The sequence below is a fragment of the Streptomyces longispororuber genome, assembly GCF_014656095.1.
GTDB lineage: Bacteria > Actinomycetota > Actinomycetes > Streptomycetales > Streptomycetaceae > Streptomyces > Streptomyces longispororuber.
Window position 1 is genome coordinate 1 of record NZ_BNBT01000066.1, and the last position, 41,827, is coordinate 41,827.

Annotated in this window: 29 protein-coding genes and 1 pseudogene; 10 read left to right on the plus strand and 20 right to left on the minus strand. The window is 73.4% G+C overall.

The window, feature by feature from the left end; all coding sequences use genetic code 11:
- Positions 1–266: 266 nt before the first annotated feature.
- Together IE330_RS20720 and IE330_RS20725 are read right to left on the minus strand one after the other, a co-directional pair.
- Complete coding sequence (locus IE330_RS20720; RefSeq protein WP_308439031.1) at positions 267–821, minus strand: hypothetical protein; 555 nt, start codon at positions 819–821, stop codon at positions 267–269.
- A 152-nt stretch (positions 822–973) separates the two neighbouring features.
- Positions 974–1,984, minus strand: coding sequence for a helix-turn-helix transcriptional regulator (locus tag IE330_RS20725; protein WP_190137575.1), 1,011 nt, complete (start codon positions 1,982–1,984; stop codon positions 974–976).
- Between the two features lie 260 nt (positions 1,985–2,244).
- Here IE330_RS20725 and IE330_RS20730 point away from each other — a divergent pair, with 260 nt between their 5' ends.
- Together IE330_RS20730 and IE330_RS20735 are read left to right on the plus strand one after the other, a co-directional pair.
- On the plus strand, positions 2,245–2,877 hold the full coding sequence (locus tag IE330_RS20730; RefSeq protein ID WP_190137576.1) for a hypothetical protein: 633 nt from the start codon (positions 2,245–2,247) through the stop codon (positions 2,875–2,877).
- Positions 2,878–3,050: 173 nt separating this feature from the next.
- On the plus strand, positions 3,051–3,278 hold the full coding sequence (locus tag IE330_RS20735) for a hypothetical protein (RefSeq protein WP_190137577.1): 228 nt from the start codon (positions 3,051–3,053) through the stop codon (positions 3,276–3,278).
- Between the two features lie 219 nt (positions 3,279–3,497).
- Here the strand turns inward: IE330_RS20735 and IE330_RS20740 are convergent, their stop codons facing one another.
- The 3 genes from IE330_RS20740 to IE330_RS20750 form a co-directional block, all read right to left on the minus strand.
- Entirely contained in the window at positions 3,498–3,776 is a 279-nt protein-coding gene (locus IE330_RS20740; protein WP_229925797.1) for a hypothetical protein, read from the minus strand.
- A gap of 336 nt (positions 3,777–4,112) precedes the next feature.
- Positions 4,113–4,580: an RICIN domain-containing protein gene (locus IE330_RS20745; protein WP_190137578.1), complete on the minus strand. Its 468-nt coding sequence runs from the start codon at positions 4,578–4,580 to the stop codon at positions 4,113–4,115.
- A gap of 232 nt (positions 4,581–4,812) precedes the next feature.
- Positions 4,813–5,262, minus strand: coding sequence for a hypothetical protein (locus IE330_RS20750; RefSeq protein WP_190137579.1), 450 nt, complete (start codon positions 5,260–5,262; stop codon positions 4,813–4,815).
- Positions 5,263–5,662: 400 nt separating this feature from the next.
- On the opposite strand from IE330_RS20750, the pseudogene IE330_RS20755 reads away from it, so the two are divergent.
- The 4 genes and pseudogenes from IE330_RS20755 (at position 5,663) to IE330_RS20770 (ending at position 10,381) form a co-directional block, all read left to right on the plus strand.
- Positions 5,663–7,115, plus strand: a pseudogene (locus tag IE330_RS20755) (NF041680 family putative transposase).
- Between the two features lie 115 nt (positions 7,116–7,230).
- Positions 7,231–8,511 (plus strand): PAS domain-containing protein, encoded by a 1,281-nt coding sequence (locus IE330_RS20760; protein WP_190137580.1) that lies wholly within the window; start codon positions 7,231–7,233, stop codon positions 8,509–8,511.
- 359 nt (positions 8,512–8,870) lie between these two features.
- Positions 8,871–9,611 carry an ANTAR domain-containing protein gene (locus IE330_RS20765; RefSeq protein ID WP_190137581.1) on the plus strand — a complete coding sequence of 247 codons (741 nt, stop codon included), beginning with the start codon at positions 8,871–8,873 and terminating at the stop codon, positions 9,609–9,611.
- A gap of 68 nt (positions 9,612–9,679) precedes the next feature.
- On the plus strand, positions 9,680–10,381 hold the full coding sequence (locus tag IE330_RS20770) for a GAF and ANTAR domain-containing protein (RefSeq protein WP_190137582.1): 702 nt from the start codon (positions 9,680–9,682) through the stop codon (positions 10,379–10,381).
- Between the two features lie 889 nt (positions 10,382–11,270).
- Here IE330_RS20770 and IE330_RS20775 read toward each other — a convergent pair.
- The 9 genes from IE330_RS20775 to IE330_RS20815 form a co-directional block, all read right to left on the minus strand.
- Positions 11,271–12,200 (minus strand): C40 family peptidase, encoded by a 930-nt coding sequence (locus IE330_RS20775; protein WP_190137583.1) that lies wholly within the window; start codon positions 12,198–12,200, stop codon positions 11,271–11,273.
- An 835-nt stretch (positions 12,201–13,035) separates the two neighbouring features.
- Entirely contained in the window at positions 13,036–13,308 is a 273-nt protein-coding gene (locus tag IE330_RS20780) for a hypothetical protein (RefSeq protein WP_190137584.1), read from the minus strand.
- Positions 13,309–13,434: 126 nt separating this feature from the next.
- Positions 13,435–13,698 (minus strand): hypothetical protein, encoded by a 264-nt coding sequence (locus IE330_RS20785; protein ID WP_190137585.1) that lies wholly within the window; start codon positions 13,696–13,698, stop codon positions 13,435–13,437.
- A gap of 86 nt (positions 13,699–13,784) precedes the next feature.
- Entirely contained in the window at positions 13,785–14,093 is a 309-nt protein-coding gene (locus IE330_RS20790) for a hypothetical protein (protein WP_190137586.1), read from the minus strand.
- 271 nt (positions 14,094–14,364) lie between these two features.
- Entirely contained in the window at positions 14,365–15,204 is an 840-nt protein-coding gene (locus tag IE330_RS20795; protein WP_190137587.1) for an IS5 family transposase, read from the minus strand.
- A gap of 555 nt (positions 15,205–15,759) precedes the next feature.
- The gene (locus IE330_RS20800; RefSeq protein ID WP_229925798.1) at positions 15,760–15,927 is read right to left on the minus strand and encodes a hypothetical protein; all 168 of its coding nucleotides are present in this window, start codon (positions 15,925–15,927) and stop codon (positions 15,760–15,762) included.
- A 293-nt stretch (positions 15,928–16,220) separates the two neighbouring features.
- Positions 16,221–17,312, minus strand: coding sequence for a hypothetical protein (locus IE330_RS20805; RefSeq protein ID WP_229925799.1), 1,092 nt, complete (start codon positions 17,310–17,312; stop codon positions 16,221–16,223).
- 260 nt (positions 17,313–17,572) lie between these two features.
- Positions 17,573–18,661 carry a hypothetical protein gene (locus IE330_RS20810; RefSeq protein WP_190137588.1) on the minus strand — a complete coding sequence of 363 codons (1,089 nt, stop codon included), beginning with the start codon at positions 18,659–18,661 and terminating at the stop codon, positions 17,573–17,575.
- Positions 18,662–18,787: 126 nt separating this feature from the next.
- A complete protein-coding gene (locus IE330_RS20815) occupies positions 18,788–19,360 on the minus strand; it encodes a rhodanese-like domain-containing protein (RefSeq protein ID WP_190137589.1) in 573 nt (190 codons plus the stop codon).
- Between the two features lie 86 nt (positions 19,361–19,446).
- Here IE330_RS20815 and IE330_RS20820 point away from each other — a divergent pair, with 86 nt between their 5' ends.
- Entirely contained in the window at positions 19,447–19,725 is a 279-nt protein-coding gene (locus tag IE330_RS20820) for a metal-sensitive transcriptional regulator (RefSeq protein WP_190137600.1), read from the plus strand.
- Positions 19,726–19,840: 115 nt separating this feature from the next.
- Here the strand turns inward: IE330_RS20820 and IE330_RS20825 are convergent, their stop codons facing one another.
- Together IE330_RS20825 and IE330_RS20830 are read right to left on the minus strand one after the other, a co-directional pair.
- A complete protein-coding gene (locus IE330_RS20825) occupies positions 19,841–20,584 on the minus strand; it encodes a sulfite exporter TauE/SafE family protein (protein WP_190137590.1) in 744 nt (247 codons plus the stop codon).
- 67 nt (positions 20,585–20,651) lie between these two features.
- The gene (locus tag IE330_RS20830) at positions 20,652–22,016 is read right to left on the minus strand and encodes an MBL fold metallo-hydrolase (RefSeq protein WP_190137591.1); all 1,365 of its coding nucleotides are present in this window, start codon (positions 22,014–22,016) and stop codon (positions 20,652–20,654) included.
- Between the two features lie 331 nt (positions 22,017–22,347).
- Between IE330_RS20830 and IE330_RS20835 the strand changes: the two genes are divergently transcribed.
- The 3 genes from IE330_RS20835 to IE330_RS20845 all read left to right on the plus strand — a co-directional run bounded on the left by IE330_RS20835 (position 22,348) and on the right by IE330_RS20845 (position 32,654).
- Complete coding sequence (locus IE330_RS20835; RefSeq protein WP_190137592.1) at positions 22,348–23,451, plus strand: SDR family oxidoreductase; 1,104 nt, start codon at positions 22,348–22,350, stop codon at positions 23,449–23,451.
- A 127-nt stretch (positions 23,452–23,578) separates the two neighbouring features.
- Positions 23,579–31,261, plus strand: a complete 7,683-nt coding sequence (locus IE330_RS20840; protein WP_190137593.1) for a type I polyketide synthase — start codon at positions 23,579–23,581, stop codon at positions 31,259–31,261.
- Positions 31,262–31,382: 121 nt separating this feature from the next.
- Positions 31,383–32,654 carry a WS/DGAT domain-containing protein gene (locus IE330_RS20845; protein ID WP_190137594.1) on the plus strand — a complete coding sequence of 424 codons (1,272 nt, stop codon included), beginning with the start codon at positions 31,383–31,385 and terminating at the stop codon, positions 32,652–32,654.
- 26 nt (positions 32,655–32,680) lie between these two features.
- On the opposite strand, the gene IE330_RS20850 is transcribed toward IE330_RS20845, so the two are convergent.
- From IE330_RS20850 to IE330_RS39700, 4 genes are all read right to left on the minus strand, one after another.
- Complete coding sequence (locus IE330_RS20850) at positions 32,681–34,429, minus strand: fatty acyl-AMP ligase (protein WP_190137595.1); 1,749 nt, start codon at positions 34,427–34,429, stop codon at positions 32,681–32,683.
- Positions 34,422–34,688: an acyl carrier protein gene (locus IE330_RS20855; RefSeq protein ID WP_190137596.1), complete on the minus strand. Its 267-nt coding sequence runs from the start codon at positions 34,686–34,688 to the stop codon at positions 34,422–34,424. The genes IE330_RS20850 and IE330_RS20855 overlap by 8 nt, the downstream gene beginning before the upstream one ends.
- The gene (locus IE330_RS20860; RefSeq protein WP_190137597.1) at positions 34,685–37,603 is read right to left on the minus strand and encodes an aldehyde dehydrogenase family protein; all 2,919 of its coding nucleotides are present in this window, start codon (positions 37,601–37,603) and stop codon (positions 34,685–34,687) included. The genes IE330_RS20855 and IE330_RS20860 overlap by 4 nt, the downstream gene beginning before the upstream one ends.
- Positions 37,604–37,617: 14 nt before the next feature.
- Positions 37,618–41,827: SDR family NAD(P)-dependent oxidoreductase (locus IE330_RS39700; protein WP_190137598.1), on the minus strand; the 4,210-nt coding region annotated here is incomplete at its 5' end.

Sequence of the window (41,827 nt, forward strand, 5' to 3'; positions counted from 1 at the left end):
GAGTGGACCGCATGGCCCACATGCGCCTTCCTCGCCCACAAACAGCGATACCAGGAGGCAGTCGCGGTGGGCGAGGAATCCATCTCCCTCTCCAGGCAACTCGCTGGGGAGAAGCCGACCGACGACGACCTCATGTATCAGGTCACCCGGGTATCGATCTCCGTCGCCCATAGCTTGTGGAACGGCTCAGACCTTCGGCTCAAAGCTGCCGACATCTCCGTGAGCGGGGTGGAAAACCTCAGGAACCTTGTCGCGAGGAACTCCAGCTACCGTCCACAACTCGGCGAGTGGATCATGTGGCCGACGGTTCCTTTGCTTCGTTGGCCCGCTTCGCGGGATCTGTGCGCACGCGGTGTCTGCCAGTTTGCCGAGGAAGTCGGCGTTGGCTTGGGTGTCGTGGCCGAGGACGACCTGGTGGTGCGGGAGGGGGCGAGCCGGTCGGTGACGGTGGAGCGGGACATGGCGCTGCCGCCGCCGTCGATGCCGTGGGCCAGGCCGAAGTGGTCCGGGTAGCGGTCCTCGGTGGCGCTCGACGTGAAGTCGCTGGTGCCGACCGTGCGGTCACCGTCGACCAGGTTCGGCGCGGCGGCCGGGTCGATGCGGGGGAACAGCAGCGCCGCTGCGCGCGCACTGGTGGCCAGCTCCGTGCCGAACCACGCGGCGAACTGGTCGGGGAAGACCTGCACCTTGTGCTCCCTCTTGCGGCCGGGCTCGCACAGCGGTTCGCCGCGGCCGGCCAGCGGAGCCTCGGTGACGTCCTGGTGCTGCGTGGGGTGCGGCTGCTCGCCCGCCTTCGGCCGGTCACGGACGACGTCGTACAACCCGAGAGCGTTCAGCAGGCCAAGGCCGACGGCAGCCGCCGAGGGCCACGTACTCACGGATGGTCGGCGGCGTGACTGCGCGGCTGCCGTCGTATCTGGCTCGGCGCGGTCGCTGGTGTGGTTGCGGCGTTGCCACCTGCGACCTGCGGTGGTCAGTGCGTGAGGCTTGCGGTGAGTTCGTTGCGGCTGGTCACTCTGGTTTTGCGGTAAATGGCTTTGAAGTGGTCGTTGACGGTGTGTATGGACACGTCCAGGCGGCGGGCGATCTGTTTGACGGAGAGACCTTCGAGCGCGCGCTCGATCACTGTCTGTTCTCGGGGGGTGATGCCGTACCAGGCGGTGATGGCGGGGAGGAGCACCTCGGCAGGGGCCGGTTGGATGGTTACCGCCACGTCGCCGACTGATGGCTCGCCCAGGGGCTGGGCGTACACCGCGGCCCATCCCCGAGTGGAGAAGCTTCGGCATACCACGGGCCCGCCGGCCTGGCGGGCCCGTTGAGCGATGTCCCAGACAGGATCGAGGACTTCCTCACCGTCGTGGGCTCGGTCGTGGGTCAGGGAGCGCACCGCCTCACGTCCGCTCGGTGTGATCGCTCTGATGCCGTTGTCGGGGCCGAGAATGATCAGACCGGGTGGTAGATCGCTACGCGCCGAACCCAGTGGGGTGCTGGCGACGAAGCGCTTGAGCGTAATGGCAAGCGGCTGGGACATGGCCGCGGCGTGTGCGGTGTCGGTGAGGGAGAAGGGTGTGCTGCCTTGTGCACGCAGCAGGATCAGCATGCCCCAGGTTCGGCCACCACCAGTGAGTTCAATGCGTAGCTCGCTGGCGAATCCTTCGGCACTCATGATCCGCAGCTGGGTGCTGTGGCGTGGGTCGGACATGCCTGGGGTGAGCACCCGGACAGGGCCGGTGCGGTCGCGCACGCTGTCGCTGCGCGCGGTGTCGGTGACGATCCGCTGCAGCGCCTGCGGGGAATAGCAGTTGTTCAAGTCGCCGAAGCAGCCGGCCCGGGTGACGGGATCCATCCCGAACAGGATGTGTCCGTCGTGTGGGACGACTTGCCCTACCAGGCCCGAGAGCAGGTCGCCCAGCTCGGGCACGGTACCTACCTCTGACGCGGCTTTCATCGCGGTCCGGCAGATCAGCTCAACCCCCGTGGCCATACCAGGAGTATGGCACAGGCCAACCCCCGAGCTCTCGGGATTCTCGACCGCGGTGGTGCTAGAGATAGTTGGCGACTAAGGGGTCTTGAAGGTCCTCCGTCGGCGGTGCCGTTTGACACCGGACAGGGGCAATGGCTCGCCGTCCATCAGTACTTCAATCGAGCGCGGAGCTCCTCCAGCCATGCCAAAAGAAGGCTGCGCTGGGCTCATGGATAAGCCATGCATGCACACGCTGTTCCGCCGTACAGACAGGAGGAGATGTGATCAGCGAAATCAAACACTGGTGGTCGCTGGGGTCCGCGGTGGCCGCACTGACAGTGATGGGGAGTCTGTTGATGGCCGCGGAGGCGCAGGCGGTACCCTTCCGTGATTTCCGGGTCGGCGTCCAGTTGGCTGACGAAGCGGGCAGATCCGGCTTCGGAACCGAGCGATTCACCAACTACGCCAACTTCGGGAACAGCGTCTCGCCGTGGGCCGGTGACAGCAACTACTACGACCCGGACGCGATGTCCATCAATCTGGACATGACACAGTTCAGCACTTTGCGGGACCTTGACTTCCGAATCGGCGCACAGGCCAACGACGGCAACGTCGAGGAAGGGCAGATCCATTTCACGCCATGGGCCAGTCAAGGTGGCGGGCAGACGGATCTCGTCACTGACACCAACGGGTACGATCCTGACGGCTACCGGGTCTTCCTCGAAACCCGCGAGTGGCCCGGCACCTACCGGCTGAGCAACTTCCGCCTGTCGGTGGAGGCGTTCGACAACGGGTTCTACGGCGTTCGGCAGCACACGCCGTGGGCGCACGAACATGGCGGCAGGAGCCCGTTCGCGCTGGACGTCGACGGCTACGACCCCGACGGGTTCCGGTTCGGTCTCGAAGCCTACTGATGTACCCTCGGGCTGTCGATCAAGTACTACGACCAGTGGGCGGACGAGGAAACCACGCTGGCGCGCACCGACCTCGCGGTCAACGAGTTCGATGCGCTGATCGACACCTTGTGGCCGCGCGAAGAGGACGCCATGGCCAGGGTCCGACGGACTCATGGAGCCGCCGTGACCGGGTGCCCGACCTGTTCGCAGGCGAGGCCGAACGCACCGGCCGCACTGCTTACGCCGGGGAGCGGGCCGTCACCGAGTACCTGGACCACTTCGCGCCCATCCGCCCGAGCGCGGCCTCCGGGCTGAAGGGCGACAAGCCTGCTGCTCGCGGACCACGTCTACTCGAAGGGGCCGACGACGAGCTGAAATCCCGGGCCCATCGGCGCCTGATGCTTCTGCGTCCATCCTGAACGCGGCGTCCACGGTCGCTCTTTCGTGAGCCTGCCGGGTTGCCGGAACAGGTCGTACCACACGTGACCGAGAGCGCGAGCAACCTCGGCGGCCTGAACCCCCCATGCAGAGTGCGGGCTTCGGGCCGCCGAGATGGCACCTTACTGCGTCCGGTCGGTTTCACTAGCTGGCGACGAAGACACCGAGCATCGTTCCGCCCAGCAGTCCGACGGAGCCGACTACCAGGGCGATGGTGGAGAGCGGTTCGTGCTGGCGAACATAGCGATGAGAGCCAGGATCGGCCCGCCAAGCTCGAAGACGATCGGCAGGAAGAGGAGCCCGATCGTGCTGAGGACGATCACGATGATGCTGAGAACGTTCTCGCCGGCACCGTTCCTGGCCGGGGCATGGTGCCGCCCGACCAACTGGTTGCCGTACTGCGTGGTCGTCTCTCGCTCCTTCGCGTGGGTAGCTCCGAGATCAGGTCTGACGGCGACCGGCCTGAAGCTTGGTCGCATGAACATCCGTCGGTATAAGGCCGGTTGAGTCACCTCACCTGGACCTTCATCACCCTCATGACCCGCCGCCTTACCCGGCCACTGAGGCCGCCCCGCACCCGGCCGCACACCGTCGAGGAGATCGTGGCGGTGGAGGCCAACGAGCTCCATGCCCGTACGCATCCGGATGCAGCCGGTTGCCGTCCGCCTGGCTCCCCACGGCACTGCGTTGACACGGCAAGCATGCGCAAGCGTGCACGGAAGCTGTGACGGCTGCGCCGGACGCCCCACCCCTGTCGCCCCGCTGCTTTCCAGGACCCAGGACCGACCCCCTGACGGACAACCGCCAGTCGCGGGCTACCAGTCGCTGTCCGGGATGGCTTCGAGCTGGAAAAGCTGGTTGTCGACGTCCTTGCGGGGCCACTGGACGAGGCGGGCACCGTTGCCCGTGGCCCCGCCCGCCACGTCCAGGTACTGGCCGCTGTGCTTGACGAGGATCCGGAAGCCGCCATCGGGCTGGGGCTCGAAGCGGAACTTCTCGTTATCGCTGCCCACCCGCTTCCACTGGATCAGACCGGCCCCCTCTTTCTTCGAGACGTCCTCAACCCCCAGGGTCTTGCCGCTGTGCTGGACGACGATGCGGTAGTAGCCGTCCTCCGCCGGCTCCAGCGTGAACTTCTCGTTGCCATTCCCCCCTCGTGTGAACTGAATCACGTGAGCCCCGTCGGCAGTGGACGCCTCGCCCACGCACACGACCTTGCCGCTGTGCCTAGCGATGAGCCGGGCCCGGGACGGGATCTCGACGGACTGCGCTTCATCCGGCATACGAATCCACTCTCCTTCGTGACGACGCACGGCACAGGACGGCGCATCCCCCAGCGAATCAGCGCCGCCCCCTTACTCCAGCAGGACACTAGGATCCAGCGGCCACACCAACCAGAGCGCCCTTCGGCCATGGTCGATACCCGCTTGCCTTCACACCTGCGCCCCGGGCGGAACGCGGTCACGCCTCCCGACACAACCCAGAAGGATCACCAGTGGATTTCACCGGGACCGCTTAGCCGAGCCGCGTGAGCGTGTACTGGTAGGTGATCCTGCCGTCCGAGGATGCCGTCTTCTCCGTGGTCAGGCTCTGTTTCCCGGTGAAGTCGGTCGGGTTGGGCCGGATCTCTTCATTGACGCGGGCGATGATGTCGTCCGCGTTCCATTCGTCGCTCTCGCTCAGGTTGATCTTCAGGTGGAAGGCGACGGACTGCTGGGGGGCGTCCTCGTCGAAGTGCCGGCGCGAGGACCGGCTCTCGGGGAACTTGAAGAACTCCCCGGCGCGCATGGACAGATAGGTCGCGTGAGTGCCTCCGAAGATGTTGCCGACAGTCGGCCGCCACAGGGTCGCGTCATCCAGCACGATGCTTCCGTAGACCTCGCCGACAGAGTCGTCGGAGCCCTCGCTGACGTTGTCGATCCGGACCCAGTCGAGCCTTAACTCGTACTCCGCTATGCGACTCATGTTCCCTCCAGGAACGCGTCATTCACACACGGTGGCATCGCACGCCCATGGACGCGGGCTCCAGCGGCCCCTGGAACCTCCGGCCCTTTGGCCACCCGCAGCCAAGGCAGGGACAGCATGCAGCACCACGCTCACAACCACAGGGAGGAAAACCGGACAAGTCCGTCACCATTCCCCTGGTGCCAGCTCCTCGGCCCACAGATGCTCACGACATGGCAACCCGCCATGCAGTTGCATAACGTCACCGATCAAGGGATGTGGCACAGCTTTTGATCTTGTTCCTTAACCTCTTCGCCGGTCATATCCTCACTCTTTGGAGTGATTACAGGGTGTGTGGCGGCCTTCCTCACGATTCTGAACTCTGCTACCGCGTAGGGGAGGTCACCAGGAAGGCCGTGGGGTGAGTGTGCTGCCGCAGATCGACGGGCGGGAGGCGATCGCGCAACTGTCCCACTTCCGGACGGCCTTCTACGGGTGCCTGTCTGCGCGGGCGGATGCGTTCTTCGAGCCGGCCGACGCGCTGTTATGCGCGGACAGCCCGACGCGGACGCCGGTGGAGTTGTCGCTGCTCGCTGAGCACCAGCGCAATTACGGGTCGCTGTGCGGCGCCCTGAACCATGGTCGGCTCGACGTGAACACCCTGCGTGACCTGCTGGTGTCCCTGCCGCTTCCGCGGTTCGACGGGCGGATCGTGCTCACCGTCGACGTCTCGCCGTGGCTACGGTCGGACGCCGCTTGCTCGCCGGATCGGTTGTTCTGCCCGGTCCACGGCCGTAACGGCCGCTCCTCGGACCACGTGGTGCCGGGCTGGCCGTACTCGTTCGTTGCCGTGCTCACCCCGGACCGCACTTCGTGGACGCAGGTCCTGGACGCGGTCCGGCTGGGGCCCGCCGACGACGTCGCGGCCGCCACCGCCAGCCAGCTGCGGTCCGTGGTCGAGCGCCTGGTCACGGCGGGTCAGTGGCAGCACGGCGACCGGAACATCCCGGTCGTGATGGACGCGGGATACGACGTGATGCGCCTGTCCTGGGTGCTGCGCGACCTACCCGTCGAACTGGTCGGGCGGTTGCGTTCGGACCGTGTCCTGCGAAGGTCTGCGCCCTCGCTCAAGGAGTACGCCCAGTCCTATCCCCAGGGCGGGCGGCCGCCCAGGCATGGCAGGGAGTTCAGCCTGGCCAGGCCCGTCTCCTGGCCCGAACCGTCCGTGGTCACGGTGAACGACACATCCCGCTACGGCAAGGCCGAAGCCCAGGCGTGGGACCGGCTGCATCCCCGGCTGCGGCAGCGATCCGCATGGATCGACCACGACAGCGAACTCCCCGTCATCGGGGGCACGCTGATCCGGCTCAACGTCGATCACCTGCCCGGCGACCGGGACGCTTCATCGGTCTGGCTGTGCTCCTCCGCCACTGGCGCCGCCCCGAACGGTGTCGACGTCGTCTGGTCGTGCTACCTGCGCAGATTCGACCTGGAACACACCCTTCGCCTGTTCAAGCAGTCCCTCGGCTGGACACGGCCACGGGTTCGTGACCCGCAGGCGGCGGACCGCTGGACCTGGCTCGTCATCGCCGCACACACCCAACTCCGCCTCGCCGCACCGCTCGCCGTCGACCGGCGCAAGCCCTGGGAGAAGACCACCCCTCCCGGCGCCGCCCTCACGCCGACCCACGTCCGCCACGGGTTCCGGCGCATCCGCCCCCCACCTCGCCCACCCGGCCCATGGGCCGTAACCCAGCCGCCCAGGCCCCGGACGCCCGCCTGGCTCCAGAAACCGCCAGCCCACCATCCGTTACGACGTCGGCAAAACCGTCAGACGCCCCACGAATCTCACCGAGCGCGACGAAAGAGGCTAGGAACAAGCTGATGTGCGTGTGGTCGCCCGAATAGCCACTGTCAGCTCCTGCGGGGCGGAGTTAGCCTGCCGACAGGCACCTGTGTAAGTCCCGGGTCGGTTGGGGGTGAGTGCCGGTGCATGAGGTGCTGACGGCGACTTCGGAGAGCCGGTTGTTCGAGGTGACCGCGGCTCCGTATGTGGTACTCGACACGGATATGTTCATCCGGGGGGTCAACGCGGCCTATCTGCGCGCCACCGAGCGGTCCCGGGACGAACTGATCGGTGCGTTCATGTTCGACGCGTTCCCCGACGATCCCGGGGACGCCACCGCGACCGGCGTGCGCGATCTGTCCGCTTCCCTGGAACGCGTGCTGAGCCGCGGCGCCAGCGACGACATGGGAATCCAGCCCTACAGCATCCCCGCTTCGCGCGTTTCCGGCGCCTTCCGCCGCAAGGTCTGGAGCCCGGTCAACTCCCCCTTGATCGACGCCGAGGGCCGCGTGGTGGGCGCCCTGCACCATGTCGAGGACGTGACCGCGGTGCACGAGGCACTGCGTGAGGCCCGCAACGGTGCTGCCGTGACGGGGTCGTGGCAGCCGCCCGGGCTGGTACGCCGCGCGATGCTGGCCGTCACTCGGTACGAACGCGCCGCCCGCGCGGTGGTCGCCGGGCAGGCGACGCCGGGCGGCCCGGCGCGAGATGGCGCCGGGCCTGCGAGCCTCGCCCGGCGTGATGCGTTGTGGCACGCCGTGGTGCATGCCGCCCGCCAGGCCCCCTCCGGGGGGTGTGCCGCCGCGGTGTGCGGCGCCGCGGTCACGGCGTTGCCCGGTACCGACGCCGCTGTGATCACCTTGCACGGCGGTGGGCGGATGCCCGAGCATCTGGCCGTCAGTTCTGCGTGGGCCCGCCGTGTCGAGGAGGTGCAGTACGTTACCGGCGACGGCCCCTCGTTGGCCGCGTTCGACACCGGGGAGCGCGTGCTGGTTGCCGACCTGGACCGGTCCGGCACTGTGTGGCCGCTGTTCACCGAGGCCGCACTCGGCCTCGGTGTGGGTGCTGCCTTCGCCTACCCCCTGCGCACCGCCACCGCCACGCTCGGCACTCTCACCCTGTACCGGAGGCGCCGGGGCGCCCGCGGTCAAGGGCCGCCCGCCCAGGCGGAGACGTTGGCCCAGATCATCACGTCGGTGCTGCTGGCCGACATGGACAGCGAGATCATCGAACAGGTCAGAGCCACCGCCGATCAGGACGACCTCCATGTCGCCGCCGGGATCGTCGCGGCGACCCTGGGCATCGGCACGGGGGAGGCTCTGCAGTGGCTGCGGGTCCGGGCTCAAGCGCAGCGGGTGTCCGTCGTCGATCTCGCCCGTTCGCTCATCGCCCACCCTCCCCCGGACCCGGGTAGCCCTCTGTGACGGTTGCGTCAGGCGTTGAGGTGGCGCAGGCGGTGGCGTGACGATGGTGCACAGCCGGATAGGGGCCCGGAAGGCCGACCGAGACTGTCCAGAAATCCGGGGCGCTGCCCTGCTCCGCCTTGCGCTGTGCGAGTAAATTGCCGAACGTACCGTAAGGCTGCCACAGCCGGGTACACACCGGTGCTGCGACGGTCTTGGACGGGCACTTGCAGGAAGGGAGGCGCGTGCATGCCCCGCCCGTCAGCGGGCACGACCGGGCCTCCCGATGAGGCCGCCTCCCCCTTTCGCCCCCGCCCCGCAGGCCCGGACCCTGTCGGCGCCGGCAGACAGGCGGAAGCCAGCCGACCGGCAGGCGCCGTATGCCCACCACCGACCGCGAAGCACGCATCGCCGACGCCGTCCTCGACCTCGTGCACCGCCGGGCGGACTTCGATCCGCTGGAACTGCTGCACGACCTGACCGGCCAGGTGGTCGCACTGTTGCAAGTGCGCTGCGCCGGCGTCACCGTCCTGGACCGGGACACCCATGAGCCTGTCCACGTCACCGCTTCCGATGAACTGTGCCTGGCCCTGGAACAGGAGCAGTCCGCTCTGGGGGAGGGCCCCTGCATCGACAGCGCCCGCGCCCGGCAGCCGTTGCCGGTGACCCCACTGACCGGCCCGCCGGGCAGCGTCCGCTGGCCGCGCTTCGCCCCCTACGCCCGGCGGGCGGGGATCACAGCGGTCGCCGCGGTGAGCCTGGGCCTGCCCCAGATGGCGCTGGGCGGCATGAACCTGATGATGACCCACCCGGCCGGTGTCAGCGACCAGGACCTGCGGCTGGCAAGGACACTGGCCGACGCCGCCGCCGTGGCCCTGGCTCACCAGCAGCAATTGATCGACAAGGACACGGTCCTGGCACAGTTGCAACGAGCGCTGGACAGCCGTCTGGTCATCGAACAGGCCAAAGGTGTGCTCTCCGCGAGCCTCCATCTGAGCATGGACGAAGCTTTCCAGCGGCTGCGCGTCCACGCCCGCTCCCGGCAGCAGAAACTCACCGAGCTGGCAGCCCGCATCGCCCGGGGCGACGTGCCCGCCGAACTACTCGACCCTTCCCAGTGACCCGGTGCCCGCCACCGCCGGGCACCCGCAGCGGCCTCCCACCCGAGCCCGGGGGGAGGAGATGAGTGATGGCCCGCGATGACCTCCCCGGCTATCTTCAGCGTCTGCGCCAGGCCGCCCGCACCGGCGCCGACCTGTCCGCCGCCCAGGCCGCCGACGCCGCCCGTCTGCTGCGCCTGGACGCCGTCACGCTGAGCCTGCTGCCCACCCGCGGCCCCCCCGAGCTGCTGTGGTCCGATCCCGCCGACGCTCTTGGCCGCGCGTTGGAGGACCTGCAGACCACCCTCGGCGAAGGCCCCACACTGGACGCCGCCCGCACCGGCCAGACCGTCACCGAAGCCGACCTGTCCACCGCGTCCGCCGCCCGCTGGCCTCTGTTCACCCCCGCCGCCTGTGACACGCCGGCCCGCGCCGTCATCGCCCACCCTCTGCTCCTGGGCGTCGTCACCGCCGGCGTCCTGACCGGCTACCGCATCACCCCCGGCCCCCTGCCCGCCCGCCAGCGCCAGGAGATCACCCGATTCGCCCGCATCGCCCTGGACCTGCTCCTGCACACCCCGCCCCACGCCCTGGCCACCGGAACAGGCGGCCCCGACCTGCACCGCGCCGAAGTCCACCAGGCCGCCGGCGTCCTCTCCGTCCGCCTCGCCATCAGCATCGACGACGCCCTGCTGCGCCTGCGGGCCCACGCCTGGCGCCACAACCAGGCCCTGCCCGACGTCGCCCGCGCCGTCATCACCGGCCACCTGCGCCTCGACTCCCACAACTGACCGCGGCACCGCAGTGCCAGGCGGTGCGGATGCCCCCCCACCTCATCCTTGAGGAAGCCGGGCTGGCCCTCAGCGACACCGTGAGTCCTCTTCCGGGCACGAAGGCAAGACTCGAAGGACGCGTGACCGCACAGGCCGTAGGCGTGCGGGAGCGCTGGCAGTAACGTCGAAGGACCGGGGGCGGCACTGGTCGACGGCGGCCGCCAGGCGGTGTCCTGGCGGCGGCCGTGAGCGCGGGGATGAACGCGGTTACTCCCCTTTCACCGCGTGCTCCTCGCGCGGTTCCGTCCTCACCGGGCCGGGGCCCGCGGGAGGTAGCCCCGGTTGGAACAGCCGGGAGGACGAAGGGCCCAAGTCGCGCGTGTGTCCGCCGTGCGCGGCTTGGGTCGTCCCGATGGCGGTTGCGACCCGGGGACTGGGGGTCTGCCGGAGGCCCCGAACGACCGCCGTACCAGCGGATCGCGAGACTGCCTGCCCAACAGCGTAGAACGACTGGCGAAGAGGGCAACCACACGGCCCAGCCTGTTTACCCCGGGCTGGTGTGTCCAGCGAGCTGTCCGGTCCGCTGTTTCATGGCTACCGGCCCCGCAGCAGGTCGGCTCGGGCCTTGTGTCCGCGCAGGCGTGCAACCAAGCGGCTGGCACCGGCTACGAATCCTTAGCACACCTTGGTCAAGTTGGTGTACTCCGCCGCCTTGCGAAAGCGATGGATGATGCGCATCGGCTCCTCACCCTGGTCTCGGTCCCCGTCCTGGTCCTCGGCAGCCAGTTCCCCTTCGACGTCGTCCTCTGAGAAAGCATCTGGGTGCGTCTCGACGTGCGTTGATATCGGCCACCCATGGGCACGTCATCTGCCCAACCGATATCGGCCCGCGAACATCAGTACATCTTCAGCCGGGCCTCGTGGCCCCGACGTAGTTGTCGCCCGCGGAGCGGTAGGGCGAGATCTGGATGGGCGCGCCCCTGCGCGGGGCGTGGATCATGCGGCCGCCGCCGATGTACAGGCCGACGTGGTTGGCGTTGTCCGGACGGCTGTAGAAGACGAGGTCCCCGGGCTCGATCCGCTGTCCGCCCGGCACGGCCGGGCCGGTCGCGAACTGGCGCTCGGCGGTGCGGGGCAGGGACACGTCTGCTGCCGCGTACGCGGCTTTGGTGAGGCCGGAGCAGTCGAAGCCGCGGTCGCCGGCGGCGGGGCCGTCGCCGCCCCAGACGTAGGGGAGGCCGAGCTGTCCTCGGGCGTAGGTGATTGCCTGCCTGGCGGCGGCGCCCGGGGTGGGGCTGGGCGGTTCCTTGCTGCGGTAGGCCCGTGCTTGGGTCAGGACCTGCGACACGTACCAATGCGCGTGGTTGTACGTGAACACTGCCTTGCGCAGGTCGCGTCTGTGCCGGGCGCCGGAGTCGCACAGGTAGGCGGCGGCCGAGTGGATCGCGTCGTGGGGATCGTAGGGCGAGGGCGGCCTCGTGCCGCCCGGCGGCGGAGGGTGCCGGGCGATGACCTGGCGGAAGGTCGGGGTGAGGAACTGCATGGGCCCGCGGGCGCCCGCCTCGTTGAAGCCGCGGTGGACGCCGGGCAGGGGACTGCGGCCGTGGTCGGATTCGATCTTGCCGATGGCGGCGAGCACGGACCAGTCCAGGCCGGGGCACGTGGTCGCGGCCCGGCGGTAGAGGGTGAGGTAGCCTGTCGGGATGTCGGAGAGCGCGGTGCCGCTGGGGCGGCTCATGCCTCCGGTGAACGAGGAGAACAGGCTGCCGGCTCCGGCGGCGGCCGCCGCGACAAGCAGGAGGAGAGCGGAGAGGGCGGTGCAGGCGGCCTTGAGCATGGTGCATCACCCTCCCCGTGCGGGGCCGTGGGGGTGTGGAGGCTGCGGTGGTGGTGCGGTCGGCAGTACGCCCGTCGGCTTGCCGACAGAGGTGGTGCCTACCGCGGTCTCCGTCAGCGGGGGCAGGTGCGGCCACGCGGTGGTCAGCGCGATGAGACGAAGTCGACGTGAGGGCTGCAAGGTCGCTTCCAGGGGAAGCCACCGCGCTTGAGAAGGATCGTTCCGGCCCGCCTCGCTTCTGAAGTTCGCGGTGGCCGTGGCGCCGGGGACGCGCGGTGTGGTGCTCGCTCGGTGCCGCAGTCGTACAGCTTTCCTGCCTGCTCGACTGCGATGGATGCGGGAAGATCGTGGAGCCTGGTGTGTTCGACGGAGACGACCCGCTGCTATCGGTGGTGCCCATTCCCTCGGCGGTCCACCCCGACCACGGAAGCCGAATGGCGATGGTCTGCTCGGCCGAGTGCCTGCACGACCTCACCCGGCGGCTGCGGCCCCCACCACCGGACGAGGAGCGCTGGGCGAGCACTATCACTAAGCTGATCTGGTCCCGTCAAGGAACATTTCAGTCCGCAGCGGGCGGAGTGGGAGACGGGGCTGACGGCGGAGCAGTTCAGGGCCGGCGCCGACTTCCTGCGTCGGCTCCTCGGCCCGGAGGACCACCGCGCCGGGCAGGGCGGCGGGCCGTCCGGCGGATAAGTGCTGGGCCAGGGCCTTCCCGGCACGGGCCGGGAGAGCGCCTGCGCCTGGGGAAGCACGGCGCCGCTGTGCGGCGCGGGCCCGGCTGCGTGACCGCTCCGGGCTGTCAGCGGTCAGCACGGAGCGGTCACGGGTGCCGGGCTTACAGGCCTGCGGCGATGCTGGGCAGGCCGGGGGCTTCGATGTAGTCGATGACCGACCAGTTGCTGGTGTGCCGCTTGAACATGTTCTGCTCACTGCTCTGGTGGTTGTCGCCGGGGCCTGCGCCGGGGGAGAGCAGGGCGGCGACGGGGCCGCTGATGTTGGAGGTCTGCTGGCTCTTGTTGGTGTCCGCGGCGGCGGTGCCGGCGGCGGTCAGGACGAGGGCGCCGCATGCCACGGCGAGGACGAGGGAGCGGGTGAGCGTCTTGGTCATGGGTGTGCCTGCTTTCGCGGGTGAGTGTCTGCCGTGAAACGCCGCCGGGGGCGGATGTTGAGGCCGAACGTGTGGCCGGGGGAGCGGGTGCCGGGGATGCCGAGGCAGAGATGCCGGCTGCCGCTATCAAGGCCCGCCCAAGCGGCCGAAGTTCTCGTTCTTGTAGTCGATGAGGGCCCAGTTGGTGGTGTGGGTCTTGTCGGTGGTCTGCTGGCTGGCCTGCCCGTTGTCCGGGCGGGCGGCGCCTGGGGTGAGCAGGGCGGCGGTGGGGCCGCTGATGCTGGAGGTCTGCTGGCTTTTGTTGGTGTCGGCCGCGGCGGAGCCTGCTGTGGCCAGGGCGAGGGCACCGACCGCGGCCAGCAGGGCGGTGGGGCGCAGGAGCGCGTGCATGGGTTTCCCCTTCCAGGGACGTGGACGATCAGAGGGCGGCACTGGCGCGTGGCTGGATGCGGGCCGTGCGTGGAGCGCCTCCAGGGTCAGGGCAGCAGGCCGGCGACGGTCTCGGCCTTGGCGTAGTCGACGAGGGCGGTGTTGGCGGTGCCCTTCTTGGTCATGTTCTGGCCGGTGACCTGGAGGTTGGAGCAGCCGTCGAGGTCTGCGCCGGGCGAGAGCAGCACCACGTTGCACAGCATGGTGGACCTTTGGGTGCCGGTGTTGGTGTCGGCGACCGCCGCCCCGGCCCCGGCCATCAGGACGGTGCCGGTCACGGCGGCGGTCAGGGCGGCGGCCGGACCGAGCGGGGCCAGGCGGCGTTTGCAGCGTGCGGGCGGGTTGTAGCGCCTCATGGGCTTCCTTCGTTTCCCGGCCCCGTGGACCGGGGCCGGCCGGAACGGATGGCCAGGTGACCCGCGCACGGTTCATCACATCTCCGTGTCGTCGGATGAACACCTGACGTACCAGCCAACGACCGCACCGACCCAGGGGACACGGAACCGCAAGACGCACCCGCCAGCCGCCGTGTTGACGTCCGCCCACCGGCGGACATGAACGACCCGCCCCGGAGTCATTCGGGCACCAACTGAGGGTTTGGTCCGTGGAGGTGTGTTTGGTCCCGGGTCAGGTTCCGCGCCAGTTCAGGGTGGCCTCGCCGGTGAGCCGGCGGGCCATGAGGTCGATCATCGCGAGGTGGATCATGGCTTCGGAGCGGTGCGGGTGCCGCTCGTAGTCGCGGGCGAGGCGGCGGTGGTGCATGAGCCAGCCGATGCTGCGCTCGATGGTCCAGCGCCGGGGAATGATCGTGAAGCCGCGAGCCCAGGGCGGGCGTTGGACGGGGTGGACGTCGATGCCCAGGCAGGCGCCGTGGTCGATGGCCGTGGTGCGGTAGCCGGCGTCCACCCATGCCTTGCGGACGCGCGGGTGGGCCGCGGCGATCCGGGACAGCAGCCTCACCCCGGCCGCGGTGTCCGACACGCTGGCCGCGGTGACCAGCACGGTCAGCAGCAGGCCGAGGGTGTCGCAACCCAGGTGCCGCTTGCGTCCCATGATCCGCTTGCCCGCGTCGGTGCCCTGGCCGGCGAGGTGCATGTTGGCGGAGGTCTTGATGGTCTGCGAGTCCAGCACGCAGGCCGACGGCTCGCCGTTGCGGCCCTCCCGCTCGCGGACCAGGCGCCGCAGCAGCCCGGTGAGCTCCTCGAAGACGCCGTCGGTCTGCCAGCGGGTGAAGTAGCCGTAGACGGTGGCCCAGGGCGGGAAGTCGAGCGGCAGGTAGCGCCAAGGAATGCCGGTGCGGTCGACGTAAAGCACGGCGTTCATCAGGGCACGCAGGTCGTGCTCGGGCGGGCGCCCGATGTCCAGGGCCTCCCTGCGGCACCTGGCTCGCCAGGCGGTGAGGACCGGTTCGATCAGTTCCCAGCGTTCATCCGACAGGTCGCTGGGATACCTGTCGTGCGGGGTCATGTTTCCGATGTACCGCGCGGCGGCCGACCTGACCAGAGGGCAAAGGGCTGTGGTCAGGGGCGTGTTGGGAGGAGACGGGAGATGCTGGAACGAAACAACCCACTGCCGTCGCAGTGCGTCCTCCCGGCTCGACCACCCCTCCCGTCCCGCAACAACAGGACTACAAAATCACTATCACTCGCAATGAAACAGGGCGAAACACTCAGTCAGGCTGGCGAAGAAGAGGTTGTAAGCGCGGGGTATCGACATCCCGGACGAAACCACATTCCACGATCTGCGTCACTTCGCCGACGCGGTCTGGGTGGCCTCCGGCTTGGAGCCGCGCAAAGTGCAGGCCCGCATGCGGAACGCCCGCCTTGCCGAGACGCTGGACACGTACGGGTACCTGGTGTGGGAGGTGGACTGGGAGAACGCTCCCGCCTCATTCGAGGAGCTGTACGGCATCCCGGCTCCACCTGGTCTGCGGAGGCGGCGCTTGTGCCCGGGCGGAGCGCGAACGCCGGCGGGCAGCATCGCCGGGCTTCGGCTGCCCCGGTGCCGAGTAGATGCTGCGTCCTACGGTGCCTCGCCACTCAAGAGCCCGGTCTTGACGCCTTTCACCATGGCGGCGATGTTCCGCGCGTTGTCCAGGACCTCGGCCCTGGTGTGGAGCCGGGGCATCTTGTAGTTCACCACCGCGACCCCGACGGTGTCCGGGCCGGAGGCGATGTCGCCGTGGCGCATCGCGCGCTCCTTCCGTTGCGTTGTCCAGCAGGGTGTCCCTGGTCCAGACAAGCGCCGCCGGGGGAGCCTGACAAGGGTCCGGCCGCGCGTACTCCCGGCGCCCGGGACGGACACCGGGAGCGCGCGGCACCGTCGGGAGTGGGCTGGTCCCGCACGGAACGGGGCCCCGGTCCGCGCGGACGGAGCCCCGTTCGTCGCCACGGTCGGAGCGTGGTGCCCCAGCCGACCGCGGCACCTCGGCCGAAGCGCGGTGCCTCAACCGAACCGCAACACCTCAGCCGAACCGCGTCACCTCAGCCGAACCGCAGGACGCGCGGCGCGAAGGTGCCTCCCGGCCCGGCGGCGCGGCCGACCGACCACACCGTCGACGTACCCGGCACGGACGCCAGGCGGAACATCGAGGAGTCGCCCTCTCCGGCCACCGCCGGTTCGCTGTGCTCGGCGAACGCCTGCCCGTCCCAGGCGAGGAAGTCCGGCCCGGGGACCAGTGGCGGAGAGCTGCCCGGCGGGCCCCACTTCAGCGAGTTGGCGACCGCGACCCAGCCCAGCCCGCCGGAGGCGTTCGGCGCCAGCGAGGTGATCCCGCCGAAGTTGGTGGGCAGGGTGACCCGGCTCCACTCCTTGCCGTCGAAGCGGACCAGCAGGGGCGGGATCGGCCGGCCCGGAGGACCGCCGATGAACCCGCCCGAGCCGCCCGCCCACACCTCCGTCGGCGAGACCGCGAGCACACTGCCCACGCCCGCCCGCGGGAAGCCGTGCACGATCGTCTGCTGCCACTCCTTGCCGTCCCAATGCGACACGGTGGCGCCCGATTCGGAGGAGCCCGCGGCCCAGACGTCGTCGGCCGCCTTCACGTGCAGCCCGTACACGGCACCCGGCGGCACCGGCATGTCCTGCCAGCCGCGCCCGTCCCGGCGCAGCAGCACCTGCGCGCCGTCCCGCGTACCGGTCAGCCAGGTCTCGCCCCCGCCGGCGAAGACCCTGGTCAGCGTGGTCCCGGCCGGCGGGCGGCTCTCGGACCAGGCGGTGCCGTCGAAGCGGAGCAGCCGGGCACCGCCCGCCGCGTCCTTGCCGACCGCCCAGACCGCGCTCGGCGAGGTCGCGGCGACGGACAGCAACTCGCCCTGCCAGCGCACCCCGGGCAGGCTCTGGCGGTGCCACGCGGTCCCGTCCCAGCGCAGCACCAGCGGGAAGCCCGGGGCCTCGCGGCCGACGGCGTCGGCTCCCACCGCCCACGCCCGGTCCTGGCCCGTCGCCACGGCCTCGTTCAGCCCGGTCTGCGGGCGGAGCTCGGCCGGGACCGGGACGTGCTGCCAGGACGACGTGTCCGCCGCGGCCGGGCTCATGGGGGTCAGGACGGCCAGGGCCACCGCGAGTGCCGCCACCAGGAGTTGCCGTGCCCCAGGCCTTACCGCCCGAGGTCTTCGCGCGGCAGGTCTCCGTGCCACGGCCCTTCGTACCGCAGACCGGCGTGGACCGGGCCGTCGTATCTCAGATCGTCGCGTCGCGGATCGTCGTATCGCGGATCGTCGCGTCTCGGATCCCCGTGTCTCGGATCCCCGTGTCTCCGATCGTCGGATCTCGGGTCCTCGTGTCTCAACTCGTCGTGCACCATCTCGTCGTGCACCACGTCCTGGTGCCACGGTCAGCCTCCTCTCCGCTCGCTCATCAGGTTCGGCGGGGAGCCGTAGACCTCGACGGTCCCGAAGGACAGCAGCGAACTCCCGGCCCTGGTCAGCTCCCTCGGCTTGACGTCGATCGCGTTCGTACGCTCCGGTCCGTAGGAGAAGGTGGTGCGGGAACCGCTCACCCGCGCGTACTTCGACTGGAACGCGCGGTCGCTGCGCACCGGCAGCCACAGCGCGCCGTCGGGGCCGCGCTCCATGCCCTCGGTGTAGGTGTCGCCCAGGGGCGGGAAGACGGTGCGCCAGGCCCGCCCGTTCCAGGTCATCAGATAGGTGCGGGTCACCCCGTCGGTGTACTGCCAGCCGCCGAGCGCGACCCTGCCGGACGGTTCGAGCAGGATCGTGTGCACGCTGCCGTTCGGCGGCAGCGGCACCTTCGCGTCCCGCCACGCTTCGCCGTCCCAGCGCAGGACGGAGATGCCGTTGTTGCTGCTCGTCCAGGCCCAGGCGTCGTCGGCGGCGCGCGCGGTGACGCCCATCAGGTAGAGCACCCCGTCCGGGGTGGACTGCTCGGTCCAGCGGGAACCGTCGTAGTGCAGCACCTTCAGCCCGGTGTCGTCCTCACCGACCACCCATGCGGCGCCCGGTACGGCGGCGAAGTCCTGATAGGTCCTCAGGGTCCGTGGCAGCGGCACGGTGCTCCAGCCGTCCGCCGTCCGGCGCAGGATTTCGCCCGTCCCCTCCGGGGTCCTGTGGAAGATCCACATCTCCTCGCCGACGAACTGCACCTTGCCGAGCCAGCCCGGGTCGCCGGCGCCGGGGAAGGTGGTGTCCCGGCTCCACGCCGTGCCGTCCCAGCGGTACAGCGCCGCCCGCAGCCCGTCGGCGGCGCTCTCGTGCACGGTGGCCCACGCCTCGCGCGGCCCCCGGGCGGCGAGGTCGGACAGGTACATCGGCGCGGCCGCCGCCGGCACCGGCAGTGACGACCAGCGCGGCGGCACGGCCGCGGCGGGCGAGTCCGCCGCGGCCGGTGCCGCCCTCGCGGCCGGCGACAGCACGGCGGCACACGCGATCACCAGACAAACGACAACTGTACGGAGACCGTTCACGAGACCTCCCCTGAACGCGCAAGGCCGCTCAGCTTATTGACGTCCACCACCGGTGAACAGACAGCACGCGACCGATCAGACGTTCCTCCAAGGGCGGCCCGCCGGACGGGCCCCAGGCGCCCCGCGTCAGTCCTGCAGGGCGCGCAGGGTGGCGTCGAGGTCGGCGGCGCGGGGCCGGTTGTGGGGGAGCCGGGCGAGGACCGCGGCCATGCCGCAGGTGTCGGTGACGGCGGAGAGGACCAGGCCGGCGCCGACGGCCGCGGCAAGCAGGCGGGCGGGGCGCCAGCGGGTGCCGGCGGTGAGGCCGAGGACGACGAGGGAACCCGCGGTCAGCCGGACCTGGCGCTCCATGGGCCAGGCACTCCCGGCGCCCTCGGCGCGCTGGAGGGCGTGGCCTTCCCCGGCCCAGGCGGTGGTGCCGCCGGTGAGCGTGGCGGCGGGGACGTCGGCGGCGGCGAGCTCGGCGCAGGCCGTCGCGGAGCGGTTGCCGGAGGCGCAGACCACCAGGGGCGCGCGGCGGGCGGCCGCGGCCTTGAGCGCCGGAAGGGCGGTGTGCAGGTGGTCGAGGGGGATGTTGAGGGCGCCGGGGAGGTGCCCGGCGGCGTACTCGCCCGGCGTCCGCACGTCGATGACGACGTACTCGTCGAGGCGGGCGGCGGCCTGGGCGGGCGGGAGGGCGGTGGGGGTGTGGGTGCTCATGTGCGAGAGGGTCCTTTCGTACGCTCCCGGGAACGGGGGCCCGCGCCCGGGTATGATACCCCTGGGGGTATCTCTGGAGGTGGATGGTGGAACTGGACTTGGCGGCCGACGAGCTGAAGTCGGTGCTCAACCGGCTGCGGCGGGCTCAGGGGCAGATCGCGGGGATCATCAGGATGATCGAGGAGGGCCGGGACTGCGAGGACGTCATCACACAGCTCGCGGCGGTGTCCCGCGCGCTGGACCGGGCGGGCTTCGCGATCATCGCGACGGGGCTGCAGCATTGCATGGCCGAGGGCGGGCGGACGGCCGGGGACCGGGACGAGATGCGCGCCCGGCTGGAGAAGCTCTTCCTCTCCCTGGCCTGATGAGACGGCCACCCCCCGGATAGCCGCCCCCGACGACGGTCCCGGGCGGCCGCCCCCCAGGGGCCGGTCACGCCTCTCGTACGACCACCTCCTACGACCACGTCATACGACCACCTCATACGACCACGTCGACGAGCATGGACGCCGCCACCGCCAGCAGCGCGCAGGCGAACGCCTGCTGCAGGCGGCGGCCGGAGACCTTGGCCGCGAGGCGTTTGCCGTCCCAGGCGCCGAGTACCGCGGCCCCGGTGAACGGCCCGATCAGCGCCCAGTCGAGCGCGTCGCCACCGCCCGCACGGGCGATCAGGGCGGCGAGGGCGTTGACGGTGATGACGAGCAGGCTGGTGCCGACCGCCCGCCGCATGGCGAGCCCCAGCACACCGACCAGGGCCGGCACGGCGAGGAACCCGCCGCCCACGCCGAGGAACCCCGTCACCGCGCCGAGACCGGCGCCCGCCCCGGCCGCCCTGCCCGGCCGTACCCGGTCCGGTGGCCGGGCGTCGGGCGGCCGCAGCATGCGTACGGCCGCCAGCGCGGCGATCGCGCAGAACGCGACGGTCAGCACGGCCTCGGGCACACGCCCGGCGGCCGCCCCGGTGAGGGACGCGGGGACGACACCCGCGGCGGCGAACAGCGCCCCGGTCGTCCAGGCGACGTGGCCGTCCCGCGCGTGGGCGTACAGGGCCGTGGCGGAGGTGGCGGCCACGATGAACAGGCCGGCCGTGGTGGCCGCGGCCGGGGTGAGGCCGAGCAGGTAGATCAGGGCGGGCACGGCGAGGACGCTGCCGCCGCCCCCCAGGGCCCCGAGGGCCAGGCCGACGACGGCCCCGGCGACGAGGGCGAGGACGAGGGCGCTCACCGCGGCGGCCGGGCAGGTGTGAGCGGCCGGGCGGGCGTGCGCGGCCGGGCAGGTGTGCGCGGCCGGGTCAGCCGGAGCACAGCGGCAGACCGGCGGCGGTGGCGGCGTCGAAGCCGTCGTCGACGGTGACGACGTCCCGGCCCGCGGCGTCCAGCAGCGAGGCGGCGATCGCGGCGCGCATGCCGCCCGCGCAGTGCACCCACACCGTCCCCGGCGGCACCTCGTCGAGGCGGCCGTGGAGTTCGTGGACGGGTATGTGCACCGAGCCCTCGATCCAGCCCCCGGCGCGCTCGGAGCGGCGGCGTACGTCGAGGACCACCACGTCGGCGGCGTCCTGCGCGGCGAGCCCGGCGAACGTGGAGCGCGGGAACGAGGCGGCCTTCCCGTCCGCGGGCAGCCAGTCCTCGGGGCCGCCGGTCGCGGCGGCGGCCGGCCGGTCGATGCCCACCCGGGCCAGCTCACGCTGGGCGGCGGCGAGCTGCTCGGCCGACTCGGCGAGCAGCGTGACCGGCTTGCCCCAGGGGATCAGCCAGGCCAGATAGGTGGCGAGCTTGCCGTCGGCCTCGAAGTTGAACGACCCCGCGACGTGCCCCTCGGCGAACGCGACGCGGCCGCGCAGGTCGACCACCCACTCCCCGGCCGCGAGGCGCGCGGCGATCTCGGCGGCGTCCGCGGGTGCGGGCGGGGTCAGGTCGACCGGCCGGGGACCCGCCGCGTTGGCCGGGCCCATGTGCGCGTAGTAGGCCGGTACGTCGTCGAGGCCGGCCAGCAGGTCGGCGACGAACGTGTCCACGTCGACGGTGAACGCCGGGTTGGCGGCCCTCTCCCGGCCGATGGTGGTGCGCTCGCCCTCGGCCTGGGCCGAGGAGCAGAAGCTGCCGAAGCCGTGGGTGGGCAGCACCGCCGTCCCGTCCGGCAGGCCGTCGGCCAGGCGGTGGGCGGAGGCGTACTGGGCGCGGGCGAGCCGCCGGGTCAGCCGCGGCTCGACCAGGTCCGGCCGGCCCACCGTGCCGATCAGCAGGGAGCCTCCGGTGAACACGGCCACCGGGCGGCCCGCCTCCCGCAGCACGTAGGAGGTGTGGTGGGGGGTGTGGCCCGGGGTCGCCAGCGCGACGAGCGCCACCTCGCTGCCGGGATCGACCTCCACCGTGTCGCCGTCGGCGACCGGCACCCGCGCGAACGAGACCTCGGCGTCCGCCGGTACCAGGTACCGGGCGCCGGTGACGCGCGCGAGGTCGAGGCCGCCGGTGACGTAGTCGTTGTGGACGTGGGTCTCCACCACGTGGGAGATCCGCACGCCGCGCCGGGCGGCGGCCGCGAGCACCTGGTCGATGTCGCGCGGCGGGTCGACCGCCACCGCGGCGTGCTCACCGCCGGCCAGGTAGCTGCGGTTGCCGAGGCCTTCCAGCTCGATGGTGTCGACGAAGAACACGCGCCTGCTCCTTCCGGATCGAAAATTACCCCGGGGGGTATCTGCCTCCCACCGTAGCACCAGTACCCCCGGGGGTATTTTTCACGCAGGGAATCGCTGCGTCCGCCCCGTGGACGCCCGGCTTCCGGACACCCCGGCGCACCGGGGGTGGGGCAGGGGTGAGGCATGTCGCGGACCGCGCGCACGGGGAGGGGGCCCCGGCCGCCACCGGCCGGGGGCGCATCCGTCCAGGTGACGGGCGCCACCCTTGTGGCGGCCATGGCCGGACGCCGCCGCCCGGCCCCCTCGTGGCGGCGCCCGGGGAAAGCGGACCGGTGTCATGGTGGTGCGCATGTCCATTCTGCTCACCGGGGCCACCGGCTTTCTGGGCTCCCGCCTGCTGTACGCCCTGCTCGTGGACGAGGGCCACGAGGTCACGGTGCTGGGGCGCGGTACCTCCGCCGAGCTGCGCGGACGTGTCGTCACCTGCCTCACCGACCTCGCCGGCGGGCCGCTGCCCGACGCGGTGGCGTCCCGCTTGCACTGCCTGTCAGGAGACCTCCGCCGACCGCGCCTCGGGCTGCCGCCGGCGCACTACAGCCGGCTCGCCGGGCGGACGAGCGCCATCTGGCACAGCGCGGCCGACATCTCCCTGTCCGCGCCGCTGAGCTCCCTGCGGGAGACCAACGTGGCCGGAACGGAACGCGTCCTGGAACTGGCGGAGTACGCGGGCCGGGGCTGCCGCGTCACCTGCGTCAGCACCGCCTTCGTCGCCGGACGTCGCCGGAACGGGTGCATCGCGGAAACGGAACTTGATGACACGTACGGCTTCGAAACGCCGTACGAGCAGAGCAAGTTCGAGGCCGAGCGGCTCGTCCGCGCCTGGGCGCAGCGGCACGACCGGCCGGTGACCGTCCTGCGGCCCAGCGTCCTGATCTCGGACAGCCACCCCGCGGAAGGGCTGCCCCAGCACCCCTTCGCCGAGATGGGGCGGCGGTCGGAGAGGTCGGGCACCGCCCTGTTCGAGGGGGTGTCCGGGCGCGTACGGCTGCCCATGGCGCCCGGGGGCGCGCTCAACGTCGTCCAGGTCGAGTACGCGGTCCGGGCGATGCTGCGGCTGGCCGCGCGCGCACCGGACGGACCCGGCGTACGCACCTTCCACGTGGTACACCCGGTGGACACCCCCGTCCGCCTCATCCTGGAGGCCGTCGAGAGCCGGCACCCGGGCCTGCGGCTCGAACAGGTCCCGCGCCTCACCGACCCGAGCGCGATCGAGTCCCTGGCCGCCGCCCACCTGCCCGACTTCCTCCTGCGGTACGGCGCGCAGCGACGCTCCTACGAGCGGTCCGGAATCCTCGCCCTGGCACCGGACCTGGCGGATCCGCCGCCGCTCGACACGGCCTACGTACAGGCGGCGCTGGGGTACGAACGCGCCTCCGCACACTGTCACCCATAAGGGGAGCACCGCGTCACCAGGTGACGTGCGGGCATTTTGTGGCACAAGCCGGAACCGAAAGACGTCGCCGCCGTTACTGATGCGTGCCCCCCGGCCCCGCCCGTACGCCCCCACCCTAAGGACGCCCATGCCCGCCTCCGGTCCGGTCGCCAACGATCCCATCGCCGTCGTCGGGGTCTCCTGCCGCCTGCCGGGCTCCATCGCCACCCTGGACGACCTGTGGGGCGCTCTGGAGCTGCGGCTCGACCTGGTGACGACCGTGCCCGGGGAGCGCTTCCCGGCCACGCGGTTCGCCGACCCCACGCGGCGCAGAACCACCCGGAGCTACACCGCGGCCGGCGGCTTCCTCGACGACGTCACGGGTTTCGACACGAGCTACTTCGCCGGGATCTCACCACGCGAGGCCGCCGCGATGGACCCCCAGCAGCGGCTGCTCCTGGAGCTCGCGGCCGAGTCCCTGGACGACGCGGGAGCCTCACGGCGGACGCTGGCGGGTTCCGACACCGCCGTGGTGATCGGCGCCAGCTCCCACGACTACGAACAGTTGCAGGCGCTCGTCGCGGACAAGGCGAGCCCCCACACGATGGCCGGCCTGGCGAGCTGCAACCTGGCCAACCGCCTCTCCCACGCGTTCGACTGGCACGGCATGAGCACGACCGTGGACACCGCGTGCTCCTCCGCCCTGACGGCCGTGCACCAGGCCTGCGAGGTGCTGCACCGCGGGCACGCGCGCGTCGCGCTCGCCGGCGGCGTCCAAGTGCTCCTCAGCCCGCACCCGTTCATCGGCTTCTCCGCGGCCGGCATGCTCTCCCCGACGGGACGCTGCCGGCCCTTCTCCGCCGACGCCGACGGGTTCGTCCGCTCCGAGGGCGCCGGTGTCGTCCTGCTCAAGCGCCTCCCGGACGCCCTGGCCGACGGGGACCGGATCCACGGCCTCGTCCTCGCGCACGGCGTCAACAACGACGGCAACACCCCCGGCCTCGTCCTGCCCAGCAGCAAGGCCCAACAGGCCCTGCTCGCCGGGGTGTACGAGCGGGCCGGCATCGACGCCGACGAACTCGGCTACCTGGAGGCCCACGGCACCGGCACACCGGTGGGGGACCCGATCGAGTGCTCCGCCATCGGCCACGCCCTCGGCACCCGCCGCCACAGCGGCGCCCTGCCCATCGGGTCGGTGAAGGGCAACCTCGGCCACCTGGAGGGCGCGGCGGGCATGCCGGGCCTGCTCAAGGCGCTGCTGGTGCTGCGCCACCGGCGCATCCCGGCGACGGTCAACGCCGAACCGCTGAACACCGCCATCGACTTCGGCGCCCTCGGCCTGCGGCCCGTGGTCGAGGCGGAGGACCTGCCCGCGCTGGAACGCCCGCTGGTCGGGGTCAACTCGTTCGGCTTCGGCGGCGCCAACGCCCACCTCGTCCTGGCGCCTCCGCCCGAGACCCCCGCACCCGCCACGCCCCCGACGGCGGGACGGCTGCCCGTCGTCGTCTCGGCGCGCACGCCCGAGGCCGTGGCGAAGGCCGCCGAGAACCTGGCGCAGCGCCTGGAGGACACGCCGCCGGAAGAGTTCTACGACGTCGCCTACACGGCCACCGAGCGCCGCGACCGGCACGAGTACGCCACCGCCGTGCTCGCCGCCACCCCCGCCCAGGCCGCCGCCGCCCTGCACGCGGCCGCCCTCGACACGGCGTCGGCGCTGCGCACCGCGACCGGCGCCGCGGGCACCGCCGCCACGCCGTGCCGCACCGTGTTCGCCTTCTCGGGCAACGGCTCGCAGTGGCCGGGCATGGGAGCCGCGCTGCTGGACGCCGAGCCCGCCTTCCGCCGGGCGGTCGACGAGGCCGACGGCCACCTGCGGGCCCGGCTCGGCTGGTCGGTGGCCGAGGAACTGCGCCGCCCGGAGCCGGAGTCACGGCTGCACCTGACCGAAGTGGCCCAGCCGCTCCTCTTCGCCGTCCAGCTCGGGCTCGTCGAACTCCTCGCCTCGTACGGCATCCGCCCGCAGGCCGTCGTCGGCCACAGCATCGGCGAGGTCGCCGCCGCCCACGTCGCGGGCGCGCTCGACCTGCCCGGCGCCTGTCTCGTCGTGGCCGAGCGCAGCCGTGCCCAGGCCGCCACCGCGGGCACCGGCACGATGGCGGCCGTGGGTCTCGGCGCCGCCGACCTGGCCAAGGAACTGGCCCCCTTCACCGGCCGGCTGGAGATCGCCGGGGTGAACGGCCCGGGCGACTGCACCGTCGCCGGGGAGCGGCAGGCGCTGGCCCAGCTCGGCGCGGAGCTGACGACGCGCGGTGTCTTCTTCCGCCGCCTCGACCTGGACTACGCCTTCCACAGCCGCGCCATGGACCCGCTCGAAGAGGAACTCCGCACCGCCCTGGCCCCCTTGGCCTGCGGCGACCACCGCATCCCGTTCGTCTCCACCGTCACCGGCGGCCCGCTCGCCGGCCCGCGGCTCGACGCTTCCTACTGGTGGCGCAACGTCCGGGAGCCGGTCCTGTTCGACCAGGCGGTCGGCACCCTGCTGGAGGAGGGGCCCGCCGTCTTCCTGGAGATCGGGCCGCACGCCGTGCTCACCCCGTACCTCAGGCGCCGGCGGCAGGACACCGGGCCCGCCCCCACGGCGATCGCCGTCTGCCGCCGCCGGGCGGACGGCCCCGACGAGGTCCGCGCCGCCGCCGCGGCCGCCGTCGCCGTGGGCGCGCGCACCGACGGCAGCCACTTCCCCCGGCCGGGACGCGTCACCACCCTGCCCCCCTACCCGTGGCAGCGGGAGCGCTGCTGGACGGGGGGACCGGACGACTGGGAGCGGGTCGGCGGCGACCGCGGCCTCCACCACCCGCTGCTCGGCCGGCCCGTCCAGATCGCCCAGCCCGCCTGGCACCAGTACGTCGACCCCTCGCACCTGCCGTGGCTGGCCGACCACCGGGTCGGCGACGCCGTGGTCGTCCCCGCCGCCGCCTTCGTCGAGGCCGCGTGCGCCGCCGGCCGACGGCACCTCGCCGCCCCCGTGGAGGTCACCGACCTGCACGTGGTGCAGGCCCTCACCCTGCCGAGCGGACGCGACACGCGTGACACCCTGGTGCAGACGACCCTGTCACCGGAGGACGGCGTCGTCCGTGTCGCCAGCCGGCCGGACGCGAACTCGTCCTGGCACCTGCACGCCCGCGGACGCGTCCGCAGGCTGCTCCGCCCGGCACCCGCCCCCCTGGACCTGGCGGCCGTGCGCTCCCGGCTGACCGCGACGGACGCCGACGCCGACGTCCTGTACTCCGCCTTCGCCACCGTCGGCCTGCACTACGGGCCCGCCTTCCGCGTCGTCACCACGGTGCGCGCCGACGACGGCGAGGCGTTGGCCGACTACCGCCTCCCCCTGCCGCCCGACGGTCCCGACGGCCCCGACGGCTTCGAGGCCCACCCCGTCATCCTGGACGGCGCCCTGCAGAGCGCCGCGGCCCTCCTCGCCCGGGCCGGGGAACAGCATCTGTTCCTGCCCGCCGCGATCGGCGCCGCCGGCGTGTGGCGGCCGCCCGCCGCCGAAGGGCACATCCACCTCACGTCCCTCCACGTCACCGGCCGTGAGGCCCGCTTCGACGCCCGGATCACCGACGCGGCCGGCGAGGTCGCCGTCGAGCTGAGCGACTGCCGGCTGCGCCGGTCGGACATGCTGGCGGCCCGCGAGGCGCGGCACTGCTCCGTCGTCCTGCGCCCCGCGACCCTCCCCGGCACCCCGCGCGCCGCGGACCTGCCCTCCCCCCGGGAGCTGGCGGCGGCGACCGGCGCCGACCGCGCCGCGCTCACCGACGACGACCACCCCCGTCTGCTGGAGCGCCTGCGGGAGTCCACGGCGCACTGGAGCGTGCACGCCTTCACCCGGCTGCTCCCGGACGCCACCCGCTTCGGCCTGGACGACCTGCGGGCCGCCGGGCTGCCCGAACGGTACGCGCCCCAGGTGCCGCTCCTCGCCCAACTCGCCGTCGAGCACGGCCTGTTGGTCCCCACCACCGACACCGAGGCGCCCGGCTGGCAGTTCCGCGCGCCCGCCGACGCCCACGAGCGCGCCCGGGCGCTGCTCGGCGACTTCCCCGGCTTCTCCGCGCTCCTGGCCGTCCACCTCCGCTGCGGACTGCGGCTGGCCGCCGTACTGAGCGGCGAGCAGGAGCCGCGGCACCTGTTCACCGCGGACGGCGACCGGCACCTGTGGGAACGGTTCCAGGCCTGCACGCTCCGCCCCGGCCTGCGCCGCAGCGCCCGGCACCTGCTCGCCCGGGCCGTCACGGAGCGCTCCGCGGACACGCCTCTCCGGGTCCTGGAGATCGGGGCCGGCACCGGCGACCTGAGCGCCGAACTCCTGCCGGTGCTGCCCGCCGAGCAGACCGAGTACGTCTGCGCCGCCCGCGACGCGGACAGCCTCCCGCGCGCCCAGGCGCGCCTGGCGGCCCATGACGTCGTCGAGTACCGCACGTTCGATCCCGAAGTTGCCGAGGCTGCCGGGACTGGCGGGGCTGCCGAAGTTGCCGGGGCTGCCGGGGCTGGCGGGGCTTCCGGGGTGTCCGGGGCTAGCGGGAGTGGCGGGACTGGCCGGGCTTCTGACGCCCCCGAGGCTTCCGGCGCTCCCGACCGCTCCGGCCCTCCCGACGACCCCCGCACTCCCGACGACGGCCCCAACCGCCCCCACACCTCCGGTGACACCACCCCCGAGCCCAACCTGTCCGCCCCGTACGACCTCGTCATCGACTCCGGCGCGCTCCAGCGCGCGACGTCGCCCGTCGCGGCCGCGCGGCGGGTCGGGGGGCTGCTCGCCGACGGCGGGCTGCTGCTGGCCCTGGACCGCGGCCCCCTGCACCACACCGCGCTGTTCCAGGGGCTGTTCGACGCCGCCTCGCCCGCGCGCCCGTACGACGGCGAGAGCCTGCGCTCCACCCTGGACGACGCCGGGTTCACCGACGTCACGGCCTGCGGGACGGCCACCGGCCCCGGCACCGTGCTCCTGGCCCGCCGGCCACAGGGCCCCGCGACGGCCACGCCGCCGGCCCCCGCGGCCGGACCGGTACCGGGCCCCGCCTCGCCGACGCTGTCCGGCCGGTGGCTCCTGCTCAGCGAGGCCGGTCCCGCCGCCAACCCCCTGGCGCGGGCGCTCGCCGCCGCCGTGCGCCGCGCCGGAGCCGACGCCGTGGAGACCGCCGCCGTGCCCGGGCCCGGCGACGCGGAGGACGCGCTGCGCGCCGCCGCGCCCTCCCACTGCGTCCTGATCCTGGACGCCCCCGCCCCCTCCGACGACGCCCCGGCGCTCACCCGGCAGGCCGTCCAGCGGGCGCAGGTCCTCCGCGCCGCGGCCGGGACCCTGTCCGCCCGCACCCAGGACGACCCCCCGGCCCTCTGGCTGATCACCCGGCCCACCGGCGCCCTCCCCGCCCCCGAACGGCCCCTGGACCCCGCCGCCGCGGCCGTCTGGGGCACGGCGCGCACCCTCGCCAACGAACGCCCCGGCCTGGCCGTCCGCCGCGTCTCGCTGGACGGCGGCGCGGACGCCACCGCCGACGCCGACCGGCTGGTACGCGAGTTCCTGCACGCCGCGCCGCCGCGTACAGGGCCGGACGAGGACGAGGTCGTGCTGACCCCGCGGGGCCGCTACGTGGCGCGCCTCACCGACCGCGGACCCGCCCCCGGCCCGCAGGCCGCCGACGACGAGCCCTACACCCTCGAACTGCGCAGCCAGGGACTGCGCAGCCGCACCGCCTGGACCGCCGCGCCGCCGCCCACCTGCGCCCCCGGGGAGCTGCTCGTCCGCGTCCACGCCGCCGCCCTCAACTACCGCGACGTCATGCTGGCCACCGGCCTGCTGCCCCCGGACGCGGAAGTACCGCTCCCCGGTGGGCCCGCCCTCGGCCTCGAGTGCGCCGGCGAGGTGGTCGCCGTCGGGCGCGACGTGACCGGCTATGGCCCCGGAGACCGCGTCTACGCCGTCGCCCCGCGCTCCCTGGCCTCCCACGTACGCGCCCGGCCCGAGTCGGTGGGACGCGTCCCCGACGCCATGAGCTACGAACAGGCGGCCACCCTGCCGGTCGTCCTGCTCACCGTCCACTACGCCCTGTCCCGCCTGGCACACCTGCGCCCCGGGGAAACGGTGCTCGTGCACGGGGGAGCGGGCGGCGTGGGCCTGGCCGCGCTGCAGTACGCGCGCCACATCGGGGCGCACGTCGTCGCCACCGCAGGGACGCCCGCGAAGCGGGACCTGCTGCGCGCGCTCGGCGTCCAGCACGTGTTCGACTCCCGGACGCTCGACTTCGCCGAACAGGTACGGGACGTCGGTGACGGGCAGGGCGTCGACGTGGTCCTCAACTCCCTGTCGGGCGAGGCCATCACCCGCAGCCTGGAGGCCCTGCGGCCGGGCGGGCGGTTCGTCGAGCTCGGCAAGCGCGACATCTACGCCAACCAGCCGCTGCTGCTGCGGCCCTTCCGCCGCAACATCTCCTTCCACGCCCTCGACGTCAACCAACTGACCGCGCACGCGCCCGCCGCGCTGGCCGACGCCTTCCGCGAGGTCGGCGAGCGCGTCACCCAGGGCGTCTACCGCCCCCTGCCCCACGAGGCGTATCCGGCCGCGCGGATCCACGAGGCGTTCCGCACCCTCCAGCACTCCAGGCACCTGGGCAAGGTCGTCGTCTCCCTCGCGGAACCACCCGCCCTGGAACGGCCGGTGCCCGCCCTCGCCCCGGCCCCCGACGCCACCTACCTCGTCACCGGCGGCACCAGCGGCTTCGGCGCCGCCACCGCCCGCCACCTGGCCGCCCGGGGCCTCCGCCACCTGGCGCTGGTCAGCCGCCGCGGCATCGAGGCCCCCGACGCCCCCGACCTGGTGCGCGAGCTGGCCGCGCTGGGGGCCACCGCCCAGGTGCACGCCGCCGACGTCACCGACCCCGCGGCGCTGAGCCGCGTGTTCCGGCAGGCGCGCGACGCCGGCCACCCCGTACGGGGCGTCGTCCACGCGGTCATGCACCTCGACGACGCCCCCCTGGCCGAGCTGGACGCCGAGCGCTTCCACGCCGTGCTGGCCGCGAAGATGCACGGCGCCCTGGTCCTCGACGAGCTGACCCGCGAGCACGAGGTGGAGCACTTCGTGGCCTACTCCTCGGTCTCCGCCCTCATCGGCAACCAGCGGCAGGCCCCCTACGCCGCCGGGAACCTCTTCCAGGAAGCACTCGTGCGCGCCCGCCGCGCCCGCGGGGCGGCGGGTCTGGCCGTGGCCTGGGGCGGCATCGACGAGACCGGCTACCTCTTCCGTGCCGGGATGACGCGCACCTTCGACCGCCTGGGCGCGGGCGCGCTGCCCCCCGCCCGGGCCCTGGCTGCCCTGGACGACCTGCTCGGGCGGCGGGCGGAGGTGACGGCGGTGGGACGGTTCGACTGGGCACGCATGGCGCGCTCCCTGGCCGCCTTGCGGTCCGCCGCCCGGTTCGCCCCCCTGACCGGCGCGGGCACCCCGGGGGAGGAACAGAGCGCCTCGGACGAGTTCACCGCGCGCTACGCCGGTGCCAAGAACGACGACGAGGCCCGCGCCGTCCTCACCCAGACCCTGATCCGGCTCACGGCCGACGTCCTGCAGACCTCCCCCGAACGGCTGGACGGTGCCAAGGACATCGCCTCCCTCGGCCTGGACTCCCTGATGATGGCCGAGCTGGCCGTCTCCGTGCAGCACACCCTCGGCTGCGAACTGCCGCTCATGGAGCTGGCGACCGTCCGCTCCCTCGCCGACCTCGCCGAGCGGGTGCACCGCATCCTCCGCCAGGCCGCACAGGACGACGCCACGCGCTGAGCACGGCCCCGGACCCCCGCCACGGGCCCGGGGCCGCGTCGCCCACGCCCCCCCTGCGGCACGCCCGTCGCGATCCGCGGACGACACCGCACCCACCCGGACGAACAGGATTCCGACCGCCATGAGCAGCAGTCCCCCCACAGCCGCTCCCACGCCCACACCCACGCCCTCACCCGTCGACCGGCACCTGCACCGTGCCGCGCACGCGGTCCCGCACCTCGGCGGCTACATGGGCGTCCTGGGCATCCTGGAAGGGCCCGCGCCGAGCCTCGCCTCGATCCAGGAGCTGATGGCCGACGGCGTCCGGCGGGTCCCCGCCTGGAACTACCGCGTCTGCGCCGACAACCGACGCGTCTGGGAGCCCGCCCACGGCCAGGACCTGGACCGGCACGTCCACGCACTGCGCGTCCCCGCGGGCCCCGCGCCACTGGAGCGCATCGCCCGGGCCCTGCTCGACGCGCCCTTCCCCGAAGGCGCCGACAACTGGGGCGTCTGGCTCGTCACCGGCTGGGCCCCCGATCGCTACGCCTTCGCCGCCCGGGTCCACCACGCCCTGCAGGACGCCGCCGGCGCGCTGGCGGGACTCGGCGCCGTCATGATGCCCGGCCTCCACCTCCCGCTGTCCGTACCGCCGGAGGCCGAGCCGTCCCTCGACCTGGTCGGCACCGCCCGCTGGGCCGCCCGGACCCTGCCGCCCCTGCTGCGGCCGACCGCCCGCTGGACCCCGGTGCGCCAGGCGGCGGACAGCACCCGGACGCTGCACTTCGCCGTCTGCGACAGCAGCCGGCTCGACGCGCTCGCCCGCGCGGCCACCGCCTCCCTCAACCAGGTCTACCTGGCCGTCACCGCCGGTGCGCTGCGTGCCTGGACGCCCCAGGACTGGACGGGCCGCGCCACCCGGCCGCTGCACGCCTTCGTCCCGGCCGAGAGCCGCCCACCGGGCCACGACCCGGCCACCCTCGGCAACCACCTGGTGGCGCTGCGGGCCGAGCTGCACTGCGCGGAACCCGACCCCCGCCGGCGGCTCGACCTGATGCGCCCGAGCACCGACCCGCGCGGCGCCCGCGTCTCCCAGCAGCGGGCGGCCCTGCGGATGCTGCCCCGCGTCGCCGGCCTCGCCACGCGCTGCCTGCTCAGCCCGCGCAGCACCGCGCTGCTGACCACCAACGTCCAGCTCGGCGGGGGGATGGCCGTCAACGGCCACCCCGTGCGCCAGGCCGTCAGCCTGCCCCCGCTGATGTTCGGCCACCCCCTCACCGTGGCCCTGACCACGTACGAAGGACAGGCCACGGTCTGCTTCACCAGCGACCGCACCACCCCCGGCCCCGAAGTGCTGCCGCAGCTCTGGCACGAGGCCCTCACCGAACTGGAGAAGGCGTACGCCGTCGGGTGACCGCCCCGCGCCGGGCGGCGGCCCGGTCAGGCCGGGGCGGGCAGGTCGGAGTGCAGGGGTGTGAGGCGGGCGGAGCGGAGTGCTTCGCGGGTGCGTGCGCGCTGGACCTTGCCGCTGGTGGTGCGGGGCACGCTCAGCGGGCCGACGACGACCACGTCGGCGTGGAGCCGCAGTTCACGGGCCAGGCGCTGCTTGATGACGTCGGCGAGGGCCGCGGGGGAGCGGCCGTCGAGGTGCAGGGGGCGGATCTCCTGGACCAGGACGACGCGCTCGGTGCCGGAGGCGTCGGGCAGGGCGAAGGCGGCGCAGGGGCCGGTGGCGGGGTCGGCGGACTCGCTGAGGCGCTCCAGGTCCTGCGGGTGGATGTTGCGGCCGTTGACGATGATCAGGTCCTTGGCGCGGCCGGTGACGTACAGCTCGCCGTTCCGGAGGAACCCGAGGTCGCCGGTGCGCAGGAAGGGGCCCTCGCCGTCGGCGGTGCGGGCGGCGAAGTGCGCGGCGGTCGCCTCCGGGTCACCCAGGTAGCCGTCGGCGACGCTGGGGCCGCGGACCCAGATCTCGCCGACGCGGCCGTCCCGTACGGGGCACGCCGTGGCGGGGTCGACGACGCGGACGTCGCAGCCCGCGGGGCGGCCGCAGCCGACCAGGTCGACGCCGTCGGGACAGGGCACGGCCCGGCCCTCCTCCAGCGCCCCGCGGTCGAAGCGCTCGACGGCCGGCCCGCGCCCGCACGGCGTACCGCTGACCAGGAGGGTGGCCTCGGCCAGGCCGTAGCCGGGCGCCCAGACGTCCGGGCGGAAGCCGATGGGGGCGAGGCGGCGGGCGACCGCGGTCAGGGTCTCGGGGCGCACGGGCTCGGCGCCGCTGAGCGCGAACCGCGGGCTCCCCACGTCCAGCTCCGGGTCCACGTCCGCGAGCCGGCCGGCGGGCAGGGTGCGCAGCAGCCAGTCGTAGGCGAAGTTCGGGGCGAAGGTGTAGAACGCCCGGTACCGGCTGATCATCTGGAGCCAGATCAGCGGGTGGGCGACGAAGGTGACCGGGGAGCAGAAGACGAGGCTCGCGTAGCACACGAGCGGGGTGAGCAACATCCCCACCAGGCCCATGTCGTGGTAGTGCGGCAGCCAGCCGGCCCCGGCCGGTGACGGGTCGTGGCGCAGCTCGTCCCGGACCTCTTCGGGGAGGATCGTCTTTCTGATCGACAGCAGGTTGTGCAGCAGGTTGCGGTGGGTGACGACGACGCCGCGCGGCTCGCTGGTCGACCCGGAGGTGTACTGGACGTAGGCGGTCGCCGAGAGGTCCTGCGCGAGCGGGCTCCAGCCGGCCGGATCGGGCAGCACGGCGGCCTCGGTGGCGGCGCACTCGACGCGGCGGCCGGCGCCCGGGCCACCGAGCCGGGCGTCGAGCGCGGGCCGGTGCGCGGCGTCGGTGAGGACCAGACCGACACCGGCGGCGCCGATGATGCCCGCACCGCGCTCCAGGGCCCGCCGGTCGGTGTCCGGCAGCGGGGCGGGGACGGCGACCCGCCCGGCGTACAGGCAGCCGAGGAAGACCGCCAGGAACTCCAGGCCCGCCGGGTACATGAGCAGGACCCGCGCGCCGGGCGCCGTCCGCTCCGTCAGCCAGGCCCCGACCGCGCGGGCGCGGGCGTCGAGCTGGGCGCAGCCGAGGCGCTCCACCTCGACGAGTTCACCGCGGACGCTGTCCACGCGCGCGTACCAGCGGGTGTCACCGACGCCCCACACCTTCTCGCGCAGGAACCGGACGAGCTCACTCACGCTCGGCCCCGATCCGCCCGGCCAGCGTCTCCTCGACGTGGTCGACCACGGCGCCGACCGTGTGCAGCTCCCAGGCGACCTCGTCGGGGATGCGCAGCCCGAAGCGCTCCTCGGCGAGGACGGTCATGCGGACCAGGACGAGGGAGTCCAGGGCGAGGTCGGCGACGAACGCGGTCTGCTCGTCGACGTGGCGCGGGTCGACGCCGCCGCACTCGGCGAGGAGCGCCTTCACCTCGGCCAGGATCTCGGCCCGCCTCATCGCGCGGCCCCCTCGCCCGCCACGTCCCAGGCGACCGGCAGGGCGCTGAGGCCGCGCTCGAACATGCTGGGCCGCCATCGGGGTGTGCCGTCGAGGCGCAGGCCTGGCAGCCGGCGCAGGACGGTGGTGACGGCGGTCTCGGCGGTCATCCGGCCGATGTGGGCGCCCAGGCAGTAGTGGGGGCCGTGGCCGAAGGCGAGGTGCCCCGTCGTGGCGCGGCGCAGGTCGAGGCGGTCGGGGTCGGGGAACCGCGCGGGGTCCCGGTTGGCCGCGCCCAGACACAGGAACAGGGACTCGTCCGCGGGGACGGTCACGTCGCCGAACGTGACGGGCCCGAGGGTGCCGCGCCAACTCGTGAACGGCAAAGGGCTCTCGTAGCGCAGGAGTTCACCGATGCCGCTGTCCCGCACGGACGGGTCGTCGCGCAGCGCGGCGAGCTGCTCGGGGTGGGTGAGCAGGGCGTGCAGGCCGTTGCCGACGCTGTTGATGCTGGGGTCCTGGCCCGCCACGAGCATCATCATGACCTGGCCGTGCAGCTCGTCCTCGCTGAGCAGGCCGTTCCGGTCGCGGGCCGCCACGAGCAGGGAGATCAGGTCGTCGCCGGGCGAACGGCGCTTCCCGGCGACGGCCTTGCGGACGAACGCGTCGATCTCGTGGGCGAGCGCCGCCACGTAGGGGACGTCGTTGTTCCACTCGGCGGTACGCCAGATCATCGCCCGCAGGTGGTCCATCTGCGGCGGGGCGGCGCCCAGGACGGAGAACAGGACGTTGCCGCCGAGCGGGTAGGCGACGGCCGCCATGAGGTCGGCGCGGCCCCGGTCCGCGATCCGGTCGATGCGGGCGTCGACGAGGCGCTGCACCCGGGTGCGCCACTGCTCCTGCCGGGCGGGCGTGAAGAAGGGCCGCATGAGCGCGCGCAGTTCGGCGTGGCGCGGGTCGTCGCTGTCGAGGAGGTGGACGAAGAGCCGCTCCCGCAGCTCGTCCGGCCAGTGCCGCAGCCACGTCCGGCCGGCGGTGGTGCGGGCGCTGTCGCAGGTCACCCGGGGGTCGGTGTGGGCCCGGCGGACGTCGTCGTAGCGGGTGAGGAACCAGCCGGGGCCGTCCGGGCTGACGACCCGGCTCACCGGCCGGTGCGCGCGCAGCCAGTGCAGGGTGGGGTACGGGTCGTGCTGGAACGCCTCGGTGAACGGGGCCGGCAGCCCCCCGGGCAGGTCCTCGGGCGGCCAGCCCGGCGGGTAGGCCCGGGGCGCCTCGACCCTGGGCCGGGGCTGCGCCGGGACGTAGGGGGCGGCGGCGCGGGGCGGGGGCGGGGACTGCGCCAGGGACACGCCTTGCAGGCGGCTGGTGCGCAGCATCGGGTAGTTGAGCTCGCCGTACCGGTCGCCGCTCAGCCCGGGGCCGCCGTGGTGGGACAGGTAGGGCACCCCGGCCAGGTGCGCGTCGTTGACGCGGAGCTGGCCGCAGGAGCGGACGTCCCTGACGAACCGGTCGACGACCGCCGGGTCCTCGGCCAGCAGGGAGTTGCGCAGGCCGTAGGAGCCGGAGGCGACGAACGACGTCATGCCCGCGAGGAGGTCGTCGTCGGACGCGGGCTCGGGCACGACCAGGGTCAGCAGCGGGAAGAACGTCTCGTGCCGCACGCAGCGCAACTCCCGCGCGCGGGCCAGCCCGTCGACCCGCACGAGCGCCGGCTCGGCGAAGACGGCGATGTCGCTCTCCCGGCCGTGCACGTCCAGGTGGCGTCCGCCGGTCAGCACGCGGGCGCCCGCCTGCCGGGCGTCGGCGAGCGCGGCGTCGTACCCGGCGGTCTGCGGCGAGGCGGCGAGCACCACGCCCGGGTCGTCGGGGAAGCCGGGTCGCAGCGCCCGGACGCGATCGGCGAGCAGCTCGGCGAGCGGGTCGGCGATCTCGGGGTGGACGAGCGCGACGTTGGGGGCGCAGCAGATCTGGCCGCTGCCGTGGTAGGCCTCCAGGAGCGTCTCGACGGCCCGGTCGAGGGGCGCGTCCCGCCACACCAGCACCATGTCGTTGCCGCCGAGTTCCAGGACCGGTTTCTTGCCCGCCGCCAGGCACGCCTTCTCCAGTTGCCCGCCGCGGACGGAGTCGCCGAAGTACAGCACGTCGTCCACGAGCGGACTGGCCAGCCAGGCGTCCAGGGCCTGGCCCGGGTCGGTGCACAGCGCGGACAGGACACCGGGCGGGGCACCGGCCTCGGCGAGCGCCGGTACGGCGATCCGCTCAAGAAGGTACATCGCGGCGATCGGCGCCTGCCGGGACAGCCGCACCACCACCGCGTTGCCCGCGAGGACGCACTGGAAGGCCGCCGCGACACCGAGCGCGGGCGTGTTCAGCGGCGGCTGCACGCACACCACGCCGTCCGGCACCCGGCGCAGCACCACCGTCCGGCCGTCGAGGCGGTGGCGGGTGTCGAGCTGCCGCAGGCACCAGTCGGTGGTCTCGGCGCCGAAGAACGTCAGGAGGTCGTCGACCTCCGCCCGGGCCAGCCGCACCGGGTGCCCCTCCTCAACCAGCAGCCCGGTCAGCGCCTCCGCGTGGTCCCGCACCCGCGCGCGGAACGCCTCGGCGACGGCGGCGCGCCGGGCCACCGGGCTGCCGCCCCACTCGTCCGCCGCCCGCCGGGCGGCCTCCAGCGCGGCGCCCATGTGGTCGGGTCCGGCGAGGGCGCAGCGGCCCAGGACCGTGCCGGGGTGGGCGTCGGGCCCCATGCGCCCGGCGTTGAGGGCGTTGCGGTAGCAGGTGGCGCCGACGGGGTCGTCGAGCAGCGCGCCCGCGCGCAGCGCGTAGACCCACGCACCGTGGTCGGGGGCGGTGACGCCGCCGACGAGGGGGCCGAAGCTGAGCACGTCCTCGGCGGTGCGCGCCGCCGGACTGCCCGACGCCTGACAGGTGGTCATGGCGGGTTCTCCTTTCAGCCGGTGGTGACGCCGGGTCGGGGGGCGGTGCTGGTGCCCGAGCTGGTGCTGGTGCTGGTGCTCATGCTGGTTTCGGTGTCGGGGTGAGTGCCGGTGCCGGTGCCGGTGCCGATACTGGTACTGGTACTAGGACTTGTACTGGTACTCGAACCGGTGTCGGCGGGGCGGACGCCGAGGCGCAGCAGGACGTGGCGGGCGAGGTCGTTGAGGGTGATGCCGCCCTGCAGGAGCTCCATGGGCGGGATCTCCACGTCCAGGCGCCGGCGCAGCGTGGTCAGGAGTTCGGCGCCCATCAGCGAGTCGACGCCGTAGTCCTGGATCGGCTGCGCGGGGTCGAGCCGGTCGGCGTCGGTCTGCAGGATCCGGGCCAGCATCTCGGCGAGGGCCCGGCTGACGGTCCGCAGGGCCTCGTCGGCGCCGAGGCCCGCCAGGGCGGCCGCGAGGTCCTGGCGGCTGTGTCCGGCGAGTCCGTCGTCGGCCGGCAGCAGGGCCGCGAAGCGCGGCGCGGTGAGGGCGGGCAGCACGGTGCGCAGCCGGGCCCAGTCGAAGCGGCCGATCCCCGCGACGGCGGTACCGGACGCGGCCAGGTTCTCCAGGGCGGCCAGCGCCACGGCGGAGCCGAGGGCCCGGGCGCCGAGCGCCTCCATGGCCGGGAGCAGGCCGGCGCGGGCCACGTGGCCTGTCTCGCCGAGTGCGCCCCACTGGACGGCGAGCGCCGGGCGCGTGCCGCTCCGGCGCCGCGCCAGGGCCTCGGTGTAGAGGTTCCCGCCGACGTAGGCGGCCTGCTTGATGTTGCCGACGGCCGCGGTGAAGGAGGAGTACGTCCAGAACAGCCGCAGGTCGTGCCGTTCGGTCAGCGCGTCCAGGACGGCCGCCCCGGCCATCTTGGGGGCCAGGGCCGTGCGGGCTCGTTCGTCGGTCAGCTCGGTGAGAGGGCAGTCGTCGAGGGTCATGGCCGCGTGCACCACCCCCGCGAGCCGGTGCCCGGTGGCGTCGACGGCGTCGATCACCTCGGCCATGGCGGCGGCGTCGGTGACGTCGGCGGCGTACGGCGTCGCCGTCACGCCCCGCTCGGCCAGGTCGGCCAGGACGGCGTCCGCCTCGGGTGCTTCGGCGCCCCGCCGGGAGACCAGCGCGAGGTGGCGGGCCCCGCGTTCGGCGAGCAGGCGGGCGGTGGCGGCGCCGAACCCGCTCAGCCCGCCGGTGATCAGATAGCTGCCGTCCGGGTCGAGCCCCAGCGGTTCGGGGCGGGCGTGGACGGGCACCGGGCCGGTGCGCGGGTCGAGGTCCACGACGACCTTGCCGACGTGCCGCGAGTGCTGGAGCAGCGCGAACGCCTCCTTGACCCGGGCGGCCGGGTACACCGTGTGCGGCAGCGGCCGGTAGCGGCCGTCCGCCACCCGGTCGGCGAGCTCGGCCAGCATCCGCCGGCCGGTCGTCAGACCGGCCCCGTCGGCCAGCAGGGCGGTGACGTCGACGCCGAAGAAGGCGATGTTGCGGCTGAAGGGCCGCATCAGCAGCGGCTTGTTGGCGTAGATGTCGCGCTTGCCGAGCTCGACGAACCTGCCGCCCGGCCGCAGGATCTCCAGGCCCCGGTCGATGGCTTGGCCCGCCAGCGAGTTGACCACCACGTCGACCCCGCGGCCGCGGGTGAGGCGCAGGGCCTGGTCGGCGAAGTCCAGGGTGCGGGAGTCCAGGACGTGTTCGACGCCCAGCGCGCGCAGCAGGTCCCGCTTGGCGGGGCTGCCCGCGGTGGCGATCACCGTGGCGCCCACGAGGCGGGCGTACTGGATAGCGGCGAGGCCCACCCCGCCGGCGGCGCCATGGACGAGCACGGTCTCCCCGGCCGTCAGCCGTGCGAGGTCGTGCAGCGCGTAGTGGACGGTCAGGAACGCGACCGGCAGGGTGGCGGCCTCGGCGAACCCCAGGCGGTCGGGGATCCGCACCACGAACGGCGCGGGCACCACCACGTGGGACGCCAGACAGGCCGGGACCGTCGCGCACACGCGGTCGCCGACCGCCAGGCCCCGCACGTCCTCGGCCACCGCGGTGACGACCCCGGCGCACTCCAGGCCGGGCCCGTCCCCACCGAACGCCCCCTCGGTCGCCTCCGGCGGCAGCAGCCCGGTCGCCTGCATGACGTCGCGGTAGTTGAGCGCCGCGGCGCGCACCGCGATCACCACCTCACCGGCCGCGGGCGCCCGGTGCGGCCGGCGCGCCCAGACGGTCTCGTACGACAGTCCCGGCGCGCGGATCTCCAGGGCGAAGGGCGCCTCGCCGCTCGGCTCGACGTACTCGTCGGCGGGTCGTTGCCGCTCACGCGGTGCGAAGCGACCGCCTGCGGTGAGGACGACCTCGTCCTCGTGCGGCGCCCCGCCGTCCCCGCGCGGCGCCCTGTTGTCCTCGCCTGGCGTCCCGCCGTCCCCGCGCGGCGCCCTGTTGTCCTCGCCTGGCGTCCCGTTGTCCTCGCGCTGCGCGCTGTTGTTCTCGTGCGGTGCCGTGTCGTCCTCGCGCGGCGCTCCGCCGTCCTCGCCGCCGTCGGCCGGTGCGCGGCTCTCCAGCAGTTCGCGGGCCAGGCGTCGCGCGTCGGTGGCCGGGTCACCCAGGCGTTCCAGCGAGATTCGGGTCACGCGCACACCGGGCTGCTCGTTGGCCAGGGTGCGCGCCATGCCCCAGGCGGCGGCGTCCTGCGGGTGGTCGGGCCGTTCCGGCGCGGGCAGCGCACCGCTGGGGCGCGTCACCAGCCACACGGCCGGCCGGGCGCCCTCCGGCAGGTCCTGGCAGGCCGAGGCCACGGCGCCCAGCGTGGCCGCACGGCGCACGGCCTGGTCCAGCATCGCCCGCGGGTCCTCGGGGGCCTCGCCCAGGAGCAGCACGACCGCCGGGTGGCCCGCCCCGGCCGGCGGCGCCGTCCAGGCCTCCGGGTCGCACGGCGCGGGCAGTACGGGGACGGGCCGGGAGCCGTCGCCGCCCAGCAGGGTCGCGAGGTGCTCGGCCAGCGGCGTCTCCGCCGGGCTCTCGACGGCGACGACCCACCGGGTGCCGTCGTCCGGGCGGGGCAGCGCGGGCTCGGGGACCTCGCTCGCGGGCGCCGAGGCCAGCAGCACCGAGGCGGCTTCCGCGCCCGTCCCCAGGGCGTCGTCGACGCAGACGACGTCGGTGAGGCCGCAGGCGCCCAGCGTCTCCAGCCACTGGTCACGACGCAGCAGCGGCGCGTCGGGGCGGAGCCCGTCCTGGTGTCCCCAGAAGCTGCTCAGCGCGCCGAAGAAGGGCAGCAGGTACTCGGTGTCGTGGGTCTCGGCGGCCAGCAGCCGGCCACCGGGCGCCAGCAGGGCGCGCACCCGGCGCAGGGCCGCCCGCACGTCGGCCGCGGTGTGCAGGGAGTTGGCCGCGACGACCAGGTCGTACGTGCCGTCGGCGTACCCCTGACCGGCGGGGTCGGCGTTCAGGTCGAACAGCCGGTAGTCGACGAAGGGGTGGTCGTCGAAGCGGTGCCGGGCCGCGGCGAAGAAGCCGGCGGACACGTCGGTGAAGTGGTAGACCGTGCGCTCCGCCGGGAGCAGCGGCAGCAGCGCGGCCGTCGTGCCGCCCGTGCCCGCGCCGATCTCCAGGATCCGCAGCGGCCGGTCCCGCGGCCAGTCCCGCGCGATCCGCGCGGCGAACGCGGCGCAGATCAGGTTGTGGACCCGGCAGGTCGGCGCGAGGTCGTAGAACTGGTCGAGGGCGCTGCGCGAGCCGTGGTCGGTGAGCAGGTGCAGGGCGTCCTGCTCGCCGCGCAGCACCCGCGGGAGTTCGGCGAGCTGCCGCACGGCCAGTTGCACCTCGGCGGCGCAGGCGGGGAAGTCCAGCGGCAGCCGGGCCGCGAGGGCCCCCGGGCCGGGGGTGCCGGTCAGCCGCCACCGCTCGTCGTCCCCGAGGCCGGCCAGGCCGTGCCGGGACATCAGGCGGAGCAGTGCCCGGGCGAACTGCTCGTGCGCGGGCAGCATCCCCTGCCGGACCAGGTCGGCCACCGTGAACCCGCCCGCCCCGGCGGGCAGCAGGTCCGCGAACGCGGCGGCGGCCGTGTGCGCGGTCAGGAGTTTCACCTGGGCCATGAAGTCCCCGAAGCGCGCGGCGCGCGCGTCGGCCCGTGCCGCGTCGGCCCGCGCGGCGACCGCCTCGGCGAGGTCCTGGTTGCCGGGCAGCGGCGAGGGCGCGGCGGGCAGG

Excerpts from the sequence above, each read along its gene's own strand:
- IE330_RS20725 (WP_190137575.1), bottom strand. The coding sequence starts at position 1,984 with ATGGCCACGGGGGTTGAGCTGATCTGCCGGACCGCGATGAAAGCCGCG.
- IE330_RS20740 (WP_229925797.1), bottom strand. The coding sequence starts at position 3,776 with ATGCGACCAAGCTTCAGGCCGGTCGCCGTCAGACCTGATCTCGGAGCT.
- IE330_RS20745 (WP_190137578.1), bottom strand. The coding sequence starts at position 4,580 with ATGCCGGATGAAGCGCAGTCCGTCGAGATCCCGTCCCGGGCCCGGCTC.
- IE330_RS20750 (WP_190137579.1), bottom strand. The coding sequence starts at position 5,262 with ATGAGTCGCATAGCGGAGTACGAGTTAAGGCTCGACTGGGTCCGGATC.
- IE330_RS20765 (WP_190137581.1), top strand. The coding sequence starts at position 8,871 with ATGCCCACCACCGACCGCGAAGCACGCATCGCCGACGCCGTCCTCGAC.
- IE330_RS20770 (WP_190137582.1), top strand. The coding sequence starts at position 9,680 with ATGGCCCGCGATGACCTCCCCGGCTATCTTCAGCGTCTGCGCCAGGCC.
- IE330_RS20775 (WP_190137583.1), bottom strand. The coding sequence starts at position 12,200 with ATGCTCAAGGCCGCCTGCACCGCCCTCTCCGCTCTCCTCCTGCTTGTC.
- IE330_RS20780 (WP_190137584.1), bottom strand. The coding sequence starts at position 13,308 with ATGACCAAGACGCTCACCCGCTCCCTCGTCCTCGCCGTGGCATGCGGC.
- IE330_RS20785 (WP_190137585.1), bottom strand. The coding sequence starts at position 13,698 with ATGCACGCGCTCCTGCGCCCCACCGCCCTGCTGGCCGCGGTCGGTGCC.
- IE330_RS20790 (WP_190137586.1), bottom strand. The coding sequence starts at position 14,093 with ATGAGGCGCTACAACCCGCCCGCACGCTGCAAACGCCGCCTGGCCCCG.
- IE330_RS20795 (WP_190137587.1), bottom strand. The coding sequence starts at position 15,204 with ATGACCCCGCACGACAGGTATCCCAGCGACCTGTCGGATGAACGCTGG.
- IE330_RS20800 (WP_229925798.1), bottom strand. The coding sequence starts at position 15,927 with ATGCGCCACGGCGACATCGCCTCCGGCCCGGACACCGTCGGGGTCGCG.
- IE330_RS20815 (WP_190137589.1), bottom strand. The coding sequence starts at position 19,360 with ATGAGCACCCACACCCCCACCGCCCTCCCGCCCGCCCAGGCCGCCGCC.
- IE330_RS20835 (WP_190137592.1), top strand. The coding sequence starts at position 22,348 with ATGTCCATTCTGCTCACCGGGGCCACCGGCTTTCTGGGCTCCCGCCTG.
- IE330_RS20840 (WP_190137593.1), top strand. The coding sequence starts at position 23,579 with ATGCCCGCCTCCGGTCCGGTCGCCAACGATCCCATCGCCGTCGTCGGG.
- IE330_RS20845 (WP_190137594.1), top strand. The coding sequence starts at position 31,383 with ATGAGCAGCAGTCCCCCCACAGCCGCTCCCACGCCCACACCCACGCCC.
- IE330_RS20855 (WP_190137596.1), bottom strand. The coding sequence starts at position 34,688 with ATGAGGCGGGCCGAGATCCTGGCCGAGGTGAAGGCGCTCCTCGCCGAG.
- IE330_RS20860 (WP_190137597.1), bottom strand. The coding sequence starts at position 37,603 with ATGACCACCTGTCAGGCGTCGGGCAGTCCGGCGGCGCGCACCGCCGAG.